Here is a 45,952-nt window from a genome sequence, read left to right as displayed (position 1 = left end):
GCCCAGGACCCGCAGGGGCGCAGGGACGTTCGCTCCGTTCAGCTGTCCGCGGCGACCACCGGTGCCGTCGGCGAACTGGCCCGGGCGCACCAGACCACGGTGAACGTCGTGCTGCAGAGCGCCTATGCTCAGTTGCTGATGCACCTGACCGGTCGGCACGACGTCGTCTTCGGGACCCCGGTCTCGGGGCGGCCGACCGACGTGCCCGGCGCCGAGGCCATGGTCGGTCTGATGATCAACACGGTGCCGGTGCGGGCCACCGTCGCCGCCACCACCAGCGCCGCGGATCTGCTCGACCAGATGCAGCACACCCACAACGCCACGCTGGAACACGAGTACCTGGCGCTCGCCGAGATCCACCGGGTCACCGGGCAGGACAAGCTCTTCGACACCATGTTCGCCTACGAGAACTACCCGCTCGGTGCGGCCACCGCCGGGTTCGGTGACGCCCTGGCCATCACCGAATTCGAGGCGCACGAAGAGAATCACTACCCGCTGACGGTGCAGGTGTCCCCGGGTGCCGAGCTGGGCCTGCGGGTGGAGTTCGACACCGACATCTTCACCCCGGCCGAGATCGACACGTTCATCGCACGGTTCGAGCGGTTGCTGGCCGAGATGATCGCCCACCCCACCCGGGCACTGGCCACCGTCGATCTGCTCGACGAGGCCGAACATGCCCGGCTCGACGCGTTCGCGCACCGGCCGGTCCTGGCCGCACCGGCACCCGCCGCGTCCATCCCGGAGCTGTTCGCCGCGCAGGCCGCGCGCACCCCGGACGCGGTGGCCGTCCGGTTCAACGGTAGCTCGACGACCTACCGTGAACTCGACGAATCCGCGAACCGAATGGCACATCTGCTGGCCGAACACGGCGCCGGCCCAGGCCAATTCGTTGCGCTGATGTTCCCACGGTGCACCGACGCGATCGTGGCCATCCTGGCCGTGCTCAAGACCGGCGCGGCCTACCTGCCGATCGATCCGGCCATGCCCGCCGAACGCCTGACGTTCATGCTCACCGACACCGCACCCGTCGCCGTGGTGACGGGCCGCGAGCAGGCGACCCGCTTCGGGGAGCTGCCGGTGATCGACCCGGCGGACCCACGTCTGGGCACGCAGCCCGCCACGGCGCCGCCGGGGCCGTCACCGGATGACATCGCCTACGTCATCTACACCTCGGGTACCACAGGCGTCCCCAAAGGTGTTCTCGTCAGCCACCGCAACGTGACCGGGCAGTTCTCCACCCCGGTCCTGGGCCGCGCCGGGGAGGTGTGGGCGCTGTGCCACTCCTTCGCGTTCGACTTCTCGGTGGGCGAGATGTGGGCGGCGCTGCTGCACGGCGGGCGCCTGGTGGTGGTGCCCGAATCCGTCACCGCGACACCGGAGGACCTCCACGCCCTGTTGATCGCCGAACAGGTCACCGCGCTGGGCCAGACCCCGTCGGCGGCCGCGCTGCTCGCCCCCGAGGGCCTGGAATCGGTGACCCTGCTGGTGGGCGGTGAGGCCTGCCAGAGCGGCATCGTCGACCGCTGGAGCGCCGACGGTCGCACCATGGTCAACATCTACGGCCCGACCGAAGGCACCGTGTACGCCTCGGTCAGCGACCCGCTGACGCCGGGCGGTCCGATGCCGATCGGTGCACCCGTGCCGGGCGCGGCGACCTTCGTGCTCGACGCGTTCCTGCGGCCGGCGCCCGTCGGGGTCATCGGTGAGTTGTACGTGGCCGGAACGGGTGTCGCCGTCGGCTACGGAAACCGGCCCGCACTGACCGGCACCCACTTCGTGCCGTGCCCGTTCGGTGCGCCCGGGCAGCGGATGTACCGCACCGGTGATCTGGCGCGCTGGGGTGCCGACGGCCAGCTCGAGCACCTCGGCCGCGCCGACGAGCAGGTCAAGATCCGCGGGTTCCGCATCGAACTCGGCGATGTGCGTACGGCTCTGGCGGCACAGGTGGGTGTCGAGCAGGCGGCGGTGATCGTGCGTGAGGACCGGCCCGGCGACCGCAGGCTGGTCGGCTACATCACCGGTACGGCCGACCCGCTGGCGGTCCGCGCGGCACTGACCGATCTGCTGCCCGGCTACATGGTGCCCGCCACGGTCGTGGACGTACCGGCGTTGCCGGTCAACGTCAACGGCAAGTTGGACGCCCGCGCGCTGCCGTCCCCGGAATACCGGGCCGGCGAATCCCGCACCCCCGACACCGCTACCGAGCAGGCGCTGGCGGCTGTGTTCGCGCGGGTGCTCGGTGTCGAAGAGGTCCGCGCCGACGATTCGTTCTTCGACCTGGGTGGGGACAGCATCGCCGCGATGCGTTTGGTCGCCGCGGTCAATCAGGAACTGGGCAGCGATCTTTCGGTGTCCGCCATCTTCGCGGCGCCAACTGTCGCGGCGCTGGCCATCCAGCTCGACAGCGGCAGCGGCGCAGGCCACGAGATCGCCGCCGTGCAGGTGCTGCAGCACGGCAACGGGACCCCGGTGTTCGTCCCGCACGCCGTCAGCGGTGTCAGCTGGCACTACCAGGTGCTCGCCTGCGTCCTGGACAACCCGATCGTCGGTATCCAGCAGGTCGCCGAGGACGCACCGGCGTCGCTGCGGGAGATGGCCGCCCGGTACGCCGACCGGATCGGAGCCGAGCAACCCGTCCAGCTGCTCGGCTGGTCCTACGGCGGTGTGCTCGCGCACGCCATCGCCGTGGAGGTGCAGCGCCGGGGCGGCACCGTCGCGCGGCTGATCCTGCTCGACGCCGAACCGACGCTGAGCGACAAGGCCAACCCCGCCGTGGATCGTCGTCAGGTCGACGAGCTGCTCGGCACCCAGGACGGTCTGGACGCCACCGCGTTGCTCGATCAGATGGTGCGCAACGTCGACACCAACATCGGCCTCTACCGTGAACACATGGCCGACGTGTTCCAGGGCGAACTGATCGTGTTCTCCGCCGAACGCGATGACGACGACCGCGCCGGCTACCTCGCGCGCCGCTGGGCGCCGCACGTGAGCGGCGCGATCAGCACGCACCGGGTGGACTGCACCCACCAGGACATGCTGGGCGCCGACGCGCTCGAACTGTACGGTCCGCAGCTGCAGCACCTGCTCGACCGTGAGGCGCCGTGAAGCTGAGCCTGTCCCGTAATCGCCCCGAGTCGCCGGACAACGACGAGGCCGGGAAGAAGCTGACGGTCAACGGTGTCTTCGAGCGGCTCGCCCGCGTCGTGGTGCGGCGACCGTGGCTGGTGATCGCGGGCTGGTTGGTGCTCGTCAGTGTGCTCGCCTCGACGCTGCCGCCGTTGATCCAGCTCGCGAGTGACCGCGATCAGGAGATGCTGCCCAGCGACTCCGCGGTGATGGTGGCGACCAAACAGATGACCGCCGCCTTCGGTGAGCCGGGCATCCAGAACATCGCCCTGGTGGTGCTCACCAACGACGGCGGACTCACCGACGCCGACGAGGACGTCTACCGCAGGCTGGTGAACGAGTTACACGGCAACGTCCGCGATGTGGTGATGGTGCAGGACTTCATCACCCAGCCGCCGCTGCGCGATGTGATGCAGAGCAAGGACAACAGAGCCTGGTTCGTGCCGGTCGGCATTGTGGGGGAGTTGGGGTCACCGGAGTCCACCGAGGCCTATCAGCGGGTGGTGACGACCGTCGAGGACGCGGTCGCGGGCTCTGACTTGACGCTGCACATGACCGGGCTGACCGCGACAGTCGCCGAGCGCGAGGCGATCGGGCTGCGGGACCTGCGGTTGATCGAAACCGTCACCGTGGCCGTGGTGCTGGTCATCCTGCTGGTGGTGTATCGCAGTATCGTCACGATGCTGCTGCCGCTGCTGACGATCTCGATCTCGCAGGTGGCCGCGGCGCAGATCGTGGCCGGGCTCGCCGAGATGGGGCTGGCGATCTCGCAGCAGACCCTGGTGTTCATGTCGGCGATGATGATCGGCGCCGGGGTGGACTACGCCGTCTTCCTGATCAGTCGCTACCACGAGTATCTGCGGGCCGGGATGACGCCCGACGATGCGGTGGCCCGGGCCGTCACCGCGATCGGCAAGGTGATCGCCGCCTCGGCGGCGACCGTCGCGGTCACCTTTCTGGGCATGGGGTTCACCACGCTGAAGGTGTTCTCCACCGCCGGGCCCGCGCTGGCCGTCTCGATCGCGGTGGCGTTCTTCGCCTCGGTCACGCTGCTGCCCGCGTTCCTGGTGCTGTGCGGCCGCCGTGGATGGGCCAAACCCCGACGCGAACTCACCAAACAGTTCTGGCGGCGGTCCGCGATCCGCATCGTGCGCAAACCGATGGCGCACCTGGTGTGCAGCATGCTGATCCTGGTGCCGCTGGCGATGTGCGTGCTGGCGATGGACACCAGCTATGACGCGCGCACCGCGCTGCCGCCGTCCGCGGAGAGCAACGTCGGGATGGCCGCGATCGAGGAGCACTTCCCGGCCAGCATCACCGCCCCGCAGTACATCTTCATCCAGTCGCCGCACGATCTGCGGACACCCGAGGCGTTGGCCGATATGGAGCAGATGGCCCAGCGGGTCAGCCAGCTGCCCGATATCGAGTCGGTGCGCGGTGTCACCCGTCCCACCGGGGAACCGCTGGAACAGGCCACCCTGAGCTATCAGGCCGGCGTGATCGGCGACAAACTCGCCGAGGCGTCCTCGAAGATCACCGAGAGCACCGATGCCCGTGCGCAACTGACCGGGGGTGCGGACAAACTCGCCGAGAGTCTGGCCACCGTACGCGGCCAGCTGACCCAGGCCACCTCGGTGTTCGACGGGCTGAAGAAGACGATGGCCGACGTGCGCACCCAGCTCACCAACTCCGACCTGCTACCCAAGATGCCCGGCGACGCGCCGGTGGTGCAGGACGCGGACAGCTTCAAGGAATCGCTGGAATTCACCCGGTTCGTGGTGCGGACGCTGCAGAACAACCCCAACTGCGACATGGACCCGGCCTGCGCGTCCGACCGCGACCGCTGGCAGCGGGTCGTCGAGGTGCTCGACAAGGTGCAGCCCGCCATGGATGCGGCCGGTAAGGTGCTGTCCCAGCTGGGCTCCTCGAAATCCGGTGGGCTGCAGCAGCAGATCGCCAAGATCGACCAGGGCGCCGCGGCGCTGGCCGAGGGCAGCAGGCAGCTCGCCGACGGCGTCAAGACCCTCGACGAGCAGACCGGTGAGCTCGGCAACGGCCTGGAGGATGCGTCGGACTTCCTGCTGTCGATGAAGCGCAACGCCACCGACCCGGGCACCGCCGGGTTCTTCGTGACGCCGGAGATCCTCGACAACGAGAACTTCCAGGACGTCGTCGAGGTGTTCGTGTCCGCGGACGGGCATTCGGCGCGCTACCTGGTCGAGTCCACCCTGGACCCGTATGACACCGGGGCGATGGATCAGGTGAAGACCATCCTGGCCACCGCTCAGGGCGCACAGGTCAACACGGTGCTCGCCGATGCCTCGATCTCGATGTCGGGGATGACCCCGTACTACAGCGAGCTGCGCGACTACTACGACCAGGATCTGCTGTTCATCGTGGTGATGACGGTCGCGGTGGTGTTCCTGATCCTGGTGCTGCTGCTGCGCGCGATCGTCGCCCCGCTGTATCTCGTTGCCACCGTGATTCTTTCGTGCCTGTCCGCGCTGGGCATCGGCGTGCTGGTGTTCCAGATGATCCTCGATCAGCCCATCGCGGCGAGCACGCCGGGGCTGGCGTTCATCGTGCTGGTGGCCGTCGGCGCGGATTACAACATGCTGCTGATCTCCCGGATACGCGACGAATCCCCGCACGGCATCAACTCGGGGGTGATCAAGACCGTCCGCGCCACCGGCAGCGTCATCACCTCGGCCGGGATGATCTTCGCCGCGCCCATGCTGGCCATGTGCTTCAGCAGCATCAGCTCGATGGTGCAGGGCGGCTTCATCATCGGTGTCGGTCTGCTGATCGACACCCTGCTGGTGCGCACCCTGACGGTGCCCGCGCTGGCGGTGCTGGTGGGCAAGTACAACTGGTGGCCGTCGGGGCGCCGCGCGCCTCGCGCATCGGAGTCCGAGCCGCCCCCGCAACGGGAAGACGCGGTACCCGTCAGCTGAACGCGACGCCGGCCGTCCTGGCTCTGTCGACGGCCTCCGCCCGCATCTGCGCGCGCTCCTGCGGCGTCCACCGGGTCGTCGGTTCGAAGACCAGGGTGTCCACGTCATAGCCCAGCATGCCGAACACGTACTCCAGGTAGGGCCGCTGGAAATCCTGCAGCTCGGGATGGCGCCCGTCATAGGCGCTGCTGCGGGTGAGGATGAGTTGCAGCGGCTTTCCCTCACCGAGCGTGCCGACGTGCTCGCCCTTGTCGTTGAGGGTGAAGCTGGCGATCGGCTGCACGATGATGTCGATCCACGCCTTGAGGGCATGGGGCACATGCCAATTCCACATCGGGGTGGACAGCACCAGTCGGTCGAACCCGCGCACCCGCTCGATCTCGTCGAGCACCTGCGCCCAGATCGCCTGCTGCTCAACGGTGACGGTCTCGCCGAACAGCGGAGCGAACTTCGCGATCGCGGCGTCGCGGCCGAACCGCAGCACGTCCTCACCCCATACCGAGAACCGTTCGTACTCCCGGCCTTCCAGGTAGGCCTGGGCCAGTTGCGAGGACAACCCGGCGTCCCCCTTAGGGCTGGCTTCGATCCATAGCGTGCGCATCACACCATCGACGTTCGCGGGATCTTCATGCCCAGCGACAGCGCGCCGGCCAGCTCCCGGCTGGTGTCGTAGTCGAAGACCACGTGCCCGGACAGCACGTCGACGTCCCGCTTGTAACGCTGCAGCGGACTGGACAGGAAGTGGATGCTGGCCCCGCCGGCGCCCATCAGCGTGCCGATGACGGCCCTGGATTCGGCGACGATGTGCGCGGCGGCCAGCCGGGCCTGCGCGCGCACCGGCTTGTCCACCGGATCGCCGGTCAGCACGATGGCCTCGATCTCGCCGACGGTGTCGGCCAGCAGGCCGCGTAGTGCGCGCAGCCGCACCTGCGCCCCGGCCAGGTGTGCCTGGGCGATCGGCTTGTCCTTCTGCATCACGCCCTCATAGGGCAGCACCCGTTCGGCGAGGCGTTGCGCGTAGATCTCGGTGACCCGTTCGGCGCTGCCCAGCGCGGGCATGGCGGCCAGCAGCGCCAGGGCGGGCACCATCGGCCAGCGGTAGGTGGCGGCGTCGTGCAGCCCGGCCCCGGGGGCGGTGCCCGCGTAGATGTCGGTCACCTTGACCAGCCGGTGCTCGGGCACGAAGACGTCGGTGGCGATGGCGTCATTGGAGCCGGTGGCCCGCATGCCGTCGGTGTGCCAGACGTCCTCGACGGCCACGTCCGATATCGGCAGCAGCGCGAGCGCGGGGTAGAGGGCGTCGTCGGCGCCACACAGTGCGGCCACGATGATCCAGTTGCCGTGATTCACCCCGGTGGCCCAGGACCACCGTCCGGTGAGACGGATGCCGCCCTGGGCGGGCAGGYCGCGGCCGGTCGGTGCCAGCGGTGCGGGCGCCAGGAAGGGCCTGCTGCCGAAGGCCTCCTGCTGGGCCTGTTCGCCGAAAAGCGCCAGCATCCAGTTGTGCAGGGCGAAGAAGCCGATCGTCCAGGCGCTGGAGGTGCAGCCGTGGGCCATCCGCCGAACCGGGTCCAGCAGGGCCGGGAATGGGGCCTGCTGTCCTCCGTAACGGGCCGGAACCAACAGATCGGTGAATCCGGACGCCGTCAGGTCGGCGATCGTCGCATCGGGCAGCCTGCGTCGTTCCTCGGCCTCGGCGGCGCGCTGGGCCAGTGCGCCCACGAACTCATCGCTGATGAGGCCGGGGGCCTCGATCGTCGTCATGGCTCAGACCGTACCATACCTTTTAGTATGGAATCCGGGAGTCAGTGCGCCAGCATCAGGTCCAGGAAGCGCTCACTCTGGGCGGCCTGACGGGGGTCCGGTACCCGGCCGGACAGGTGCAGAAAGCCGATACCCACGGCAAAGGTCGCGTTCGCCCGCAGGTCGGCCTCGTCGGTGTCGAACCCGTAGTCCTCGAATGCGGTGCGCACCGCAGCCAGCACGCGCCGGTCGGCGTCGCGCACGCTGTCGGCGACGGCGTCATCCGAGCGCGCCCACTCGCGCATGGCCCGCTCCAGCGTCCAGTGCCGGGGACTCACCAGCGAGGCCATCATCTGGGCGAGACGGTCACGGGGAGGCAACTCGCCGAGGGCCTCGATCTGGCTGCGATCCTCGTCTCGAAGGTCCCGCCAGCCCTCGACGAGCGCGGCGCGGTAGCTGGGCATGCCGTCGAAGTGCCAGTAGAAGCTGCCCTTGGTCACCTTCAACCTGGCACACAAACGATCGATTTTCAGCGTTTTTATGCCGTCTTCGGCGAGGATCGCGTAACCGGCCTGAAGCCAATCGTCGATGGTCAGACGGTTGCCGGACGGGCTCTGGGCGGTCGCCATGAGGGGCAGCCTACGGCGACTCGCGCATACCCCTGACTTTCTGTTGCCGCTCGCTGCGTGTTTTACTGCAAGTCGCGACAACTGAATTCTCGGTCCGCTCCACGATCCGAATCGTACGAGCGGACGCGGATACCGCAGTGCAAAGAGGCACTGCGGTATCTCTGGGTGATGGGACACATCACCAAGGGTCGGGCGGGACCGTGACAATTAGAGTTGGGAAAAATTTGATGCAGAACGTTGTAGGCCGGTGGATGCGCCGGATCGGGGCCGTCGCCGCGGCCGCGCTGGTGGTACCGGGTGCGATCGCAGTTGCAGGTGGCGCAGCCACCGCGGGTGCCTTCTCCCGCCCGGGTCTTCCGGTTGAGTACCTGATGGTGCCGTCGGCCGGAATGGGCCGCGATATCAAGGTCCAGTTCCAGAGCGGTGGCGAGAACTCGCCCGCCGTGTACATGCTGGACGGCCTGCGCGCGCAGGAAGACTTCAGTGGCTGGGACATCAACACCCAGGCCTTCGAGTGGTTCCTCGACAGCGGCCTCTCGCTGGTCATGCCCGTTGGTGGGCAGTCGAGCTTCTACGCCGACTGGTACGCGCCGGCCCGTAACAAGGGTCCGACCGTCACCTACAAGTGGGAGACCTTCCTGACCCAGGAGCTCCCCGCCTTCCTGMAGGCCAACAAGGCCGTCAAGCCCACCGGTAGCGCCGCGGTCGGCCTGTCGATGGCCGGTTCGGCCTCGCTGAACCTGGCGACCTGGCACCCGGAGCAGTTCATCTACGCCGGCTCCATGTCGGGCTTCCTGAACCCCTCCGAGGGCTGGTGGCCGTTCCTGATCAACATCTCCATGGGTGACGCCGGCGGCTTCAAGGCCGACGACATGTGGGGCAAGACCCAGGATCCGAACAGCGGCTGGAAGCGCAATGACCCGATGGTCAACATCCCGACGCTGGTGGCCAACAACACCCGCCTCTGGGTCTACTGCGGTAACGGCCAGCCCAACGAGCTCGGCGGCGGCGATCTGCCCGCAACCTTCCTCGAGGATCTGACCATCCGCACCAACATCACCTTCCGCGACAACTACCTCGCCGCGGGCGGATCGAACGGTGTCTTCAACTTCCCGAACAACGGCACGCACAACTGGGCGTACTGGGGCCGGGAGCTTCAGGCCATGCTGCCCGACCTGCAGCGTGTTCTGGGCGCATAAGTAAGCAGGAGAAAATCCCCCGAGGCGTATCGCCTCGGGGGATTTTTTATGTCCGCGACCGGATGGGTCAGTCTCGTGACGCGGACGTCGGCGTCACGGGACGTGCCGTCGCTGCCGTGAATGGTGGGCGCGGGCCGCGATTCCCCTCAGATCGCGGCTCGCGCCCACTCCTGTTGGCCCGGGCCACGTGGACGACGAAGCCGGGGCGGAACAGGCGCATCGGTGAATCCACCATGCCGGTCACCCGGGCCAGCTGGATCGCCGTGTGTGGATCGGTTTCCGCGGCGGTCAGCACCCAGTCCAGGTAGGCATTGGACAGCCGCATGGACAACGGCCGTGGACCGTCGACCTCCGGTAGCGACAGATCGGACCCCACCGCGGTCTGCCAGGCCACCCGCAGCTTGCGGCTCGCCTTGCGCAGAAACCGCTGGGGCAGGTCGCGGTCGCCGTGACGCAGGCAGTCGCGCAGGAGCGTCGATTCGATCGCGGCCATGGTCATGCCCTGGCCGTAGATCGGGTTGAAGCTGCAGATGGCATCCCCGARGACGATGAGGCCCTGGGGAAACCGCTTCATCTTGTCGTAGCGCCGCCAGCGGTTCGATGGCACGCGGTAGTGGTCGACCCCGCCGATCGGCGTAGCCGAGCGCACTGCGGCCAACGCGTGCTCCGGAGCGAATCCTTCGCCGAAGGCCAGCAACTCGGACAGATCGGCGGGCGGTGGGTGTCCGACCATCGATCCGACGGTCAATATCCAGCTGTCGTTCTCGTAGCCGACCAGCGCCCAGGTGGTGGGCCGGCCCGGTTCGGGAAAGTAGGCGAGCGACTGTTCGGGCAGAGCGTTTCTCGGCATCTGGAACAGCTGGCTGGCGTAGGCGAGTTTGACGACCAGTTCATCCTCGGGCGGACGCCCGTAACCCAGTTCCTCGAGGAACACCGGGGTCCTGGATCCGCGCCCGGTGGCGTCGACGACCAGGTCCGCGTCCACCGACTTGGATTCGCCGTCACCGACCAGCCGCACCCCCGTGACACGTGCACCGCCCGGCGTCGACATCAGGCCGACGACATCGTGTCCGTCCAGCAAGGCCACATTCGGCAGCGCCAGGATCCGGCGCCGAATATTGCGCTCCAACAATGGGCGAGTGGCGAAGTGTAGTTCTGAGGTATCGGTCGTGGTGGCATCGGGTGAATGCGTGAATTCGTGCCCGCCGAAGGCAATCCGGAGCTTGGACAGATCGCCGCCGGAAAGCGATGACACGCCGTCCGCCGCCAGATCGTCGTGAAAGCCGGGGAACAGGTCGGCCAGGATCATCGAGCTGCGAGCAAGCAGAACGTGCGCATGACGACCCTGCGGCACTCCGCGGCGGGCGGTCGGCTCGTCGGTCAGCACATCGCGTTCGACGATGGTGACATCGCGGTAATGCTCGGCCAGCACCCGGGCAGCCAGCAGGCCACCGATACTGCCGCCCAGCACCACCGCTCGCTCACCGAGGAACACCATGGGTGGATTCTGCGGGCAGTCGAGGTCGGCACCATAGAGTAGGCGGCTACTCGATTCGGCCGACGTGCTGTCAAGCAGTTCTTGACGCGACGCCGTGTGTCAACTTAATATTGACGTATGCCCGAATCGTTTACGTCGCTCGGTCGGCAGCTTCATCACCAACTCGGCCAGATTCTGGCTGCCCCGGTGTTGCAGGGCGAGGACGATCCCATCGCGTCGGTGCGTGCCGCCCGCGAGATTCGGGACCGCGCTGAGGCGTTGATGGCCGCGGCGGTCCTGCAGGCGCGCGAGACCGGCCGCACCTGGCAGGAGATCGGCGAGGTCCTCGGTGTGTCGCGCCAGGCCGCGTTCCAGCGCTACGGCAAGCCCATCGATCCACGAACAGGAGAAGCCATGAACACTCAGATACTTCCCCAGGCCGACGAGTTGAGCAGGGCGGTCATCGACGATCTCGCGCACGCCCGGTGGGCCGATGTCACCGCGCGCTTCGATGCGGTGATGCGCGACCGGCTCACCGAGGAAGGACTTGCCGAGGCGTGGGCGCACATCGTGGGGTTGGCCGGGGCCTACGAGTCCCACGGCGACACCGAGGCCGTGCGCGCCGGTGACTTCACCACCACCAACACCCCGTTGAGCTTCGAGGCCGGTGACTTCGTCGCCCGCATCACGTTCCGCGACGACCGGACCCTGGCCGGCCTCTACATTCTCAATCCCGATGTGGCCGCCGGCTAGTAGAGCAGAGTAGAAGAGGTGGCGCCGGCCCCCCCGGTCGGCGCCACCGGGCATCACTTCAGCTGGGCCGACGACAGCCCCAGCAGCCGGCGGGCAACCACCAGTTGCTGGATCTGCTGCGTGCCCTCGAAGATGTCCAGGATCTTCGAATCGCGGGCCCACTTCTCCAGCAGTGTCTGCTCCGAATACCCTGCGGTTCCGGCCATTTCGACGGCCTTGAGGGTGATGTCGCTGGCGACCCGGGCGGCCTTGGCCTTACCCATGGAGGCCTCTTTGGAGTTCGGGATCTTGTTGTCGGCCTGCCATGCCGAACGGATGGTCAGCAGGTAACCGGACTCCCAGTCGGCCTCCATCCGCAGGAACTCCGCGGCCGGCGCGCTCTGCGCGTGGGCGGGCTTGTCGTAGGAGATCTCGATGCCGGCCTCGGTGAGGATGACGCGCAGCTCTTCCAGGGCGGCGCGGGCAATGCCTACCGCCATGGCCGCCACGATCGGCCGGGTGTTGTCGAAGGTCTCCATGGCTCCGCCGAAGCCCTTGTCGGTCTTGACCTCTGGGTCGCCGAGCAGGTTCTCCTTGGGGATCCGCGCGTTCTCGAAGCGGATCACCGCGGTGTCGGAGGCCTTGATGCCCAGCTTGTGTTCGAGACGCTCGACGGTCACACCGGGGTGTTCACGCGGCACCACGAACGACTTGATGGCGGCCCGGCCGAGCGACTTGTCCACCGTCGCCCACACCACGATGTGGGTGGCGCGGGAACCGGCGGTGACGAAGATCTTCTCGCCGTTGATGACGTACTCGTCGCCGTCGAGAATCGCAGTGGTGGAGACCGCGGCCGAGTCGGAGCCGAAGCTCGGCTCGGTGATCGCCATCGAGGCCCACACCTTGCCGAAGCGTTCCAGCTGTTCCTTGGAGGCGACGCTGGAGATCGCGGCGTTGCCGAGGCCCTGGAACGGAATCGACAGCAGCAGGGCGACATCGCCCCAGCTGACCTCGAGGGCGTTCAGCAGCGCGGACATGTTGGCGCCGTTGACGTTTGTCTTCTTGCCCTCATCGTTGCGGCCACCGAAAGCGTCGGCGCCGGCAAAGGAGATGGTCTTTGCCTCTTGCAGGCCTTCGAACAGCTGGGCCAGGGTGTCGAGCTCGACCGGGTAGGCGTGCTCGGCGAGGTCGTACTTGCGGGAGATCGGCCGGAGCATCTCCGCGGCGCCCTGATGTCCCTTTTCGACGACCGCTTGCAGCTTCTTGGGTAGTTCCAGATTGATTGCCATGACTGGGTTTCCGTTCCTGAAGTCTTATGGGCCGTTAAAGGACAACAACACCCTCGGCGACGCCGAGGACCCGCAGATCGCGGTACCAGCGCTCGACCGGGTGTTCCTTGGTGAAGCCGTGGCCGCCGAGCAGCTGGACGCCGTCCAGTCCGATCTGCATGCCCTTGTCGGTGGCGATTCGCTTGGCCAGCGCGGCTTCCCGCGCAAAGGTCAGGCCCTGCTCGGCGCGGGCGGCGCCGCGCAGCGTGATGAGTCGCAGCCCGTCGAGCTCGATGGCGATGTTGGCGGTCATGAAGGCCACCGCCTGCCGGTTGGCGATCGGCTCGCCGAACGCCTCGCGCTCCTTGATGTAGGGGATGACGTAGTCGAGCACGGCGTGTGAGGTACCGACTGCCAGTGCGGCCCAACCCAGTCGGGAGTAGGCGATGGCCTCGGAGTAGTCCTGGGCGAAGTCGGCGTCGGTGCGGTCGTCCTCGCCGAGGCGGTTGTGCAGCGGCACGGCCACATTGTTGAGGGCAACCCGGCCCAGCGCGGCGGCACGCACGCCCATCGACGGATCGGCCTCGACGGTCACGCCCTCGGCGGACGCTTCCACGATGAACAACGCCGGCTTGCCGTTGAGCTGGGCGGCGACGATGAACAGTTCCGCGCTACCCGCAGCGGGGACAAGCGATTTCACACCGGAGAGCCGGTAGCCGCCCGGGGTGCGTACCGCGGTGGTCTTCAGCGCGGTGGGATCGAACAGGGCGTGCGGTTCGGCGATGGCGACACTTGCCTGCGGGACGTTCTCGCCGGCGAACTCGGGCAGGTAGGTGGCCTGCTGCTGCGCACTGCCCCAGTGGGTCAGCGCCGAGGCGACACCGGAGGGCGCCAGGATCGGCAGCGCCAACCCCATGTCGCCGTAGGCAAGCGCCTCGGCGACCAGCGCGCCGGTGACCGTGCTGCGGTGCTCGGCGATACCGTCGAAGCTCTCCGGGATGTTCAGCGAGGTGATGCCCAGTTCGGCGGCCTTCGCGATGAGGTCGGCCGGGTAGGTCACCGCGGCGTCGGCGTCGTGGGCGGCCGGGCGCAGGATCTCATCGGCGAACTCGCTGACCGTTTCGACGATCATCTTCTGATCGTCGTCCGGGGTCAGGTCGAAGTAGTCGGATTCCTTCGGCGCCAAGCGGGTGGGGGAGCCGCCCAGGTTCTGGATCTTCTTGAACTGGCGGGTCGACGCACCGGCGGCCGAGAACGCCGTCTTGACGCCGTAGCGGATGCCCTTGTTCAGCGGGTCGCGCAGGCCGTAGCGGTCCAGGAACTCCTGGCCCATCAGTGGGGTGAGCAGCGCGATGCCGATATCGGTCGCGGTCCGCTTGTGCTTCTGCAGCCCAACGGCGCTTTCGGGGCCTTTGCGCTGAGGACGAGATTCGATCTGAGTCATTTCGGCAGCCTCTAGTGGTGGGGGCAATGCGTGATGACCGTATCTTACTCCAGAGTAAGATAGACGAGGGCTGTAACGAACTTCACAGCGTGGCGAGGACCGCCTCATGCAGCCTGCCGTTGGTGGCCAGCGCGCTGCCGCCGTGCGGACCGGGAGCACCATCGATGCTGGTGAACGTGCCGCCGGCCTCCCGGATCAGGATGTCCAGGGGCGCGATATCCCACACCTTGACCTCGGGCTCGCAGGCGATGTCGACCGCCCCCTCGGCGACCAGGCAGTAGGACCAGAAGTCGCCGTAGGCCCGCACCCGCCACACCGCGTCCGTCAATTTCAGGAAACTCTCCCGCCGGTCGTCCCAGCCCGTCGTCAGGTCCGAGTAGGACAGGCTCGCCGAGGCCAGATCGCTGACCCCGGACACCTGAATGCGCCGTGCGGTGCCGCCGAAGGAGGTGTGCGCGCCCTGGCCCGCGCCGGCCCACCAGCGCCGCCCCAGCGCCGGCGCGCTCACCACGCCGACAATGGGTACGCCGTCCTCGATCAACGCAATCAGCGTGCACCACACCGGAACCCCGCGGACGAAGTTCTTGGTGCCGTCGATGGGGTCGATCACCCACTGGCGTCCCGTCGAAGACGTTGTGCCGCCGAACTCTTCGCCGAACACACTGTCCTCGGGCCGGGCCTGTGACAGGGCAGCACGCAGTGCCTCCTCGGCGCCCTTGTCGGCGTCGGTGACGGGGGTGAGATCGGGTTTGGTCTCGATGTGCAGATCCAGTGCGCCGAAGCGGGCCATCGTCAGCTCGTCGGCCTGGTCGGCGAGGCGCAGGGCAAGGTCGAGATCAGCTTCGCTCATGCCCGCAGTCCTACCATGGCTACGTGATCGAATTCGCGATGATATTGCTGTTGGTCGGTGCGCTGGTGCTCATAGCGCTTCCGTGGATCCGTCGTCGCAGTGCCGGCGGTGCAGGCGGGGGCAACATGGCCAATATGGCGCCCGGCACCTTGCTGGTCACTGGCGTCAGCCCACGCCCGGACGAGGTCGGCGAGCAGTTCGTCACCATCAGCGGTGTCATCAACGGACCGACCGTCAACGAGCACGTCGTCTATCAACGTCTGGCCGTCGACGTGAACCAGTGGCCCACCATCGGCCAGCTGATCGACGTCGTCTACTCGCCCAAGAACCCGGACAAGTGGGGTTTCGCGCCGTCGGCGCCGCCCCCGCCGGCACCCGAGACCTACCCGACTGTCTGAGAGGACACCCGTGCCCCAACCGCTCCCGGCCGGACTCATCGAGCTGCTGCGCAAGCCCAGCCCGTGCTTCGTGGCCACCCTCATGCCCGACGGCTCACCGCAACTCACCGAGACGTGGGTGCACACCGACGGCGAACACATCGTGCTCAACATCGTCGGGGGCTCCCAGAAGGACCGCAACCTCGCCCGCGACCCGCGGGTCGCCATCAATGTCGCCGACCCCGATGAGATCCGGCGGTTCTACGCCGTGCGGGGCCGCGTGACAGCGACCACCGACAAGGGCGGACACGAGAGCATCCACGAGATCTCGCAGAAGTACCTGGGCATCCCGTACCCCTACTTCAGCGGGAATCCGAACGAGACGCGGCTCATCCTCACCATCGAGGCCGACAAGGTCACCCCGCCGCCCGGCGAGTGATCAGCCGGCACCGCCGTTTTCGACACCAGGGTCGCGGGCAGCGGCTGATCGCAGCCCTGGCGTGGAAAATGGCGCGCCAGAAACCTCAGCCGTGCGCGATCCCCAGCAGGTCCGCGACGCTGGTGAGCTTCACCCGTGGCCGGTGCTGCGCGTCGCCGGTCGCGCGCTCGTGCGAGTCGATGCGCGCCCAGTGATCATCGGTGACCAGCAGCGGCTGCCGCGACAGCAGCCACTGCGCCAACTCGGCGTCGTGACCCTCGTCGAAGCCGGGCTCGCCGAGATCACCCAGCAGCGTCTCCACCGTGTCCGCGGAGTCCTTCTTGTTGCTGCCGATGACACCGGACGGCCCGCGCTTGATCCAGCCGACGACGTACTCGTGTTCGCGGCCCTCGATCCGTCCGTCCGCGTGCGGGATGGTGCCGGACTTCTCGTCGAACGGCAATCCGTCCACGGCCACCCCGCGATACCCGACGGCGCGCACCACCAGCTGCACCGGCAGCTCCTCGCGCTCGCCGGTGTCTTTCGCGACGACACGCCCACCTTCGTCAACCAACTCGTTGCGGCCCAACACAATCGACTCCACCCGGTCGGTGCCGCGGATCTCGATGGGGGAGGTGGCGAACCGGAACACCACCCGTCGCTTCGCGCCTTCGGGCTCCATCTCCGCGTACTGCCGCAGCACCTTGATGTTCGTCTTGACGGTCTTGTCGGCCGCCTCGAGATCCTCGTCGGTGATGGCGTCGAAGTCGGCGCGTTCGACGACGATGTCGACCTCGGCCATCTGCTCCATGTGCCCGAGTTCACGCAGCTCCATCGTGGTGAACGGCGCCTGCAGCGGACCGCGCCGGCCCACCACGATGACCTCGCGGACACCGCGCGGCCCCAGCAGATCCAGGGCGTGATCGGCGATATCGGTCTGCGCCAGGATCTCCGGGTCGCTGATCAGGATGCGCGCCACGTCCAGTGCGACGTTGCCGTTGCCGATCACCACCGCGCGGTCGGCCGACAAGTCGGGCGTCACCTCACCGAAATGCGGGTGCGCGTTGTACCAACCGACGAAGTCGACGGCCGCCACACTGCCGGGCAGGTCCTCGCCGGGGATGCCGAGCACCCGGTCGGACTGGGCGCCGATCGCGTAGACGACGGCGTCGTAGCGCTCGRCCAACTCGGMGGCCTGCACATGTTCGCCGATGGAGATGTTGCCGAAGAACCGGAACCGCGGGTCCGCCGAGATCTTCTCGAACTGCGCGCTGATCGACTTGATCTTCGGATGGTCGGGCGCGACACCGGAACGCACCAGCCCCCACGGGGTGGGCAGCATCTCCAACATGTCGACACGGACTTCGAGTTCGGACTTCAACAGCGAAGCGGCGGCAAAGAACCCGGAAGGGCCTGAGCCGACGATCGCCATGTGGTAGGGGCGCATGGCAAGCCTTTTCGTGAGGCTGACCGGCGGCGCGCAAGGGGCTGTCGCGACGTCACCGGACCGGTTACCCGCCCGATGCTAGCCGCGCACCGGCGATCGAGGGCGGAGTCCGGAGAAGCGGCCGGTAACCTCAACAGTCGTGGATCCTGACCGTCTTGCCGATATCGCTGCCCTCGACACCACGCTGACGACCGTGGAGCGGGTGCTCGATGTCGACGGTCTGCGCGGCCGCATCGAGACACTCGAAGCCGAGGCCGCCGACCCGAACCTGTGGAACGACCAGTCGCATGCGCAGAAGGTGACCAGCGAGCTGTCGCACGCGCAGAACGAACTGCGCCGCGTCGAGGAACTGCGCCAGCGCGTCGAGGACCTGCCGGTGCTCTACGAGATGGCCGCCGAGGAAGAAGGTGCGGAAGGCTCCGAAGCGCTCACCGAGGCCGACACCGAGCTGACCAAGCTGCGCGAGGACATCGAGGCCATGGAGGTCCGCACGCTGCTGGCCGGGGAGTACGACCAGCGCGAGGCGTTGGTCAACATCCGGTCCGGCGCCGGGGGCGTCGACGCCGCCGACTGGGCCGAGATGCTGATGCGGATGTACATCCGCTGGGCCGAGGCGCACAAGTACCCCGTCGAGGTGTTCGACACGTCCTACGCCGAAGAGGCCGGCATCAAGAGCGCCACCTTTGCCGTGCACGCCCCCTACGCCTACGGCACGCTGTCGGTCGAGCAGGGCACCCACCGGCTGGTGCGCATCAGCCCGTTCGACAACCAGGGCCGCAGGCAGACCTCGTTCGCAGAGGTCGAGGTGCTGCCCGTGGTGGAGACCACCGACCACATCGAGATCCCGGAGGGCGATATCCGGGTCGACGTGTACCGCTCCAGTGGACCGGGCGGCCAGTCGGTCAACACCACCGACTCGGCGGTGCGCCTGACCCATATCCCGACGGGCATCGTCGTCACCTGCCAGAACGAGAAGTCGCAGCTGCAGAACAAGGTGTCGGCGATGCGCGTCCTGCAGGCCAAGTTGATGGAGCGCAAGCGTCAGGAGGAGCGCGCCGAGATGGATGCGCTCAAGAGCGACAGCGGCAGTTCGTGGGGCAACCAGATGCGCTCCTACGTGCTACACCCGTATCAGATGGTCAAAGACCTACGCACCGAATTCGAGGTCGGTAGCCCGGCAGCGGTTCTCGACGGAGACATCGACGGGTTCCTGGAGGCAGGGATCCGTTGGCGCAATAGGAAAGATGACGACAACTAACAACACGGTGCTCGCGCTGTCAGTGTCCGACCGCTGGCATGACTTCTGGCGCGGCAACATCGGTGAGTGGATCATCACCAAGGGTCTGCGCATCGTCATGCTGGTGATCCTGGCGATCCTGCTGGCGCGGTTCGTCAACTGGGCGGCCCAGCGGATCAGCAGGCGCATCGACGCCGACTTCCGGGAGAGCGACGCGCTGGTGCGCACCGAGACCGCCAAGCACCGCCAGGCGGTGGCCTCGGTGATCTCCTGGGTGACCATCGCGCTGATCTGCGTGGTGGTGCTGCTGCAGATCACCGACATCCTGGCCATCCCGGTCGGCTCGCTGGTCGCGCCGGCCGCGGTGCTGGGCGCCGCGCTCGGTTTCGGCGCGCAGCGCATCGTGCAGGACCTGCTGTCGGGGTTCTTCATCATCACCGAGAAGCAGTACGGCTTCGGTGACCTGGTCACCCTGACGCTGGGCTCGTCCAACGACGCGACGGGCACCGTGGAGGACGTCACGCTGCGCGTCACCAAACTGCGCACCAGCGACGGCGAGGTCTTCACCATCCCCAACGGCCAGATCATGAAATCGCTCAACCTGTCCAAGGACTGGGCGCGCGCGGTGGTCGACATCCCGGTGCCGACGAACGCCGACCTCAACGCGGTCAACGAGCTGCTGCACGCGGTGTGCGAGAACGCCATGAAGGACCCGGCGATGAGCGAGCTGCTGCTGGACCAGCCGCAGCTGATGGGGGTGGAGAGCCTGGAGCTCGACACCGTGAACCTGCGGATGGTGGCGCGCACCCTGCCCGGTAAGCAGTTCGAGGTGGGACGGCAGCTGCGGCTGCTGGTCATCGCGGCGCTGGCCCGGGCCGGCATCGCCACCAAGGCCGAGTCGACCTCGCTGGCCGCCAATTCCGAGGTGCGCGAATGAAGCTGATCTCGCGGCGCTCGGACGGGGATGAGAAGCGCTGGCCCGGCTACGTGTTCGGCGGCCGGATGCGGACCTCCACGATCGCGCTGATCGTGGCGTTCTTCTTCACCTCGTGGCTGTATGAGACGTACAAGCCGGCGCCCCCGGAGCCGGCCCCGGCCACCCAGATCGTCCCGCCGGGTTTCGTGCCCGACCCGGAATACACCTGGGTGCCGCGCACCAATGTGGAGGCGCCGCGCACCACGTACCCGACCACCACGACGACGACCACCACGACCGAGCCGCCGACGACCACCACGACCTCGCCGACGGACCCGACCGATGCGACGGATACGACGTCACCGGGGGACACGCCGACGTCACCGACAGTGACGCCGCCCACCACCACGGTCGTCGACCCGGACGGCCCGAACGGGTTGATCCCGCCCATCACGCTGCCGGTTCTGCCGGGTGCGGCGCCCACCCCGGCGCCGCAGACGACCGCCACACCGCCGCCGCCTGCACGCAGCGCGAACTGACACGCGTCTACACTGGCGTGCCGTGATGATCACCCTCGACAAAGTGAGCAAGCAGTACAAATCTTCTGCTCGTCCCGCGCTGGATGACGTCTCGCTCAAAATCGACAAGGGTGAGTTCGTCTTCCTCATCGGACCCTCGGGTTCGGGCAAGTCGACGTTCATGCGTCTGCTGCTGGGGGCCGAGCACCCCTCCAAGGGCGACGTGCGGGTCTCGAAATTCCACGTCAACAAGCTCTCCGGCCGGCACATCCCCAGCCTGCGCCAGGTCATCGGCTGCGTGTTCCAGGACTTCCGCTTGCTGCAGCAGAAGACGGTCTTCGAGAATGTCGCCTTCGCCCTGGAGGTCATCGGTAAGCGCGGTGACGTCATCAACCGGGTGGTGCCCGACGTGCTGGAGATGGTCGGTCTGAGCGGCAAGGCCAGCCGGCTGCCGCATGAGCTGTCCGGCGGTGAGCAGCAGCGCGTCGCGATCGCGCGGGCCTTCGTCAACCGGCCGCTGCTGCTGCTGGCCGATGAGCCGACGGGCAACCTGGACCCGGAAACCAGCAAGGACATCATGGATCTGCTTGAGCGGATCAACCGCACCGGAACCACGGTTCTGATGGCGACGCACGACCACCACATCGTGGACTCCATGCGTCAGCGCGTCATCGAACTCGAATTGGGCCGGCTTATCCGCGACGAGCAGCGCGGCGTTTACGGAATGGATCGCTAGTGCGTTTTGGCTTCCTGATCAATGAGGTTCTGACCGGACTTCGTCGCAACGTCACGATGACGGTGGCGATGATCCTGACGACCGCCATCTCCATCGGCCTGTTCGGCGGTGGTCTGCTGGTGATGCGGATCGCCGATCAGTCCCGCGACATCTACCTCGACCGCGTCGAGAGCCAGGTCTTCCTGACCAACGATGCGTCGGTGAACGACCCCAACTGTGATGCCGACCCCTGCAAGGCGTTGCGCGCGCTGATCGATTCGCGCGACGACGTGCGTTCGGTTCGCTACATGAACCAGGAAGAGGCGTACGCCGACGCGATCAAGAAGATCCCGGCCTTCAAGGACGTCGCCAGTAAGGACGCCTTCCCGGCGTCGTTCATCGTGAAGCTGGAAAACCCGGAGCAGCACGTCGATTTCGACAGCGCCATGCAGGGCCAGCCCGGGGTGCTGAACGTGCTGAACCAGAAGGATCTGATCGACCGGTTGTTCGCGCTGCTGGACGGCATGTCGAATGCGGCGTTCGCGGTGGCGCTGGTGCAGGCAATCGGTGCGATCCTGTTGATCGCCAACATGGTTCAGGTCGCCGCCTACACGCGGCGCACCGAGATCGGCATCATGCGCCTGGTCGGCGCGACCCGCTGGTACACCCAGCTGCCGTTCCTCGTGGAGGCGATGCTCGCCGCGTTCATCGGTGTGGTGCTGGCGCTGATCGGCCTGCTGACGGTGCGCACGCTGTTTCTGGAGAAGGCGCTCAGCCAGTTCACCCAAGCTAATTTGATTGCGCCGCTGGACTTTGCCGATATCCTTTATATCGCGCCGATCCTGCTGTTCGTGGGTGTGGTCATGGCCGGTGTGACGGCCTATGTGACACTGCGCCTCTACGTACGACGGTGACAGATGGCTAAAAATGAGTAAGAAACCCGACAAGGCCGCCGAGAAGGCGAACAACCATGTGGTGGCGACCAATCGCAAGGCGCGCCACAACTATTCGATCCTGGATGTGTACGAGGCCGGGGTCGTGCTGGTCGGCACCGAGGTGAAGAGCCTGCGCGAAGGCCAAGCCTCACTCGCCGACGCGTTCGCCACCATCGACGACGGCGAGATCTGGTTGCGCAACCTGCACATCGCCGAATATCACCACGGCAGCTGGACCAACCACGCGCCGCGGCGCAACCGCAAGCTGCTGATGCACCGCAGCCAGATCGACAACCTGGTGGGGAAGATCCGCGACGGCAACCTGACCCTGGTGCCGCTGTCGCTGTACTTCGTGGACGGCAAGGTCAAGGTCGAGCTGGCGCTGGCCCGCGGTAAAGAGGCCCGCGACAAGCGCCAGGATCTGGCCAAGCGCGACGCCGACCGGGAGATCACCCGCGAACTGGGCCGGCGCGCCAAGGGGATGGTCTAACCGCGCGCCTCGACGTGGGCGGCCAGGTTCTCCAGCGTCGAGCCGATGCCGGCGAGGTGATCGTCCTGACCGATGCCCTCGGGCACGTCGGTGCAGGTGACCGTCACCTCGGTGCCGTCGTCGGTGGCCGTCAGCGTCCACGTCATCGTCATGGTGCCGGCGAACGCGGGGTCCGGTGAGGCGAAAACCACCTGCTGTTCGATCAGCCGGTCGGGCACCAGCAGCGTGAATCTTCCGTGCACGACGTCGGCGTTGTTCCCGGTCTTTCCGGTGATGGTGGCGTCGTCGTAGGTCAGTGTCAGGACGTAGACGCCGCCGGCGTGCGGTTCGAAGCGGTCGACGCGGCCGGTCATACCCGACGGCGGCAGCCATGCGATCAACGCCTGCGGATCCAGCCACGCGCGGTAGACGGCGCCAGGGGAGGCGTGAATGACCCGGGATGCGGTGTCGATGCGCGGCATGACTCCATCATGGCGGCATTTACCGGGACCTCGAGGCTGACAGCGATATAGTGCCCCACGCGGTCAGACGCACGGGGAGGGTGGGTGACAGTAGGACGCTCGCGTCTACGTTTACTCGTGCTCGCCGGTGTCATCACGCTGGCAGCGGTCAACGCGATGGCGTTTTGGGGCGACTCGGCGGCCGATACCGGCGCATTGATCTTGCAGATCTGCGCGGGTGTGGGCGCGATCGTCTGCGGCGTGACCGTCGCGCGGCGCGAGCACGGCACCGAGCGCTGGTGGCGACTGGTGTTCGTCGCGGCGCTGGTGAACTGGGCGCTCGGCCAGACGCTGTGGCAGTTGCACATGGCCGACTGGGCGCCGGTACTGGCCCGGATCGTCTACCTGTCGATACCGGTGCTGGTGTTCACGTCGGTGGTCCTGCTGGTGCGCTCCAGCGGCGGTGTGACGGCCCCGCCCGACAGCCCGTTGCGCCAACCGTTCGTCACCAACGCCCTCGACGGGGTCATCGCCGGCCTCGCGTTCCTGATCCTGGCGGTCATGAGCGACCTCGGCACCCGCTTCGCGGCGTCCAGCACGCACATGCGCGTACTCGACGTCATCTTCATCGGCGCGGAGATCTTCGTCGTCGGCACGGTCGTGCTGATCGCGATGATCTATGACCCCAGCCGGCCCAACCGGACGAACTACCTGCTGCTCGCCGGTGGACTGCTGATGATGGGCACCGCCAACCGGCTGCTGGCCTACCTGCGCTCGGTGGATATGACCGACGCGGAACTGTGGGTCGGGATCGGGCTGATCGTCGGACCGGTGCTCACCGGCTTCGCATTCCTGCCGACGGCACCGCCGTCGGACAGTGCCTTCCGCCGACAGGACTGGCCGCAGCTGCTGCTGCCCTATGTCGGGTTCCTCGGCATCGCGGTGCTGTTCACCTTTCACCTCTACATCGAGCGCGAACTGTCCCTGGCCGCGGTCGTGCTGGCGGTGGCGATGGTGGCCCTGGTGGCGACCCGGCAGGTGCTTGCGACGCGGGCGGAGCGGTCGCTCACGCAGTGGCTGTACTGGGCCCAGCGCGGCCTGGCGCATCAGGTGCACCATGACGCGCTGACCGGGCTGCCGAACCGCACGCTGTTCGCGCAGCGCCTCGATGAGGCGATGCGGCACGGACAGTTCGTGCTGATCTTCATCGACCTCGACGACTTCAAAGAGGTCAACGACCGCTACGGGCACGCCGCCGGCGATGAACTGCTGTGCGCGGTCGGCGACCGGCTGGGGCGGTTCGTGGCCGAGGGCGACACCCTGGCCCGCATCGGCGGCGACGAGTTCGCCATCCTGATCCGGGGTGCCGGCGATCAGGGGGAGCAGCTCGAGGGTTCGGCCGAACGGCTGCGGATCGCGCTGCGCGAACCGTTCCCGGTGCACGGTTCGTCGCTGCGGGTGCAGGCCAGCATGGGGCTGGTGCGGCCCGAGTCCGACGGATTGCCGCAGACCTCCGACGACCTGCTGCGCCAGGCCGATATCGCGATGTACGCGGGCAAGCGGATGGGCAAGGACACCGCCGTCGTCTACCAGCCGTCATCGGGGGCGGTGGTCGACTTCCCGACCCTGCTGCGCGCGTCCAAGGGCAGGCCTCCGCCCGGGTTCCGGCTCGTCTATCAGCCGGTGGTCGCGCTCGACGATGGCACGCCGGTGGCGGTGGAGGCGCTGTCCCGGTGGACGGCGGCCAACGGGATCGACATCTCGGCGGAGACCTTCGTCGCGGACACCGAAGCTGCCGGCCTGGGCGCCGACTTCGACGCGCTGGTGCTCGACCTGGCCTGTTCGGAGGTGCGCGGGCGCGGCCTGGATTTGGATATCCACGTCAACATCGGTGGGGCGCGGCTGGGCAATCCAGGGTTCGAGCAGACGGTGCGCAACGTGCTGGAGCGCTACCGGATTCCGCGGGAGCGGCTGGTCCTGGAGATCACCGAGACGATGCCGATCGTCGACCTCGACCGGGCCGCCCGCCAGATCGGCCGGTTCGGTGAGATGGGCGTCAAGGTCGCGCTGGACGATTTCGGGTCGGGCTTCAGCTCGCTGACCTATCTGCACGCGCTGCCGGTCGGGATCGTGAAGCTGGACCGCAGCCTGGCCTCCGGCAGCAACCCGGCGCGGGATCAGACGCTGTACCGCTCGGTGATCAAGCTGTGCGACGACCTGGGGCTCGACGTGATCGCCGAGGGCGTCGAGACCGCCGAGCAGGCCGAGATGGTGGCCCGCGCGGGCGGCCGGCTGGCCCAGGGGCACCTGTTCGGGATGCCGGTGCCGGTGGCCGAACTCGTCGCATCCTTGGCGACGGTGCAGGGTCAGGCTTAATCGTTGGGCCGTTGTCGGTGCGCGCGGTATGATGGTGAGTCCTGCCGAATGTCGGCGGGGGTGCGAGGGGCTGAACGGTTTCGACTTCGCGCATCGAATCAAGGGAAGCGTGCCGGTGCAGGCAAATGACCACCGTAAGCGTCGTTGCAACCAATTAAGCGCCGATTCCAATCAGCGCGACTACGCACTCGCTGCCTAAGTAGCGATGCGTGTCTGTCAGACCGGGAGCGCCCTCGGCCCGGATCCTGGCATCAGCTAGAGGGACCCACCCACGGGTTCGGTCGCGGGACCCGTGGGGACATCAAACAGCGACTGGGATCGTCATCTCGGCTTGTCTGCGTGACCGAGAGATCCAAGTAGAGACATAGCGGACTGCGCACGGAGAAGCCTTGAGGGAATGCCGTAGGACCCGGGTTCAATTCCCGGCAGCTCCACTCACGAGGGGGAGGCCGCAGGTCACACGACCTGCGGCCTTTTCTTTTGCCCGCTTGTGCGCCCGGCGTCGACTTTTTGTCGAACTTCTCGACTTTCTTCGACAACAAGTCGACGCTGGACGTAGGCGCAGGGGAGTCAGACCCGTCATCCCGCCAGTGCAAGCCAGTTCAGATTTGTGGCGCTCCCGGCAATCCGCGGCGTGGTTGAACTCGAATCCCTTGGGTGGCGTGATTCTCATGAACGCCCATCAGCGTCCGTCGCTGACAGACAGGAGGGGTGCACCATGGATCAGGACCCGGTGGAATTCGCTGAGACCGGCGATATCGCGAAGGACGTGGGACAGCGGATCGAGCTGCTACGTCACTTCTCGGCGACCGGACAGAGCCCGTTCTTCCAGCAGATCGACTCCGTCGATACGCCGATGGTCGGTGTCCATGGCAAGGAGTGTGTGCTGCTCGGGTCGAACTCCTATATCGGCTTGTCGACGCATCCCGACGTGGTCGCCGCGGCGGTCGCCGCGACGGAGGAATTCGGGGTCGGGACGACCGGCAGCCGTCTGCTCAACGGGACGTACAGCCTGCATGTCGCCCTCGAACGGCAGATCGCCGAATGGCTGGGGCATGAGGAAGCGCTTGTCTTCACCACCGGTTACCAGACCAACGTCGGCACCATTCAGGCGCTGCTCGGCGACGACTGCCTGGCCGTGGTGGACTCGTTGGCCCACGCCTCGATCCGCGACGGGGTACGACTGAGCCGGGCCGTGGAAGCCAAGTTCGAGCACAATGACGCCGAGTCGCTGGCGGCGGTTCTGCGCAGCCACGGGGGGATGCGATATCGGCGGATTCTGGTCATCGTCGACTCGCTGTACTCGATGGAAGGCTCGACGGCTCCGCTCGAGCGAATCATCGATGTCTGTAACGGTGCGGGTGCGCTGCTGATGGTCGACGAAGCGCACGGTATCGGTGTGTTCGGACCCTCCGGGGGCGGCCTGACACAGCGGAACGGCGTCGCCCAACAGGTCGACATCGTGATGGGCTCGTTGTCGAAGGCGATCGGTGGTCTCGGTGGATTCATCGCCGCATCGCGCGATTTCATCGACGAGATCCGGCTGAGCGCGCGGTCCTTCTGGTTCAGCACATCGGCGACACCGGCCGCGATGGCGGCTGCTTCCGCTGCAGTCAAGATCATCCGCAGCGACGAGGGCAGGGAACGGCGCAGCCGGCTGGAGCGCAACTCGCGACTCATGCGGAAGGCGCTCGCGCCGCTGGACGTCGCGCTGCATCAGCCCGACGACCACAGCCCCGACTGGTCACCGATCATTCCCATCCGACTGTTCGACGAGCTACGCACCGTCCTGAGTTGGAACCAACTTCGGGATTCCGGTGTTTTCGTCACACCGGCGATCTACCCGGCAGTGCCGGTGGGGGAGCCGATACTGCGGGTCTGCATGACATCGGAACTCAGCGAAGACGAAGTCATGCGTTGTGCTGACGTGCTCAACAAGGAGCTGTCCTGGGCTTTGGCGGCTGCGTGACCGGGGGCCTCCGCCTCGCCATCACCGGCGCGACCGGAGACTTCGGCCGCGCCATCCTGAATTGGGCTGTGCGCAAAGAGGATATCGAGGAGGTCACCGTCCTGGGTCGTCGACAGACCGACTGTGAGCATCCGAAAGTTCGCGAAGCCTACCTCGACCTGAGCGGCCACGTCGACCTCGATCCGATCGCGGGCTACGACGCGCTCATCCACCTCGCCTACTGCGTGGAAGAGCCCCGGGACAAACGCCTGGCCTACACGGTCAACGTGGTGGCGACGCAGGCGTTGCTCGAGGAGGCGAACCGGGTGGGCGTCGGCCACCTCATTCTGACCTCCAGCGCGAACGCGCTCGGCGTCGCGGCCTGTGGTACCGGAAAACAATTGCCGGAGAACACTTATCCGGCCGGTGACCGGAATCCCGACCACTACTACTTCTATCACAAGGCGCTGCTGGAGCATCTGGCCAACTGGTACTGGACACACGGCGCTCCCGGTGGCACGAAACTGGCCGTCGCGCGACCCTGCTACATCGTCGGCGAGCATTTTGACAACTCGGGGCTGCAAGCGTTCCTGGCCAAGACGATCGTCTACCCCAACCCGTCGCGCTCCTCCTATCAATTCCTCTGGGATACAGACCTCGTCGATGCCTACGCCACCATCCTCTCCCAGCAGCTGACGGGCATCTTCAACATCGCCCCCACGGACCACACCAGCGTGCGGGAGATCAGTGCGATGACCGGTGCGCGGCTGGTTGCCGGCCCGTTGGGGCCGTTGAAACTGGGTGCCGATCTGCTGTTCCGGCTCCATCTCGCGCCCTTCTCCGGGCATTGGGTGACGCGTGGCGACCCGCTGCTGGACTCTGGGCTGCTCCGCTCCACGACAGCGTGGGAACCGTCATCCAGTTCCGCAGAAGCGCTACAGCGCTACATCTTTCGTACCTGAACCAGGAAGGACTTCCGATGGACCGCACCGGACTGGAATCGAGGCTGTCGCACGTGGCGGCCGTCCGTCGCCACCTCCCCGAACTCGCCGACAAGCTGCACGAACTCGGTCTGATGGTTGCCGAAGATCCCGCGACGAACGTCGTCGCACTGTGGAAGGAGCACAACGGGCCACGGCTGACCGCGCCGAAGGAACTCGGCGGGCTGGGGGCGACCTGTGTGGAAACCCTTGAGCTGCAACGCGGTATCGGCTACCTCAGTCCGTCGCTCGCCGCGGCGACCACCATGCATTACCTCTCGGTCGCTGGGCTGGCCGACTTCGCAGAATCGACCGACGAGGAGACCGTCGGGCTGATCAAGTCGCTCATCGAGAATCGCACCGTCTTCGCCTCCGGCTTTTCCGAGGGCAAGATCGACGGCAGCGTCTTCCGCCCGACGATGGAGGCCACCCCGGCCGACGGCGGTTACACCCTCACCGGGAGCAAGAAACCGTGCAGTCTGGCCGACAGCATGGACTGCGTGATGGCCAGCGTGCTGCTCGATGACACCAAACAGCGGGCCATCACCGTGATCTTCAACGGCAGCCCAGGGCTCAGCGTCACCCCGCTGTGGACCAGTGCACCGCTGTCCGGCGCGCAGACCCACGCGGTGGTCTTCGAAGACGTCTTCGTGCCCAACGAGTTGATGATGGTCAGCGACGTCGAGGATCCCGACGGCCGCAACGAGAAGTCTGGCTACGTCCTGTTCGGGTTGATCATCACGGCCGGCTATGTCGGCGCCGCGACCCGGCTCGCGCTCAAACTCGCCGACCGCGAGGACTTCACCCCGGCAGACTTCGTCGAATTGTTCTCGCCCGTCGAGGGGGTGTGGCGCGCATTGCGGATGATCGCCGAGCGTTACGACACCGGTGATCGCAGCGACGACCTCTTCGCCGATCTGCTGTGGATCCGGCTGGGATTCCGCGACCACCTGCAGTCGGCCGTGGCCCGAATGGTGGCGAAGGTGGGCGGGGTGGCCTTCGCCACCGACCCCGAGATCGCCTATCTGGCCTCGTGTATCTCGGCCTATTCGTTCCACCCGCCGAACCTGCGCGAAGCCGGTACCTTCCTGCTCGACCACGAGCTGGCCGGGGAGATCAACCTGACTCGCTGAACCCCACCTTGGCGTGCAGCTTGGCCAGTGGCGCCGGAGCCCACCAGTTCCAGCGTCCCGCAAGCTTCATGACGGCGGGTACCAACACCATGCGCACCAACGTCGCGTCGACCACGACGGCGAGCGCCAGGCCGACTCCGATCATCCGCATGAACGCGACGTCGCCGCTGGACAGCGCCGCGAAGACGATCACCATCAGCACTGCGGCCGCGGTGATGACCCGGCCCGCGCCGGCAATGCCGAGTGCCACCGCCTCGTCGTTGTCCTCCTTGCGCTGGGCCGACGCGAGCCAGTGCTCCCGGATCCGGGACAGCAGGAACACCTCGTAGTCCATGGACAAACCGAACGCCGTCGCGAACAGGAACACCAGCACATCGGCGACCAGCGTGCCGGTGGGTGTGGTGCCCAGACCGCCCAGGTGTCCCTCCTGGAACACCCACACCAACGCGCCGAGCGTCGCCGACAGCGACAACGTATTGAGTACCAACGCCTTTACCGGAAGCAGCAGGCTGCCCGTGAGCAGGAAGATCAGCACAAACGTCGTGGCCGCGATGAGCAGGAGCACCACGGGCAGCAGCCGGACGATCTCGTCCACCGAATCCTGGTTGAGTTCATTGGCGCCGGTGAACAGCGCCTCGGCACTCTGCGGCACGGGGACCGCACGCAGCCGGTCGAGTTCTTCCCGCGACAATGAGTCCGACGACGGGTGCTCGATCGCGACTGAGAGCCATAGGCTTCCGTCCTTCGCCGCGGTCGGCAGCAGGGGCGGCCCGGCGACGCGGCCGTCGACGTAGGAGCCGCCCGGTGCGGACACCGCGACCGCACCGGGAACGTTCGACAGCGCGGCGGCGTAGTCGGCGATGTCGTCCTCGGTCAGCCTCTGCGCATCGGGGATGACGATCGAGGTGGCCGCCGCGGCATTGCCGGGGAACTCGGCACGCAACGTGTCGCCCACCTGCCGGGACTGCGCACTGGTCGGCAGCACCCGATCATCGGGGAGTCCGAAGCGTGCATTGAGGAATGGGGCGCCGAGAATCAGCAGCAGCGCGATCACCACGAGCGCGCACGGGACCGCGTGGCGGGTGACGAATGTGGTGGTCCGGTAGAGCACGCTCTGGGTGATGTCCGGTTGGGTGGTGTCGCGCCCGAACTTCGTGCGGATGTTGAACTTTTCGATCCGGTCGCCCAGCAGTGCGATCACCGCCGGCGCCACGATGACGGCGTACAGACCGGCCAGCGCCACCACCCCGCAGCCCGCGTACGCCATGGAACGCAGGAAGTACATCGGGAACACCGCGAGCGCGCCGACGGCGAGGAACACCGTGCACGCCGAGAACAGGATGGTGCGACCGGCTTTCGCCATCGCCAGGCGCAGCGCCTCATCGCGATCGCCGACGCGTTGGTATTCCTCGCGGTAGCGGCTGATGAGCAGCAGGGTGTAATCGATTGCGAGAGCCAGCCCCATGGCGGTGGTGAGGTCGAGCGCGAAGATCGAAACATCGGCGAAAAGGGTTATCCCTCGCAGCATCCCGAGCGTACCGACGATGGCCATGCCCCCCACGACGAGCGGCAGCAGCGCGGCGAACACACCGCCGAACACCCAGATGAGGACGATGAGCGACAGCGGCAGCGCGATGGCTTCGGCGATGAGCAGGTCCTTTTCGGACTGCTCGTTGATCTCCGCGGAGACGATCGCGGTGCCGCCGGCCAGCACGGTGAGCCCGTCACGCTCACCGGTGACGAGGTCGGCGACCTCCTTGCCGTGTGTGGGTGCGTCGTTCTCGCCGCCGGAGATCTGCGCGATCACCACCGCGGTTCGGCCGTCGGCACTGATCAGGCTGCGACCGGCGGGGGAGCCGTCCCAGGGGGAGACGACTCCGTTGACGTTGGGGGCAGCACGGATCTCATCGACAAGCCTGCGGCCCGCGTCTGCGGTCGCCCGGTCGAGCACGGCGCCCGTACCTCGCACTACGAAGGTGACGTCCATGTCGCCCTGACCGAACGTCTCGGTCAGCACCTTCGTCCCGCGGGCGGATTCCGAGCCCGGGTCCTGGAACCCGGCGGAACCGAGATGTTCGGTCACGGTGGCGCCGAACACGCCGGCGAGGATGGTCAGGAGCCCGACGACGAGCAGCACTCGTCTGGGGGCTGCGATGACCACGCGGGCCAGCTTCGAAAGCACGCTGTGCGACGTTACGGGATGACCTTGATGGGCAGCGTGGTTTGCTGTGTCACCGCGATCAGTCGTTTTTCGCCGCGTAACGCAGCAGGACCGTGCCGTTCGGGAACGTGCGATTCTCCAGCAGCTGCAGAGAGATCCACGACGGCAGCGTCGGGAAGAACGGGGTGCCGCCACCCACGGCGGTGGGCGCGACCACCAGCCGGAACTCATCGACCAGGCCCGCTTGCACGATCGGTGCGGCCAGCGTGGCACCGGCCACCTCTAGCTGGCCGTCGGTTTCGGCTTTCAGCTTCGTCACCACCTCGACGGGGTCGCCGCGTTCCAGACGCGAGTTCCAGTCGACGGACTCCAGCGTGCTGGAAAACACCACCTTGGGCATATCTCGCCAGATCTGCGCGAAGTCGACGATCATCGGGGTGGCGTCCGGGTCCTCGTCGGCGGTCGGCCAGTACGCGGACATCAGGTCGTAGAGCCGCCGTCCGTAGAACGCGCACGCGGTCTCGCGCTCGAAGTCGTTCCAGTACTGATGCAGCTCTTCGCTCGGATCGGACCAGTCGATGCTGCCCTGTGCGTCGGCGATGTAGCCGTCCACCGACACGGTGAAGCCATAGATGAGTGTGCCCATGCAGATCAGACTGCGCCGGCAGGCAGATCTCATCGACTACCGCGATCCCGAAAATGGCGACGCCGTCGAACTGGGGTGACACGATGACGCCGTGACCCAGGGACCAGGACGTCTGCTCGCAAAGTCCGCGGTGATCACCGGGGCCGCATTCGGCATCGGGCGCGCGACCGCCGTGCTCTTCGCCCACGAGGGCGCGCGGTTGGTGGTGACCGACATTCAGCGCGAGCCGCTGATGGCACTGGCCGCCGAACTGCGGGAGGCGGGAGCGGAGGTCGAGACGGTCATCGGCGACGTCTCGGTGGAGGACGACGCCCGGCGGATGATCGAGGCGTCCGGACGGTACGGTCGACTCGACGTGCTCGTCGCCAACGCCGGGATCATCCCGCTCGGGGATGCCTCCGAGGTGACGGTCGCCGCGTGGGACGAGGTGATGGCCGTCGACGGGCGCGGCATGTTCCTCACCTGCAAGTTCGCCATCGAGGCCATGCTGGCGACCGGTGGTGGGTCCATCGTCTGCCTGTCCTCGATCTCCGGGCTGGCCGGCCAGAAACGGCAGGCGGCGTACGGGCCCGCCAAGTTCGTCGCCACGGGTTTGACCAAGCACCTGGCGGTCGAGTGGGCTGACCGGGGGATCAGAGTCAACGCCGTGGCCCCCGGCACGATCCGAACCGACGCGGTCAAGCGGATTCCGGACCAGCCGGGTGGCGCGGAGTATCTGGAGTCCATCGAGCGCATGCATCCGATGGGCCGCCTCGGCGAACCGGCGGAGGTCGCCAAAGCCATCGTCTTCCTGGCGTCCGATGACGCGTCCTTCATCACCGGTGCGGTGTTGCCGGTCGACGGGGGCTACCTCGCGCAGTAGCGAGCAACAAGGCCCCAATAGGATCGGCGCCATGGGGCGAGGGAACACGTGATGGTCGGCGACAGCGCGCAATCCGACAGTGAGTCCGGCTCCGGAATCGAGCCACCCGTCCACCCCCGCATTCGCAAGGCGCTCGGGCTGCTGGAACGATTCGCTCCCGCCATCGGCGCCCGCTGGGCCACCGAGCTGTGGTGCACTCCGCCGGTGGTGGACGCCAGTCTGCGCATGCCGCCGGGGGTTCCGCCGAGCGAGCCCGTCGAGGCGTACTGGTCCGGCCACCGGGTCGCGGGGGAGGCCTGGGGGCAGGGACCGGTGGTGTACCTGGTGCACGGCTGGGGCGGTTGCCGCGCGCACCTGGGCGTCTTCGTCAAACCGCTCGTCGCTGCCGGGCACCGCGTCATCGCGTTCGACCTGCCGGCGCACAACGACTCCGACGCCGGTGTGCTGGCGGCGGGACGCACCCATCTGGTCGAATGCGCCGAAGCCGTCAGCGCATTCATCCGCACCCACGGCCCGGCCCGCGCCATCGTCGCGCACTCTTTGGGCGCCAAGGCCGCCGCGCTGGCGCTGACCGACGGCGCCGAGATCGAGCGCCTGGTTTTCCTGGCGCCGATGGGTGACTTCGATTTCTACCTCGACATGTTCGCCGAGCGACATGGGTTCGGGCCGCGGGTTCGCGACGGCCTGCATCGTCGACTCGCCCAGCGCATCGAGATGCCGCTCCACGAAACCGATCTCGGTTTCATCGGGGCCAAACTCGCGTCCCCGACACCGCTGCTGGTCATCCACGACCCCGACGACCCCGACGCGCCCTATCGCTTTAGTGCGGAATTCATCGGCTCCTGGCCGGGTGCGGAGTTGGTGACCACCCGCGGGTTGGGCCGGTTGGCGCATTACCGGATCCTGCGGCACCGCGCCGCGATCAACGCCGGCGTCGAGTTCATCGGCGCTGCCCGGTAATCGCCTCTTGTTCTGACACGCTGTGCACGTGGATCTCATGTGGAGCGTCGTCGCGCTGACCGTCGCGACATTCACGGTGCTGCTCGCGGCACGCCGAATCCTCATGATCGGCAGCGCGCTGGTGTTCTCCCGCTACGTCGCCGTCGGCGGGTTGGTGGCGTTCTCGGCGACCCGCGACGGCGACCACTACCGGCTGCGTTTCGAGGTGGGCGGTCCCGGCGTCTTCCACAACGTCACGGTCCACCTGTTCGGGGCGGACGGGCCTGCCCCGCCCGCTCCCAGGCACACCATGGCCGCCGGGGACGCCCCGATCGAGTGGACGTTCGCGCTTGCCRACGCCGGGCAGGCCTGGGTGATGGTGACGTGGGTCCGGCCCTATCTGCAGGGTGTCGAATCCGAGGCGCTCGCACAGCGATTGGCGGGCGGGCGCCTCTACGAGTGGCGGTGGTACTCCGAGACCAGCCGCTACGTGCGGACGGTCATCAGGTTTCTGGCCCGACGGTGGTCATGGGAGTCGTTGCGCGAGTTGCCGTTGTACGGGCGGTGGCGCCGCACCTCATCGAACAGCGAAGCCGATCTTGTGGGTCCGGGAGCGACTGCGCCGCCGGGGATCTGAGAACGTCTGCGGAAGCACCCGGCGCATCGCTCGATGTGCCAGTCGTCGGTGCCGACCGCGTAGCACCGTTCCGGTGACCGAGCCGCACAGGAAGCCCGCGATGAACACCCGGCGTGAGCGCCGTTGGCTCGGCCGCCCCACCAGGTAGCCACCGATCGCGGCGACGATGGCGACCCCGACGACGAGCGCGAACGTTGCCACCGCCCGATCCAACCACCGGAGGTCCGGACCCGGGCCGCTCGTGACCGAACCGAACCTCAAGCGTGAAGTTCCTGACGCTCAACGTCGACGTGTCGTCGAAGATCTCGCCTGAGAGCGCCGACACGTCGACGTTCGGCGAACCCTTAGCCCGCGCCCTCGGCCGGCGGCGCCTCCGGGGTCACGGTCTGCGTCTCGGTCTGGGTTTCGGTGACCGTGCTGGTGCTCGTGCTGACCGAGGTGCTCGGCGTGGTGGTCGTCGTGGTCGTGGTGGTTGTCGTCGACGGGGTGGTGGTCGTCGTCGTGGTCGTCGGCTCGGTGGTCGTGGTGGTCTCGGGGGTGGCCGTCACCGTTTCGGTCGGCACCGGCGCCACCGCGGACGTGGTCGCGGCCTCCGACGACGACGTGGTCGACGACGTCGTCGTGGTGGTGGACTCCGAGGAATCACCGCTCAGCGCGCTGATGATGCCCCAGATCGCGCCGACCAGCACCAGGGCCGCGATCGCGCCGATGACCACCAGCGCCGCGGGTTTGCGGTACCAGGGCTGCGGCGGCTCGGGTGGTTCGCCGCCGGCGGCGTAGGGATCGGCCGTTTCGTACGGCTGGGTGTAGTCGCTGTAGTTCGCGGCGTACTGGGTGGGGTCGTCGTCGGAGTAGTTGTCGCCGGGTCCGTTGTTCGCCATAGTGCTTCGACGGTACGACGTTCGGATGACGAAGTGCGGTAACTCGCCGGGCGTGCGCAAAACGGCTCAGCTCTCGCGGCGCGCCTTGGCGCGTCGTTTGCCCTCGTGCATGGCGGCGACCCTTGCGACCGGGATGCTGCGGCCCTGTTCGATCAGATCGTCGGGCAGCCGCTGCGGTGCCGGCATCTGCTCGGCCCACGGATCACCGTCGCCCAGGCGGCCCAGCGCGGTGTGCACGGTGAAATCCGACGGCCGCACCTCCGACAGCTCAGACCAGGACAGCGGGAACGACACCGGTGTACCGGGACGCAGCCGTGGGCTGTAGACGGCGGCCACCGTCGCCCCGCCGGAGCGGGTGGCRTCCACGAACACCTTGCCTGCGCGGTCCTCGACGATGAAAGCCGTTGTCGCAATGGACGGATCGAGCGCCTCGGCGCGCGCCGCCAACGCCCGGGTCGCCGCCGCCACGTCATCGCCGGGAGCCTCGACCGGCACGAAGATGTGCACCCCGCGCGACCCACTGGTCTTCACCGCACCCGCCAGCCCGGTGTCGGCCAGCGCCTGGCGCACCAACTCGGCCACCGCCACCACCGCGGCGAAGTCCTCGGCGTCGGGCGGGTCGAGGTCCAGGATCAGATGGGTCGGTGCGTAGATGTTGTCGGCCAGGCCGAGCGCCGGGTGGTATTCGACGGCACGCTGATTGGCCAGCCACAGCAGGGTGCGCCGGTCATCGCACAGCGCGTAGTGGATCTCGCGGTGCGATGCCTCGGCCCAGATCGGCACCGTCTTCACCCAGTCCGGGGTGTACTTGGGCACGTTCTTCTGCATGAACGGCGCCCGCCCGCGCAGCACCCGCAGCACCGTCAGCGGCCGGCCCGCCAGCCCGGGCAGGATCCGGTCGGCGACCGCGTCCAGGTAGTCGACCAGGTCGCGCTTGGTGGCCCCGGCGTCCGGGCCGAGCGGCTGGTCCAGGTTGGTCAGCTCGACGCCGGCTCGCTGCTCGTCCGCGGTCATGGCTCCACCATAGGATCGTGGGATGACCGTCGTCCTCGCCATGCGGTGCGCCAACGGGATCGTGTTGGCCTCGGATTCCCAGATCACCGATCCGGGCCGCGGCCTGACCTATCCCGCGCAGAAGCTGCATCCGCTGGGTACGTCCGCGGCCTGGGGTGGCAGCGGCTCGCGTGCGGTGCTCTACGACGTCGAGCAGATCTTCACCGAGGAAGCCGACGCCATCGTCGAGGCCAAGGACATCGGGCGCGCCATCCAGGCGCGGGTCCGGCCGATCCTGGAACACCACTACGAGAACTTCATCTCCAGCGTGCCCGGGCAGGACAAGGCCGGCACGCCGGCGACCTTCGTTCTGGCCGCCGGTTATGTGGGGGATGAGCCGTTCATCATCGATCTCGACCCCAACGCGCTGCTCGGCCATCACGAGGAGACCGGCTTCCAGGCGGTCGGCAGCGGCGCGGCGATGGCGCAGCAGGCGCACGCGCTGCTCACCCATTTCCGGATGCCCGAACGCGATGTCGACTACGGCGTGGTCGCCGCCCTGCGGGTGCTCGACGCGCTGGACGCCTCGTCGTCGAGCGTCGGGGGGCCGATGGATCTGTGCCGCATCACCCCCGAGGAGGGCGCTCAGCACCTGACGCCCAAACAGGTCGACGCGGTCCGCAAGGACGTGGCCCGCTGGGTGAAGCTCGAACAGCAGGCGCTGGACGGCCTCTTCGCCTGAGTCTGTGAAGTTGCTGTCAATTCACTCTGTGGGTTGGCAATTGTTAAATTAGCTACGTAAATTACGCCCGATACAGATTCTGTAACTTCTGACGGGCCACAACGTGAACGCCACCAAAGCCGATCGCTCGAAGATCGCGCATCTCATCCGAGTGCTTTCGGTACCCATCGTGCTGGCCTGGCTGGCGCTGACCGTGGCGACCAACGTGCTGGTCCCGTCGCTGGAAGAGGTCGGCGAGGCGAACACCGTCGGGCTGAGCGCCCACAATGCGCCGGCGATGATCTCGATGAAACGCATCGGCGCCAACTTCGACGAGTTCGACTCCGACAGCAACGCCATGGTGGTGCTGGAAGGCGATCAGCCCCTCGGCGACGAGGCGCACCACTACTACGACGGCCTGATCGACAAGTTCGAGGCCGACCCCGCCCACATCCAGCACGTCGCCGACTTCTGGGGCGACACCCTGACCGCGGCCGGCGCGCAGAGCGCCGACGGGAAATCCGCCTACGTCCAGCTCTACCTGCACGGCAACCAGGGCGAGACGCTGGCCAACGAATCGGTGCAGGCGGTCCGCGACATCGTCGCGCAGACCCCGCCGCCGCCCGGGCTGCAGGTGTTCGTCACCGGTGGCGCCCCGCTGATCTCCGATCAGCACCACGCCGGCGACAAGAGCATCGCCAAGGTCACCATGATCACCCTCGGCGTCATCCTGCTGATGCTGCTGATCGTGTACCGCTCCATCGGCACCACGCTGCTGATCCTGCTGATGGTGTTCGTCGAACTCGGGGCCGCCCGCGGCGTCGTCGCCTTCCTGGCCAGTGCCGGGGTCATCGGGCTGTCCACCTTCGCGGTGAACCTGTTGACGTTGATGATCATCGCGGCGGGCACGGACTACGCGATCTTCGCCGTCGGCCGCTATCAGGAGGCCCGCGGCGCCGGGGAGGACCGGGAAACCGCGTACTTCAGCATGTTCGGCGGCACCGCGCATGTCGTGCTGGGCTCCGGGCTGACCATCGCCGGCGCCATGCTGTGCCTGTCGTTCACCCGGCTGCCGTACTTCCAGACCATGGGGGTGCCGTGTGCGATCGGCACCCTGGTCGCGGTGATCGCGGCGCTGACGCTGGGCCCCGCGGTGATCACCATCGGCAGCCGGTTCGGCCGGTTCGAACCCAAACGGGCCATCCGGTCCCGGGGCTGGCGCCGTATCGGCGTCACCGTGGTGCGCTGGCCCGGCCCCGTCCTGGTGGCCAGCCTGGCGCTGGCGATCATCGGATTGGTGACGCTGCCCGGCTATAAGACGAACTACGACGCGCGGCGCTACCTGCCCGCCGATCTGTCCGCCAACGTCGGATACGACGCCGCAGAACGGCATTTCAGCGCGGCCCGGATGAACCCCGAACTGCTGATGGTGGAAAGCGACCGCGATCTGCGCAACCCGGCCGACTTCCTGGTCATCAACAAGATCGCCAAGAGCATTCTCGCGGTTCCCGGCGTCGCGCGGGTGCAGACCATCACCCGTCCCAACGGCAAGCCCATCGAGCACACCACGATCCCGTTCATGCTCAGCCAGCAGGGCGCCACCCAGACGATGAACGAGAAGTACCGCCAGGACCAGTTCGCCGACATGCTCAAGCAGGCCGACGACATGCAATCCAACATCGAGACCATGCAGCAGCTGTCGTCCATCACCGAGCAGATGGCCGCCACCACCCACTCGATGGTGCAGAAGACCACCGACATGACGCTCGACATCGCCGAAATGCGGGACCACATCGCTGATTTCGACGACTTCCTGCGCCCCATCCGGAACTACTTCTACTGGGAACCGCACTGCTACGACATCCCGGTGTGCTGGACCATGCGCTCGGTCTTCGACACCCTCGACGGGATCGACATCCTGACCGCCGACATCCAGGCGGTGGTGCCCGACCTGCAGCGCCTGGACACCCTGCTGCCGCAGATGGTCGTGCTGATGCCGGAGAACATCCGCGTCATGGAGAACATGCGGAACTCCATGCTGACGATGTATCAAACCCAGAAGGGCATGCAGGATCAGGGCTCGGCCATGCAGGACAACGGCACGGCCATGGGGGAGGCCTTCGACGCGTCCCGCAATGACGACACCTTCTACCTGCCGCCGGAGGCCTTCGAGAACGAGGACTTCAAGCGCGGGATGGAAAACTTCATCTCACCCGACGGAAAGTCGGTGCGGTTCATCATCAGTCACGACGGGGACCCGGCCACCCCCGAGGGCATCGCGCACGTCGATCCGATCAAGACGGCCGCCAAGGAAGCCATCAAGGGCACCCCGCTGGAGGGCTCCAAGATCTTCCTTGCCGGCACCGCGGCCACCTACAAGGACATGCACGACGGCGCGCAGTGGGATCTGCTGATCGCCGGGATCGCCGCCGCCGCACTGATTTTCGTGATCATGCTGCTCATCACCCGGGCGCTGGTGGCGGCCGCGGTGATCGTCGGGACCGTGCTGCTGTCCCTGGGTGCCTCCTTCGGCATGTCGGTGTTGTTGTGGCAGCACATACTCGGCCTGGAACTGCACTGGATGGTGCTGCCCATGTCGGTGATCCTGCTGCTGGCGGTGGGCTCGGACTACAACCTGCTGCTGGTGTCCCGGTTCAAGGAGGAACTGGACGGCGGACTGAAGACCGGCATCATCCGGGCCATGGCGGGCACCGGATCCGTGGTCACCTCCGCCGGACTGGTGTTCGCGTTCACCATGGCCTCCTTCGCGTTCAGCGATCTGAAGGTGATGGCACAGGTCGGCACCACCATCGCCCTCGGTCTGCTGTTCGACACCCTGGTGGTGCGGTCCTTCATGACACCGGCGATCGCCGCTCTGCTGGGCAAGTGGTTCTGGTGGCCGCAGGTGATCCGCACCGAGGCGTCGGCGCGCAGGCTGGCGGCACGCGGAATCGACGTGCCCGCGTAGGCTGGGCAGATCGACAATTCCCAGCGCGATCCCATCCGAGTGGCCGTTCTGGCACCGATCGCCTGGCGGACACCACCGCGGCACTACGGTCCCTGGGAACAGTTCGCGTCACTGCTCACCGAGGGTCTGGTCGCGGCCGGGCACGAGGTCACGCTGTTCGCCACCGCCGACTCGATCACCTCCGCCGAGCTGGTGTCGACGGCGGCCTGCGGCTGGTCCGAGGACGAGACGGTCGACGCCAAGGTCGCCGAATGCCTGCACATCGCGTCGGTCTTCGAACGGGCCGGCGAATTCGAGGTCATCCACAACGGATTCGACTTCCTGCCACTGACCTACAGCGATCTGGTCGACACCCCGGTGGTCACCACGATCCACGGATTCTCCTCGGAGCGCATCGTTCCCGTCTACCAGCGCTACAACGGCCACGGCGCCTACGTCTCCATCAGTGATGCCGACCGCCATCCCGCCCTGCGCTACGCCGCCACCATCCACCACGGCATCGACACCGACCAGTTCGCCGTGCACCCCGATCCCGGGGCGCACCTGTTGTTCTTCGGGCGGATCCACCCGGACAAGGGCACCGCGCGGGCCATCGAGGTCGCCCGCCGCTGCGGACGCCGCCTCGATATCGCCGGAATCATCCAGGACGAGGACTACTTTCGCGACGCGGTGGCACCGCACCTCGGCGAGACGGTGCGCTACCTCGGTCCCGTCGACGCATCCGGGCGCGCCGAGGCGCTCGGCGGTGCGCACGCGCTGCTGCACCTCATCGACTTCGACGAGCCATTCGGCTACAGCGTGGTGGAGGCGATGGCCTGCGGCACACCGGTGATCGCCCACAACCGGGGTTCGATGAGCGAACTGATCGACCACGGGGTCACCGGTTATCTGGTCGACGATCTCGACGCGGCGGTGGCCGCCGTCGATGCGGCCGCCGCGCTGGACCGCCCGAAGATCCGTGAGCTCACCGTGGGCCGCTTCACCATTGCGGCGATGATCGACAAGTATGTGGACGTGTACCGCAACGTGATCGGGAGCCGCGCATGACTTCGTGGTGGAAATCTGCCGTGGTGTACCAGATCTATCCGCGCAGCTTCGCCGATTCCGACGGCGACGGCATCGGGGATCTGGGCGGCATCCTGCAACGGCTCGATCACCTCGCCGCGCTCGGCGTGGACGTGATCTGGTTGTCGCCGATCTACCGCTCCCCGCAGGCCGACAACGGTTACGACATCAGCGATTACCGCGATGTGGACCCGCTGTTTGGGACGTTGGCCGACCTCGACACGCTGATCGCGAAGGTGCACGCGCTCGGCATGAAATTGGTGATGGACCTGGTGGTCAATCACACCTCCGACGAGCACGCGTGGTTCACCGAGTCGCGGTCTTCACGCGACAACCCGAAGCGGGACTGGTACATCTGGCGCGACGCCCGCGACGGCGGCGAACCGAACAACTGGGGATCGTTCTTCTCCGGTCCGGCCTGGACCTGGGATTCCGGCACCGAGCAGTTCTACCTGCACCTGTTCGACCGCAAGCAACCGGACCTGAACTGGGACAACCCGGAGGTTCGAAAAGCAGTGCAGGACATGATGATCTGGTGGCTAGACCGCGGTGTGGACGGGTTCCGGATGGACGTCATCAACTTCATCTCCAAGGTCGACGGGCTGCCCGATGCCCGCCCGGTGCCGTTGCAGCGCCACGTCGTCGCCTTCGACGGGTTCGCCGACGGGCCACACGTGCACGAGTACCTCGCCGAGATGCACCGCGCCGTGTTCGGCGGGCGGGACGGCGAATACCTCACCGTCGGTGAGATGCCCGGCGTGACCACCGATGAGGCCCGGCTGTACACCGATCCCGCGCGCGGCGAGGTGGACATGGTGTTCCAGTTCGAGCACATGGCCATCGACCAGAGCCCGACCGGCAAGTTCGACTACCGCGGGCTCGACCTCGTGGTGCTCAAGGACACCATGCACCGCTGGCAGGCCGCGCTGGCCGACGTGGGCTGGAACAGCCTGTACTGGAACAACCACGATCAGCCGCGGGTGGTGTCCCGGTTCGGCGATGACGACCCCGCCTACTGGGCGGCCTCGGCCAAGGCGCTGGCCACGATCCTGCACGGAATGCGCGGCACGCCGTTCATCTACCAGGGCGAAGAGCTCGGCATGACGAACTACCCGTTCCGGTTCCCGCAGGATCATCGGGACCTCGAAGCCGTGAACTATTACAACGAGGTGGTCGCACTCGGTGGTGACACCGCGGCGGCGCTGGCTGGGCTGGCCCGGATGAGCCGCGACAACGCCCGTACCCCCATGCAGTGGGACGCGAGCGCGCACGCCGGCTTCAGCGCCGGGCAGCCGTGGCTACCGGTCAACCCGAATCACCTGTGGCTGAACGCCGAGGCACAAACAGGCGCACCGGATTTCGTGCTCTCGCATTACCAGGCCCTGATCCGGCTGCGGCACGAACTGCCCGTCCTGGCCGACGGCGACTTCACTCCGCTGTTCGCCGACGACCCGCAGCTCTGGGCCTACACCCGTGCCGACGGGGACGCGACGCTGCTGGTGATCGCCAACTGCGGCCGCGCACCCCGCACCGTTGACATCGGCCCGCAGTGGGAGGCGGCCGAGTTGCTGCTCGGCAATCTCCCGGGGACGCCGGCCGGCTCGACGTCGCTGGAGCTGCAGGGCTGGGACGCGCGGATCTACGCCGCGCGCACCTGACTAGTGCGGGTCCTCGGTGACCGCCGCCGGCACATGCTTGGCGACCGTCGCGTCCATGGTCTCCCGCAGCGCCGGAATCTGTTGCAGCAGCACATCGAGATCATCGCGCGCGATGTGCAACACCTCGGCTTTGCCGATCGTCGTCACCGTCGCGTTGCGCAGCCTCCCACGCCGCAGCGCCGATTCGCCGATCACCTCTCCCGGGCCCACCACCGCGACCCGGTCCCGGCCGATGTACACCGCGGCCTCCCCGCTGAGCAGGATGTAGCAGGAGTCCGAGGGAGTCTGCTCCAGGATCAGCGGCCACGGACCGGAGGTCGAGGTGCGGTGCGCGGCGTGGACCAGGCGGTGCAGGTCCGCGTCGGAGAACTTCGCGAAGGTGTCGAATTCCCGTAGCCGGACGGCGTCGATCTGCTGTTCGGCGTCCCGGGCCTGTACCGCAGCGCGTGCGGTCTTGTAGCTGTTCATGTCGGATCCTTTTCGTGGGGTGTTCAGATGCAGTAGGTGCGCAGCGGCGCGAACCCGTTGAACTCGATCGCCGAATAGCTCGCCGTGTAGGCGCCCGCGGCCAGCAGATCGACCTGATCCCCGGCCTGCAACGACAGCGGCAGCCGGTAATCGGTGCGGTGATAGAGGACGTCCTCGCTGTCACAGGTCGGTCCGGCGATGGCCACCGGGCCGTCGGGGCCGCCGTCGGCATCGGTGCGCATCGCATAGGCGATGGCCTCGCCGCTCGTCTCGGCCAGGCCACCGAACTTCCCGATGTCCAGGTACACCCAGCGCCGTCCGCCGTCGGTGTCGCGCGGCGTCACCAGCACGACCTCGGAGCGGATCAGGCCGGCGTCGGCGACCATGGCCCGGCCCGGCTCGATCATCAGCCGCGGCGCGCGGGTCCCGTAGTGCCGGCTGATCGACGCGGTGATGGCGTCGCCGTAATCGGCCAGACTGGGTGTGGTGTCGCGGTAGGTGGCCGGCAGCCCGCCGCCGATGTCCAGGGTGCTCAGCTCGATCCCGTCGGCGCGCAGGGTGCGGGCGATAGCGGCTGCCGCGGCGATGGGTTCGTCCCAGGCCCCGGTGTCCAGTTGCTGGGAGCCGGGATGAAACGCCACCCCGCGCGGGACCAGCCCCAGCCGGCGGGCCAGCCGCAGCAGTGCCACCGCCTGCGGGGGCCGGCACCCGAACTTCGGCCCGAACGGCAGCGCCGAACCCTCGCCATGCGCGGCGATCCGGACCAGGACCTGCGCGCCGGGCGCGTGGTCGGCGATGGCGCGCAGGTCGGGCTCGCTGTCGGAGACGAAGGTCCGCACCCCGACGCGGTGCGCGTAGGCGATATCGCGGGCCTTCTTGATGGTGTTGCCGTAGGACAGCGCGTCCGGGTTCGCCCCACTGCGCAGGCACAGGTCGATCTCGACGGTGCTCGCCACATCGAACGACGAGACCTGCGCGACAAGCAGTTCCACGATCTCCGGTGCGGGGTTGGCCTTCACCGCGTAGTGCACGGTGGCGGGCACCGCGGCGCGGATGTCGTGGTAGCGGCGGCGCACCGCGTCGAGATCGACGATCAGGCACGGGGTGGCCGGTCCGGTGTCGGCCAGGAAGCGGTGGATCCGGGTGAGGGTGGATTCGTCCGGCGGATCGAGCAGCAGCGTCATGGCAGTACCGGCTCCAGGATGGCGACCGGTTCGGGCCGCCGCGCCAGCCAGCGATTGAACTTCTCGTAGCTGACGATGGTGCAGACGTAGAACACCACGTCGGCCAGGAAGCCGCCGACGATCCAGCCGAGCAGCACCTGGTCGAGCAGCACCGGCGCGGCGAAGATGAGGCCGGGCCGGACCAGCGCACTGTCGATGACCTCGGCGATCCCGAATTCCATGGTCAGGCTGCGCACGGCCAGCAGGTTCGTCAGCACCACCCGTCCGGCCCAGGAGCGGGCGTGGACCGTGGGCCACGTCCAGCGGAACGCGTTGACGTAGGCGGGCAGGTAATAGCCAATAGACGAACCGATGGTGGCAGCGATCGCCGCGATGGCCAGCGAACCGGTCGAGGCGTACGCGACGCCGGCCGCTCCGAGCTCGCCGATCCAGCCTGCGATCTCCAGCGGCAGATAGCGTCGCAACCATTCGATCGCCTTGGCGCGCAACTCTCTTCGTCGGACGTCGAGCTCGGCCTGCTCCATCGGGACCCCCTGATCGCGCGGCCCGGTCACCGGGCTCACCTTGAGGCTCTCCGACCGCGGGGGAGCGCAGTAGCGTAGTGGGCTACCTGTCCTTCGCCAACGGTTGTTTGGGCAACCCCGACGCAGGGCATCATGGGTGGATGACCGAAGACCGGGCCATGAGTGCTGCCCCCGACAAATTCGCACCCGAAGAAGTCGCCCTGCGGCCGCGCAACGTGCAATTCGACTGGTCAGACGCCCCGCTGCACTGGATTCCCGGTGATCCCTACGCCTCGCATTCCGTCACCGCGCTCAACCTGTTCCTCCCGGTCGCCGAGCGCTGGTTCAGCAAATTGCTGTCCGACTCGCTGGTATACGTCCGCGACGAGCATCTGCGGGAGGAAATCGTCGGGTTCATCGGCCAGGAGAACGTGCACGCCCGCACCCACGACAACGTGCTGCAGGAATACCTGCGCCGGCACGGCATCGACCCGGCGCCCTTCACCCGGCAACTGGAGTGGGTGGCCGGCCAGTACGAACGGCGGGTCGATCAGGCCGAACCGGCCAAGCGGCGCAAGGCGCTGGAGTCGGGCTGCCACGCCCTGTGCGCCGCCGAGCACTACACCGGTGTGCTGGGCCACTGGGCGCTCAACAACCGCTGGGACGAGCTCGGCGCTGATCCGACGCTGACCGACCTGTACCGCTGGCACGGGGCCGAAGAGGTGGAGCACCGGCACGTCTCGTTCAACGTCGCCAAGTACTTCGGCATGGACTACGTCGCGCAGGCCCTCGGCGGGGTGATGGTCAGCGCGGTCTTCTTCGCCATGATGCTGCGCGGCACCAAGTACCTGGTGCACCAGGACCCGGCGCTGCCGAACATGCGCTACCCGCGGCTGCTGTGGCAGCTGCGTAAG

General features: G+C 67.3%; 40 protein-coding genes and 1 other RNA gene. 25 read left to right on the top strand and 16 right to left on the bottom strand.

From position 1 onward, the window contains the following. Nucleotides 1-3,105 (top strand): non-ribosomal peptide synthetase (locus tag AC1DTF_RS18820; RefSeq protein WP_477475155.1); only part of this gene is annotated, 3,105 nt, incomplete at its 5' end. After that, nucleotides 3,102-6,080 carry an MMPL/RND family transporter gene (locus tag AC1DTF_RS18815; RefSeq protein WP_477475154.1) on the top strand — a complete coding sequence of 993 codons (2,979 nt, stop codon included), beginning with the start codon at nucleotides 3,102-3,104 and terminating at the stop codon, nucleotides 6,078-6,080. The genes AC1DTF_RS18820 and AC1DTF_RS18815, both read left to right, overlap by 4 nt. Here the strand turns inward: AC1DTF_RS18815 and AC1DTF_RS18810 are convergent. From AC1DTF_RS18810 to AC1DTF_RS18800, 3 genes are read right to left on the bottom strand one after another with little or no spacing between them, the layout of a single operon-like run. Next, nucleotides 6,073-6,681, bottom strand: a complete 609-nt coding sequence (locus AC1DTF_RS18810; RefSeq protein ID WP_477475153.1) for an NAD(P)H-dependent oxidoreductase — start codon at nucleotides 6,679-6,681, stop codon at nucleotides 6,073-6,075. The genes AC1DTF_RS18815 and AC1DTF_RS18810 overlap by 8 nt on opposite strands. After that, entirely contained in the window at nucleotides 6,681-7,844 is a 1,164-nt protein-coding gene (locus AC1DTF_RS18805) for an acyl-CoA dehydrogenase family protein (RefSeq protein ID WP_477475152.1), read from the bottom strand. The genes AC1DTF_RS18810 and AC1DTF_RS18805 overlap by 1 nt, the downstream gene beginning before the upstream one ends. 41 nt (nucleotides 7,845-7,885) lie before the next feature. After that, nucleotides 7,886-8,452 carry a TetR/AcrR family transcriptional regulator gene (locus AC1DTF_RS18800; protein WP_057167570.1) on the bottom strand — a complete coding sequence of 189 codons (567 nt, stop codon included), beginning with the start codon at nucleotides 8,450-8,452 and terminating at the stop codon, nucleotides 7,886-7,888. Nucleotides 8,453-8,679: 227 nt separating this feature from the next. On the opposite strand from AC1DTF_RS18800, the gene AC1DTF_RS18795 reads away from it, so the two are divergent. Beyond that, a complete protein-coding gene (locus AC1DTF_RS18795) occupies nucleotides 8,680-9,651 on the top strand; it encodes an esterase family protein (RefSeq protein WP_477475151.1) in 972 nt (323 codons plus the stop codon). Between the two features lie 67 nt (nucleotides 9,652-9,718). Here AC1DTF_RS18795 and AC1DTF_RS18790 read toward each other — a convergent pair whose 3' ends face one another. Then, nucleotides 9,719-11,149: an FAD-dependent oxidoreductase gene (locus AC1DTF_RS18790; protein ID WP_477475150.1), complete on the bottom strand. Its 1,431-nt coding sequence runs from the start codon at nucleotides 11,147-11,149 to the stop codon at nucleotides 9,719-9,721. 117 nt (nucleotides 11,150-11,266) lie between these two features. On the opposite strand from AC1DTF_RS18790, the gene AC1DTF_RS18785 reads away from it, so the two are divergent. Further along, nucleotides 11,267-11,881: a DUF3887 domain-containing protein gene (locus AC1DTF_RS18785; RefSeq protein WP_477475149.1), complete on the top strand. Its 615-nt coding sequence runs from the start codon at nucleotides 11,267-11,269 to the stop codon at nucleotides 11,879-11,881. Between the two features lie 53 nt (nucleotides 11,882-11,934). On the opposite strand, the gene AC1DTF_RS18780 is transcribed toward AC1DTF_RS18785, so the two are convergent. The 3 genes from AC1DTF_RS18780 to hisN form a co-directional block, all read right to left on the bottom strand. Then, on the bottom strand, nucleotides 11,935-13,149 hold the full coding sequence (locus tag AC1DTF_RS18780) for an acyl-CoA dehydrogenase family protein (RefSeq protein ID WP_057167567.1): 1,215 nt from the start codon (nucleotides 13,147-13,149) through the stop codon (nucleotides 11,935-11,937). A gap of 34 nt (nucleotides 13,150-13,183) precedes the next feature. Then, nucleotides 13,184-14,572 (bottom strand): acyl-CoA dehydrogenase family protein, encoded by a 1,389-nt coding sequence (locus AC1DTF_RS18775; protein WP_477475148.1) that lies wholly within the window; start codon nucleotides 14,570-14,572, stop codon nucleotides 13,184-13,186. Nucleotides 14,573-14,654: 82 nt separating this feature from the next. Next, nucleotides 14,655-15,422 (bottom strand): histidinol-phosphatase, encoded by a 768-nt coding sequence (hisN, locus tag AC1DTF_RS18770; RefSeq protein WP_057167565.1) that lies wholly within the window; start codon nucleotides 15,420-15,422, stop codon nucleotides 14,655-14,657. Nucleotides 15,423-15,445: 23 nt separating this feature from the next. Between hisN and AC1DTF_RS18765 the strand changes: the two genes are divergently transcribed. Both AC1DTF_RS18765 and AC1DTF_RS18760 read left to right on the top strand, forming a co-directional pair. Then, entirely contained in the window at nucleotides 15,446-15,820 is a 375-nt protein-coding gene (locus AC1DTF_RS18765; RefSeq protein ID WP_477475147.1) for a hypothetical protein, read from the top strand. A gap of 10 nt (nucleotides 15,821-15,830) precedes the next feature. Continuing rightward, nucleotides 15,831-16,238 carry a PPOX class F420-dependent oxidoreductase gene (locus AC1DTF_RS18760; protein WP_057167563.1) on the top strand — a complete coding sequence of 136 codons (408 nt, stop codon included), beginning with the start codon at nucleotides 15,831-15,833 and terminating at the stop codon, nucleotides 16,236-16,238. Between the two features lie 85 nt (nucleotides 16,239-16,323). Here AC1DTF_RS18760 and AC1DTF_RS18755 read toward each other — a convergent pair whose 3' ends face one another. Beyond that, nucleotides 16,324-17,664, bottom strand: a complete 1,341-nt coding sequence (locus AC1DTF_RS18755; protein ID WP_477475146.1) for an FAD-dependent oxidoreductase — start codon at nucleotides 17,662-17,664, stop codon at nucleotides 16,324-16,326. Nucleotides 17,665-17,803: 139 nt separating this feature from the next. On the opposite strand from AC1DTF_RS18755, the gene prfB reads away from it, so the two are divergent. Genes prfB through smpB form a run of 6 tightly spaced genes read left to right on the top strand, consistent with a single transcriptional unit; the run spans nucleotide 17,804 to nucleotide 22,475 of the window. Next, nucleotides 17,804-18,922 carry a peptide chain release factor 2 gene (prfB, locus tag AC1DTF_RS18750; protein WP_057167561.1) on the top strand — a complete coding sequence of 373 codons (1,119 nt, stop codon included), beginning with the start codon at nucleotides 17,804-17,806 and terminating at the stop codon, nucleotides 18,920-18,922. Next, nucleotides 18,909-19,838: a mechanosensitive ion channel family protein gene (locus AC1DTF_RS18745; RefSeq protein ID WP_057167560.1), complete on the top strand. Its 930-nt coding sequence runs from the start codon at nucleotides 18,909-18,911 to the stop codon at nucleotides 19,836-19,838. Before prfB ends, AC1DTF_RS18745 begins: the two co-directional genes overlap by 14 nt. Continuing rightward, nucleotides 19,835-20,356 (top strand): hypothetical protein, encoded by a 522-nt coding sequence (locus AC1DTF_RS18740; protein ID WP_477475145.1) that lies wholly within the window; start codon nucleotides 19,835-19,837, stop codon nucleotides 20,354-20,356. Before AC1DTF_RS18745 ends, AC1DTF_RS18740 begins: the two co-directional genes overlap by 4 nt. A 25-nt stretch (nucleotides 20,357-20,381) precedes the next feature. Then, complete coding sequence (gene ftsE, locus AC1DTF_RS18735) at nucleotides 20,382-21,071, top strand: cell division ATP-binding protein FtsE (protein ID WP_057167557.1); 690 nt, start codon at nucleotides 20,382-20,384, stop codon at nucleotides 21,069-21,071. Then, entirely contained in the window at nucleotides 21,071-21,964 is an 894-nt protein-coding gene (gene ftsX, locus AC1DTF_RS18730; protein WP_477475144.1) for a permease-like cell division protein FtsX, read from the top strand. The genes ftsE and ftsX overlap by 1 nt, the downstream gene beginning before the upstream one ends. A gap of 13 nt (nucleotides 21,965-21,977) precedes the next feature. Then, nucleotides 21,978-22,475: an SsrA-binding protein SmpB gene (smpB, locus tag AC1DTF_RS18725; RefSeq protein ID WP_477475143.1), complete on the top strand. Its 498-nt coding sequence runs from the start codon at nucleotides 21,978-21,980 to the stop codon at nucleotides 22,473-22,475. Here the strand turns inward: smpB and AC1DTF_RS18720 are convergent. Further along, nucleotides 22,472-22,936: an SRPBCC domain-containing protein gene (locus tag AC1DTF_RS18720; RefSeq protein WP_477475142.1), complete on the bottom strand. Its 465-nt coding sequence runs from the start codon at nucleotides 22,934-22,936 to the stop codon at nucleotides 22,472-22,474. The genes smpB and AC1DTF_RS18720 overlap by 4 nt on opposite strands. An 84-nt stretch (nucleotides 22,937-23,020) precedes the next feature. Here AC1DTF_RS18720 and AC1DTF_RS18715 point away from each other — a divergent pair, with 84 nt between their 5' ends. The 5 genes from AC1DTF_RS18715 to AC1DTF_RS18695 all read left to right on the top strand — a co-directional run bounded on the left by AC1DTF_RS18715 (nucleotide 23,021) and on the right by AC1DTF_RS18695 (nucleotide 29,352). Continuing rightward, on the top strand, nucleotides 23,021-25,291 hold the full coding sequence (locus tag AC1DTF_RS18715) for a putative bifunctional diguanylate cyclase/phosphodiesterase (protein WP_477475141.1): 2,271 nt from the start codon (nucleotides 23,021-23,023) through the stop codon (nucleotides 25,289-25,291). 66 nt (nucleotides 25,292-25,357) lie between these two features. Then, nucleotides 25,358-25,728: a transfer-messenger RNA gene (gene ssrA, locus AC1DTF_RS18710) on the top strand. Nucleotides 25,729-26,009: 281 nt separating this feature from the next. Beyond that, nucleotides 26,010-27,260, top strand: a complete 1,251-nt coding sequence (locus AC1DTF_RS18705) for an aminotransferase class I/II-fold pyridoxal phosphate-dependent enzyme (protein WP_477475140.1) — start codon at nucleotides 26,010-26,012, stop codon at nucleotides 27,258-27,260. Continuing rightward, nucleotides 27,257-28,201, top strand: a complete 945-nt coding sequence (locus AC1DTF_RS18700; RefSeq protein WP_477475139.1) for an NAD-dependent epimerase/dehydratase family protein — start codon at nucleotides 27,257-27,259, stop codon at nucleotides 28,199-28,201. The genes AC1DTF_RS18705 and AC1DTF_RS18700 overlap by 4 nt, the downstream gene beginning before the upstream one ends. 17 nt (nucleotides 28,202-28,218) lie before the next feature. Continuing rightward, nucleotides 28,219-29,352: an acyl-CoA dehydrogenase family protein gene (locus AC1DTF_RS18695; RefSeq protein WP_477475138.1), complete on the top strand. Its 1,134-nt coding sequence runs from the start codon at nucleotides 28,219-28,221 to the stop codon at nucleotides 29,350-29,352. On the opposite strand, the gene AC1DTF_RS18690 is transcribed toward AC1DTF_RS18695, so the two are convergent. Next, nucleotides 29,336-31,534, bottom strand: a complete 2,199-nt coding sequence (locus AC1DTF_RS18690; protein ID WP_477475137.1) for an MMPL family transporter — start codon at nucleotides 31,532-31,534, stop codon at nucleotides 29,336-29,338. The two genes, AC1DTF_RS18695 and AC1DTF_RS18690, sit on opposite strands and share 17 nt — an antisense overlap. Nucleotides 31,535-31,592: 58 nt before the next feature. Continuing rightward, nucleotides 31,593-32,159 (bottom strand): dihydrofolate reductase family protein, encoded by a 567-nt coding sequence (locus AC1DTF_RS18685; RefSeq protein WP_477475136.1) that lies wholly within the window; start codon nucleotides 32,157-32,159, stop codon nucleotides 31,593-31,595. Nucleotides 32,160-32,250: 91 nt separating this feature from the next. On the opposite strand from AC1DTF_RS18685, the gene AC1DTF_RS18680 reads away from it, so the two are divergent. The 3 genes from AC1DTF_RS18680 to AC1DTF_RS18670 are packed head-to-tail and all read left to right on the top strand — an operon-like array spanning nucleotide 32,251 to nucleotide 34,597. Beyond that, nucleotides 32,251-33,021 carry an SDR family NAD(P)-dependent oxidoreductase gene (locus AC1DTF_RS18680; RefSeq protein ID WP_477475135.1) on the top strand — a complete coding sequence of 257 codons (771 nt, stop codon included), beginning with the start codon at nucleotides 32,251-32,253 and terminating at the stop codon, nucleotides 33,019-33,021. Between the two features lie 51 nt (nucleotides 33,022-33,072). Beyond that, complete coding sequence (locus tag AC1DTF_RS18675) at nucleotides 33,073-33,981, top strand: alpha/beta fold hydrolase (protein ID WP_477475134.1); 909 nt, start codon at nucleotides 33,073-33,075, stop codon at nucleotides 33,979-33,981. 28 nt (nucleotides 33,982-34,009) lie between these two features. After that, nucleotides 34,010-34,597 carry a hypothetical protein gene (locus AC1DTF_RS18670; RefSeq protein ID WP_477475133.1) on the top strand — a complete coding sequence of 196 codons (588 nt, stop codon included), beginning with the start codon at nucleotides 34,010-34,012 and terminating at the stop codon, nucleotides 34,595-34,597. Nucleotides 34,598-34,941: 344 nt separating this feature from the next. Here AC1DTF_RS18670 and AC1DTF_RS18665 read toward each other — a convergent pair whose 3' ends face one another. Together AC1DTF_RS18665 and AC1DTF_RS18660 are read right to left on the bottom strand one after the other, a co-directional pair. Further along, the gene (locus tag AC1DTF_RS18665) at nucleotides 34,942-35,478 is read right to left on the bottom strand and encodes a hypothetical protein (RefSeq protein WP_477475132.1); all 537 of its coding nucleotides are present in this window, start codon (nucleotides 35,476-35,478) and stop codon (nucleotides 34,942-34,944) included. Nucleotides 35,479-35,544: 66 nt separating this feature from the next. Next, nucleotides 35,545-36,492, bottom strand: a complete 948-nt coding sequence (locus AC1DTF_RS18660; RefSeq protein WP_477475131.1) for a DNA polymerase domain-containing protein — start codon at nucleotides 36,490-36,492, stop codon at nucleotides 35,545-35,547. Nucleotides 36,493-36,514: 22 nt separating this feature from the next. On the opposite strand from AC1DTF_RS18660, the gene AC1DTF_RS18655 reads away from it, so the two are divergent. The 4 genes from AC1DTF_RS18655 to AC1DTF_RS18640 all read left to right on the top strand — a co-directional run bounded on the left by AC1DTF_RS18655 (nucleotide 36,515) and on the right by AC1DTF_RS18640 (nucleotide 42,883). After that, nucleotides 36,515-37,213 carry a proteasome protein gene (locus tag AC1DTF_RS18655; RefSeq protein WP_477475130.1) on the top strand — a complete coding sequence of 233 codons (699 nt, stop codon included), beginning with the start codon at nucleotides 36,515-36,517 and terminating at the stop codon, nucleotides 37,211-37,213. A 103-nt stretch (nucleotides 37,214-37,316) separates the two neighbouring features. Beyond that, on the top strand, nucleotides 37,317-40,160 hold the full coding sequence (locus AC1DTF_RS18650) for an MMPL/RND family transporter (protein WP_477475129.1): 2,844 nt from the start codon (nucleotides 37,317-37,319) through the stop codon (nucleotides 40,158-40,160). A 39-nt stretch (nucleotides 40,161-40,199) separates the two neighbouring features. Beyond that, the gene (locus AC1DTF_RS18645) at nucleotides 40,200-41,207 is read left to right on the top strand and encodes a glycosyltransferase family 4 protein (RefSeq protein WP_477475128.1); all 1,008 of its coding nucleotides are present in this window, start codon (nucleotides 40,200-40,202) and stop codon (nucleotides 41,205-41,207) included. Further along, nucleotides 41,204-42,883 (top strand): alpha-glucosidase, encoded by a 1,680-nt coding sequence (locus tag AC1DTF_RS18640; RefSeq protein ID WP_477475127.1) that lies wholly within the window; start codon nucleotides 41,204-41,206, stop codon nucleotides 42,881-42,883. Before AC1DTF_RS18645 ends, AC1DTF_RS18640 begins: the two co-directional genes overlap by 4 nt. Here AC1DTF_RS18640 and AC1DTF_RS18635 read toward each other — a convergent pair whose 3' ends face one another. Genes AC1DTF_RS18635 through AC1DTF_RS18625 form a run of 3 tightly spaced genes read right to left on the bottom strand, consistent with a single transcriptional unit; the run spans nucleotide 42,884 to nucleotide 45,089 of the window. Continuing rightward, on the bottom strand, nucleotides 42,884-43,351 hold the full coding sequence (locus AC1DTF_RS18635) for a cyclic nucleotide-binding domain-containing protein (protein ID WP_057167531.1): 468 nt from the start codon (nucleotides 43,349-43,351) through the stop codon (nucleotides 42,884-42,886). Between the two features lie 23 nt (nucleotides 43,352-43,374). Continuing rightward, nucleotides 43,375-44,535: a type III PLP-dependent enzyme gene (locus AC1DTF_RS18630; protein ID WP_477475126.1), complete on the bottom strand. Its 1,161-nt coding sequence runs from the start codon at nucleotides 44,533-44,535 to the stop codon at nucleotides 43,375-43,377. Continuing rightward, nucleotides 44,532-45,089, bottom strand: a complete 558-nt coding sequence (locus tag AC1DTF_RS18625) for a hypothetical protein (RefSeq protein ID WP_477475125.1) — start codon at nucleotides 45,087-45,089, stop codon at nucleotides 44,532-44,534. The genes AC1DTF_RS18630 and AC1DTF_RS18625 overlap by 4 nt, the downstream gene beginning before the upstream one ends. A gap of 110 nt (nucleotides 45,090-45,199) precedes the next feature. Here AC1DTF_RS18625 and AC1DTF_RS18620 point away from each other — a divergent pair. Further along, nucleotides 45,200-45,952: metal-dependent hydrolase (locus AC1DTF_RS18620; protein WP_477475124.1), on the top strand; the 753-nt coding region annotated here is incomplete at its 3' end.

The organism is Mycobacterium sp. P4_H6 (assembly GCF_056400845.1).
Note: the sequence above shows the minus strand (reverse complement) of the source record. Positions and strands in the feature narration are given on the sequence as shown.

Excerpts from the sequence above, each read along its gene's own strand:
- AC1DTF_RS18810 (WP_477475153.1), bottom strand. The coding sequence starts at position 6,681 with ATGCGCACGCTATGGATCGAAGCCAGCCCTAAGGGGGACGCCGGGTTG.
- AC1DTF_RS18800 (WP_057167570.1), bottom strand. The coding sequence starts at position 8,452 with ATGGCGACCGCCCAGAGCCCGTCCGGCAACCGTCTGACCATCGACGAT.
- AC1DTF_RS18785 (WP_477475149.1), top strand. The coding sequence starts at position 11,267 with ATGCCCGAATCGTTTACGTCGCTCGGTCGGCAGCTTCATCACCAACTC.
- AC1DTF_RS18780 (WP_057167567.1), bottom strand. The coding sequence starts at position 13,149 with ATGGCAATCAATCTGGAACTACCCAAGAAGCTGCAAGCGGTCGTCGAA.
- AC1DTF_RS18775 (WP_477475148.1), bottom strand. The coding sequence starts at position 14,572 with ATGACTCAGATCGAATCTCGTCCTCAGCGCAAAGGCCCCGAAAGCGCC.
- hisN (WP_057167565.1), bottom strand. The coding sequence starts at position 15,422 with ATGAGCGAAGCTGATCTCGACCTTGCCCTGCGCCTCGCCGACCAGGCC.
- AC1DTF_RS18745 (WP_057167560.1), top strand. The coding sequence starts at position 18,909 with ATGACGACAACTAACAACACGGTGCTCGCGCTGTCAGTGTCCGACCGC.
- AC1DTF_RS18740 (WP_477475145.1), top strand. The coding sequence starts at position 19,835 with ATGAAGCTGATCTCGCGGCGCTCGGACGGGGATGAGAAGCGCTGGCCC.
- ftsE (WP_057167557.1), top strand. The coding sequence starts at position 20,382 with ATGATCACCCTCGACAAAGTGAGCAAGCAGTACAAATCTTCTGCTCGT.
- smpB (WP_477475143.1), top strand. The coding sequence starts at position 21,978 with ATGAGTAAGAAACCCGACAAGGCCGCCGAGAAGGCGAACAACCATGTG.
- AC1DTF_RS18720 (WP_477475142.1), bottom strand. The coding sequence starts at position 22,936 with ATGCCGCGCATCGACACCGCATCCCGGGTCATTCACGCCTCCCCTGGC.
- AC1DTF_RS18705 (WP_477475140.1), top strand. The coding sequence starts at position 26,010 with ATGGATCAGGACCCGGTGGAATTCGCTGAGACCGGCGATATCGCGAAG.
- AC1DTF_RS18695 (WP_477475138.1), top strand. The coding sequence starts at position 28,219 with ATGGACCGCACCGGACTGGAATCGAGGCTGTCGCACGTGGCGGCCGTC.
- AC1DTF_RS18685 (WP_477475136.1), bottom strand. The coding sequence starts at position 32,159 with ATGGGCACACTCATCTATGGCTTCACCGTGTCGGTGGACGGCTACATC.
- AC1DTF_RS18675 (WP_477475134.1), top strand. The coding sequence starts at position 33,073 with ATGGTCGGCGACAGCGCGCAATCCGACAGTGAGTCCGGCTCCGGAATC.
- AC1DTF_RS18665 (WP_477475132.1), bottom strand. The coding sequence starts at position 35,478 with ATGGCGAACAACGGACCCGGCGACAACTACTCCGACGACGACCCCACC.
- AC1DTF_RS18655 (WP_477475130.1), top strand. The coding sequence starts at position 36,515 with ATGACCGTCGTCCTCGCCATGCGGTGCGCCAACGGGATCGTGTTGGCC.
- AC1DTF_RS18640 (WP_477475127.1), top strand. The coding sequence starts at position 41,204 with ATGACTTCGTGGTGGAAATCTGCCGTGGTGTACCAGATCTATCCGCGC.
- AC1DTF_RS18635 (WP_057167531.1), bottom strand. The coding sequence starts at position 43,351 with ATGAACAGCTACAAGACCGCACGCGCTGCGGTACAGGCCCGGGACGCC.
- AC1DTF_RS18630 (WP_477475126.1), bottom strand. The coding sequence starts at position 44,535 with ATGACGCTGCTGCTCGATCCGCCGGACGAATCCACCCTCACCCGGATC.